This window comes from Streptomyces sp. HmicA12 (genome assembly GCF_000373565.1).
Classification (GTDB): Bacteria; Actinomycetota; Actinomycetes; order Streptomycetales; family Streptomycetaceae; genus Streptomyces.
Genome location: NZ_KB891800.1, coordinates 225,877 through 282,292, shown reverse-complemented (window position 1 = coordinate 282,292; position 56,416 = coordinate 225,877). Strand labels below are relative to the sequence as shown.

The window sequence follows — 56,416 nt, the reverse complement described above, 5'->3', positions numbered from 1 at the left end:
CTCTGGGGATCGACCACCACGCCGAAGTGCCGTCCATCTATGACGTGTTGGTGGAGAGCAAGCCGCTCTCCGACGTCGTCCAGCCCGTCGCGGATGTGGAAGGCCTCTTCTGCGCTCCGGCCACGATCGATCTCGCCGGTGCGGAGATCGAGCTGGTCTCTCTGGTGGCACGTGAGAGCCGGCTGCAGCGAGCCATCCAGGCGTACGAGCAGCCGCTGGACTACATCCTCATCGACTGCCCGCCGTCGCTCGGCCTGTTGACGGTCAACGCTCTGGTCGCGGGGGCGGAGGTGCTGATTCCGATCCAGTGCGAGTACTACGCGCTGGAGGGCCTCGGCCAGCTCCTGCGCAACGTGGATCTCGTACGGGGGCACCTCAACCCCACGCTGCACGTCTCGACGATCCTGCTCACGATGTACGACGGACGCACCCGGCTGGCTTCCCAGGTCGCCGATGAGGTCCGCAACCACTTCGGTGGCGAGGTTCTGCGGACGAGCATTCCTCGTTCGGTCCGTATCTCGGAGGCGCCGAGCTACGGACAGACCGTGCTGACTTACGATCCGGGATCGAGCGGTGCGCTCTCCTACCTCGAAGCGGCGCGGGAGATGGCACTGCGCGGCGTCGGTATCCACTACGACGCCCAGCATGCCCACACGGGCACTCAACTTGACCAGCAGAGCACGCCGGAGGGTATTCAGTGAGCGATCGACGGAGGGGACTGGGCCGTGGCCTCGGTGCACTGATCCCGGCTGCACCCACGCCTGAGCAGTCGGCGCCGGCCGCCCCGGCGCGAGGAGCTTCGGCTTCTCCGACCGCGGTTCCGGTACTGACGGCAGAGCGTGGAGTGGCCGCGGCGAAGGTGGCATCGCTGGCGCAGAGCGATGTTTCACGGGAAACCGAAGCGCCGAACAGCGGCACGGAGGAGTTCGACCGGCCCGCGGGCGCGCACTTCGCCGAGCTGCCGCTCGACGCGATCACGCCCAACCCGCGCCAGCCGCGTGATGTGTTCGACGAGGACGCCCTCGCCGAACTGGTCACGTCCATCAAGGAAGTCGGCCTGCTGCAGCCTGTCGTCGTACGACAGGTAGGACCCGCGCGCTACGAGCTCATCATGGGCGAGCGGCGCTGGAGGGCGACCCGTGAGGCGGGGCTCGAGCGGATCCCGGCCATCGTGCGCGCCACGGATGACGAGAAGCTCCTTCTCGACGCGCTCCTGGAGAACCTGCACCGGGCTCAGCTCAACCCGCTGGAAGAGGCTGCCGCCTACGACCAGTTGCTCAAGGACTTCAACTGCACGCACGACCAGCTGGCGGACCGCATCGGCCGTTCCCGCCCGCAGGTCTCCAACACGCTGCGTCTGCTGAAGCTCTCGCCTGCCGTGCAGCGCCGCGTCGCCGCGGGAGTGCTGTCCGCGGGTCACGCCCGTGCGCTGCTCTCCGTCGACGACTCGGAGGAGCAGGATCGTCTCGCTCACCGCATCGTCGCCGAGGGGCTCTCCGTGCGTGCGGTCGAGGAGATCGTGACCCTCATGGGCTCCCGGCCCACGAGCACGGCGCGGGCCAAGGGGCCGAGGGCCGGTGCGCGTGTCTCCCCGGCACTGAGCACCCTCGCGACGCGTCTCTCGGACCGCTTCGAGACGCGGGTGAAGGTCGACCTGGGACAGAAGAAGGGCAAGATCGTCGTCGAGTTCGCCTCGATGGACGATCTGGAGCGCATCCTCGGCACGCTCGCTCCGGGCGAAGGACCGGTTCTCCAGAACGGGCTCTCCGAGGAGACCGAGGAAGACGAGCAGGACTGACGGTCCTGCGGCAGTGAGAGCGGGCCGTGTCCGGTGTGTACCGGAACACGGCCCGCTCTTTGCTTTCTTACGGTATCGATGGAATCGCATCGTGGTTACGATGCGACCGGGAAGAGCGCATCCACCCGACAGCACCTCAAGGGGAGGCGGGGTCATGCGATCGGTGAGTCGCACCGGACTGATGACCGCAGGTCTCGGACTGGGCGCCGTCGGCGGATTCGTCGGCAGCCTGCTCAGGGAACGGAGCGCTCTGACAGCCGCCCGCGTCGCGGCGGGCGAAGGAAGCGAGGAACTGCCTTCATGGGGCGTCGGCTCGTACCGCTCACGCTGGACAACCTCCCGGACCTTCCCGAGCGGTGCCGGTCGTGTGTCTTCTGGGAACTGGATCCGGTCAGCGGCCAAGCCGCGCTGAAGGCGGGAACGCCGGAGCTGGAGAAGGAAGCGTGGATCTCGGCGGTCCTGCTGGAGTGGGGCTCCTGCGGTCGCGTCGTCTACGTCGACGACGTACCGGTCGGCTTCGTGCTCTACGCGCCGCCCGCTTATGTCCCGCGGTCCCTCTCGTTCCCGACGAGCCCGGTGTCTCCTGATGCCGTCCAGCTGATGACGGCCTGGATCATGCCGAGTCATCAAGGGCAGGGGCTGGGGAGAGTCATCGTCCAGACCGTCGCCAAGGACCTGCTGCGGCGAGGCTTCAAGGCGATCGAAGCGTTCGGCGACGCGCAGTGGAAGGAACCGTCCTGTCTGCTGCCCGCTGACCATCTGCTGGCCGTCGGATTCAAAACGGTCCGTCCCCATCCCTCGTACCCGCGGCTCCGGCTCGAACTGCGCACGACCCTGTCCTGGAAAGAGGACGTGGAGATGGCGCTGGACCGGCTCTTGGGGGCTGTGCAGAAGGAGCCTGCGCTCCGGCCGCTGTGAGGCGGCAGAACGCCGAACGGGCCAACCCGGTGGGTTGGCCCGTTCATGTTTCACGTGAAACAGCGTCTGCCGTCCGTGAAACGGCGTCGCAGGAGCATTACTCCGCGATGAAGTCCTCCAGGTCGCGAACGATCGCGGCCTTCGGCTTGGCACCGACGATGGTCTTGGCGACCTCGCCACCCTGGTAGACGTTCAGGGTCGGGATCGACATGACGCCGTACTTGGCGGCCGTGCCCGGGTTCTCGTCGATGTTGAGCTTGACGACCTCGATCTTGTCGCCGTACTCGGACGCGATCGCCTCGAGCGACGGGGCGATCTGGCGGCACGGACCGCACCAGGCGGCCCAGAAGTCCACCAGGACGGGCTTGTCGCTCTTGAGGACGTCCTCGTCGAAGGAGGCGTCCGTCACGTTCTTCAGGTTGCCGGCCACAGCGGGCTCCTCATTTCTTGGGTGGTGCGGTGGTGGGGAGTGCGGATCAGACGCTGGCGGTCTGGGTCTTCTCGGGCTCGGCGGCCTCACCGTCGGCGAGCGCGGCCAGGAAGCGCTCGGCGTCGAGAGCGGCGGAGCAGCCGGTGCCGGCCGCCGTGATCGCCTGGCGGTAGGTGTGGTCCACGACGTCGCCGGCGCCGAAGACACCGGTCAGGTTCGTCTGCGTCGACGGGGCCTGGACCTTCAGGTAGCCCTCGTCGTCCAGCTCCAGCTGGCCCTTGAAGAGCTCCGTGCGCGGGTCGTGGCCGATCGCGATGAACAGACCCGTCACCGGCAGCTCGGACGTCTCGCCCGTCTTCAGGTTGCGCAGCGTCAGACCGGCGAGCTTCGGGTCGCCCTTGATCTCGGCGACCTCGCTGTCCCAGACGAACTTGATCTTCGGGTCGGCGATGGCGCGATCCTGCATCGCCTTGGAGGCGCGCAGGGTGTCGCGGCGGTGGACGATCGTCACGGACTTGGCGAAGCGCGAGAGGAAGGTGGCCTCCTCCATCGCGGTGTCGCCGCCGCCGATCACGGCGATGTCCTGGTCCTTGAAGAAGAACCCGTCACAGGTCGCGCACCAGGAGACGCCACGGCCCGACAGCGCGTCCTCGTTCGGCAGGCCCAGCTTGCGGTGCTGCGAGCCGGTGGTCACGATGACGGCCTTCGCGCGGTGCACGGTGCCCGAGGTGTCCGTCACGGTCTTGATCTCACCGGACAGGTCGACGGCCACGACGTCGTCGGGGACGAGCTCGGCGCCGAAGCGCTCGGCCTGGCCCCGCATGTTGTCCATGAGCTCGGGGCCCATGATGCCGTCCTGGAAGCCGGGGAAGTTCTCCACCTCGGTGGTGTTCATCAGCGCGCCACCAGCGGTGACGGCGCCCTCGAACACCAGCGGCTTCAGCGACGCGCGCGCGGTGTAGAGCGCCGCCGTGTAGCCGGCGGGCCCGGAGCCGATGATGATCACGTTACGGACGTCGCTCACGGCTTGATTCCTCGTCTCTGCGGGACTGCTGCGTACTGCCGGGTGAGCCTCTTCTCAGGACTCTCACCCCACCCAACGGATCCTACGGGGCATGCATTCCCGACGTGTCCGGGCGCACGTCGGGAGTGCGTTCGGGCGCCCTTCAGGCGCGCTTGTAGGAGTGGGTGTACAGCAGCTTGCCCGTCGTGACGGAGGCCTGCGACGTGCAGGACGCATCGACGATGAATGCGGTGACCTGGTGATCAGGGTCGGTCTTGTGGGGCAGCACGACGAGATAGGCGTCCTTCCCCTCGTACGTGCCCTTCTTGAACCCGAGCGGGCTCTCACTGCGGTGCGTTCCCAGCTGGATGCAAGGGGGCGGTGTCTTGGCGCGTTTCGGCAGTGCCGGGACGGTCGGTGTCCTGGGGCCGGTGCCTTCCGTGCCGAGCGACGTGGTCTCGGTCCGGAGCAGCTCCGAGACCTTCGTCTCCAGCGTGCCCTTGGCGAAGCTCGAAGTGGTACCGCTGGCGCTCGCGGGCGTGTGGCCCGCAGTCGAGGTGCCGTCTCCGCTCTGCAGGAACAGGGTGCCCGCGCCGATCGCGGCGACCGTCAGGACGGCTCCGATGGCCGCACCTGCGCGCCGCCGTGCGGTGCGTGGCTTGCGGCCCGGGCCAGTGGCGGAGTGGGCACGCCCGGCAGGGCGGTCCGAGGGCCGTGGTGAGGGGGCGGAGGGCTCGGCCGATGTTTCACGTGAAACAGGCACCGTTTCACGCCCGCGGTCCTCGCGGTCCTCGTACGAAGCAGTGTCCAGGAGCGCTTCCGCCGCCAGTGACGCGTCGATACGCGCGGCGATGTCCTCGGGCATCCGAGGTACGTCCGGCAGCGTGCCGAGCATCCCGCGGATCTCCTCCAGCGAGGAGTAGACATCGGCGCAGAGGACACAGTCGTCGAGATGCCGGCGGATGTCGGACGTACGGGACGGCGGCAGCAGACCCTCGGCGAGATCGGAGATCTCGGTGACCTCCGGGTGTTCCGCCGTGTCGGTCGTGGAAGTCACGCTCGTCCACCTCCGCCCTTCACCGCAGCCGAATCATGTGGTCCTGCCTCGTCCCGAGGCCCCGCTGCGGGTGGGACGGATGTCCCCTGCGTCCGGTTCCTTCCGGGGGGCGGGTTCTCGCCACTGTCCTCGTCCGGGCTCTCCGTCCGCAGGTGCGTCAGGAGGGGAAGCAGCCGGGCTCTGCCGCGGGCACAGCGACTCTTGACGGTTCCTGTGGGGACATCGAGGATCCGGGCGGCCTCGGCCACCGGATAGCCCTGCATGTCGACGAGGACCAGGGCGGCCCGCTGATCGGCCGGAAGGGACTCCAGGGCACCCAGGAGCTCGCGGTGCAGATCGTTGCGCTCGGCGGGCGCGGCCGCGGACTCGTGCGGCTCCAGGAGCTGCTCGAGTCGTTCGGTGTCGTCCATGGGCGAGGTCTTGCGGGAGGCCGTCTTGCGGGCCCGGTCCAGGCACGCGTTGACCGTGATGCGGTGCAGCCAGGTCGTGACGGCGGACTGGCCGCGGAAGGTGTGCGCGGCGCGGTACGCCGAGACGAGCGCTTCCTGCACGGCGTCCGCGGCCTCTTCCCGGTCTCCCAGGGTCCGCAGGGCCACGGCCCACAGCCGGTCCCGGTGCCGCCGCACGATCTCGCCGAAGGCGTCCTTGTCCCCCGCGACATGGCGGGCGAGGAGGTCCTGGTCGCTCGCTCCGCCATAGGCGTCGTCCACTGCCGAACCCCCTCCCCCTGGTGAGCCCTGTCGCGTCAGCCGGTGAACTTCACGTTCGTGATGCCCTGCTTGTAGCCGGCGCCGCTGTACCCATCTTGGCCCGCCTTGGGCAGCGCGGTCAGCCATACGAGCACGTACCGCGTCTTGACCGGCTTGTCGGCCTTGATGCTCGCCGAGGTGTCGGTCGTGTCGGTCTTGGGCCCGATCCGCTTCAGACCGTTCACGGAGGACGGGCTGAGCGAGTCCGACGCGTACAGCGAGACCGTGGTGTGGTCGCCGCCGTAGCGGAACTTTATCGACGCGGCCGACACAGCCTTGGTGGCACCGAGGTCGTAGACGATGCCGACACCCGGCTTTATGACCATCTCGGGCCCGTCCCGGAAGGCGTACGTGCGCCAGTAGGAGTCGCTGTCGGCGTCGTACGTCTTGGCGACGTCCAGCGGCGCCTGGGCGTCGCCCGAGGCGACGTACTCCTTGGCGTTCTGAATGGTGAGCGGCTTGGTGAGCTTCTTGCCGTCCTTGTCGTTGCCGTCCGTGGTGTGGGTTTCCTCGGTCCCGCTCGTGTTCCCGCGGTCCATGAGGGCGTCCGCGAGCTGCCAGCTGCCGAGACCCAGAGCAGCGATCAGCAGCGCCGAGACGGCCCACTTGAGGACCGTGCCGGTGCGGCTCTGCAGCGGGGCCGGCGGAGTGGGCACGGGCTGGGTGACGCCGGGCGCGGCAGGACGGCCGTACGAGCCCTGCTGATAGGTGGTCCGCTGGTACTCCGGGGGCGCGGTGAACGCGGGCTCCGGCGGGCGGATCTTGGGCATCTCGCCGATGGCCTTCACCAGGTCCTCCGGCGTGGTGCACGGAGGTTCCTGGCGGGACGCGGTGGCCCCGTCGTTGGCGAGGGCGCGCATGGCGAGCTCGGCGAGGCCGCGGTGGACGCCGGCCCGCACCTGGTCGGGGGCGATGAGCCCGACGTCCTTGGGTAGCCCGGACAGGCCGTAGGCGTCGTTCTCGTACGGCCACCGCTGGGTCAGGGAGGCGTACAGGAGCGCGCCGATCGCCTCGGCGTCGCTGCGCTGCGGAGTGTCCGAGGTGATGCCGCGCAGCGCCGCGTTCACGGCGAGGCCGCGGATGCGCCACTGGCCGGTGGAGGTGCGCAGTACGGCGCTCGGTGTGAGCCGCAGGTGCGCGAGGCCCTCGCGGTGCGCGGCGGCCATGGCGTGCGAGACCTGCGTGACCATCTCGTACGCGTCGTGCGCGTCGAGGGTGCCCACGGCGAGCAGTGCGGTCAGCTCGGTGGCGTCGGGAAGCCATTCGTGGACGACGTAGACGAGGTCGTTCTCCTCGACCGCGTCCAGCACCTGCACGAAGCGGGGGTCGCCCAGCAGCGCCGACGAGCGGGCCGCGGCGAGCACCGAGCGGGCCCGCGGATGGTCGGCGGGCAGCAGGTGCACGCCGACGGCGCGGCGGAGTTTTTCGTCCACCGCGCGCCAGCTGCTGAAACCGTCCAGACGGGTGACGCATTCTTCGAGCCGGTAGCGCCTGGCGAGCTTGTGCCCGCTGTGCAGCTCGGGTGGTGCCTGCTTGCCGGGGCTCACGTGCGTGCCCGTCTCGGCGGTGTCCGCCGACGGCTCGGCCGCCACCGTGTCCCGCTCCCCGCTCTCGGCCACCCCGTCGGCCGTGGCCTGCTCCGCCTTGTCCGCTTTGGCGGTCAGCGGTTCGTCTCCGCTGTTGTCGGCCACGTCGACGGCAGCCGTGCTCCGTTCCGCCACCGTCGTTCCTGCCTCCCCATCCGTTGCACTCACTGCGACGCCAAAGCCAATTGTGCCCACAGTCCGGCGCTATGCACGACACGCGGTGGTCGCCGATGGTTGTGCGCGCTTCCGGTCGAGTCAGCGACCAAGACGTCCGCGGACCATTCCGACCATCGAATTCAGCTCCTCGATCCGCATCTTGCGGGCCGCCACGTAGAAGACGCCCAGCAGCACGGCACCACCGACGACCAGCGCCGCGATCGATCCGATCACGCCGTGGCCGAGCGCCTTCGTGATCGCATACCCGATTCCGCCGCCGATCACCGTCGCGGGGACGGAGGCGAGGCAGAGCCGGGCGTACGTACGCACGACGTTCGCGCCGTCCAGGTCGCCGCCGAGCCGCTTGCGCAGCCGTCGCCACGCGACACCGACGCCGATGGCGTACGCGAGTCCGTACGAGAAGGCCATGCCGACGACGGCCCAGCGGGCGGGCAGGATCATGTAGCACAGGGCCGAGGCGGCGGCGTTGACCGCGGCGACGATGACCGTGTTGTAGAAGGGCGTGCGGGTGTCCTCGTACGCGTAGAAGCCGCGCAGGACGACGTACTGGACGGAGAACGGGATCAGGCCGAGCCCGAACGCCATGAGGATGTAGCCCATGGACTGGGCGGCCTCGATGCCGCTGGAGCCGAAGAGCAGGGTGCACATCGGGACGCCGAGGGCCACGAACATGAAGGCCACCGGGACGATCGCGACCGCGGAGGTGCGCAGGCCCGAGGAGATGTCGTCGCGGACCGCGCCCGGGTCGCCGTCGTGAGCGGCGCGCGAGATGCGGGGCAGCATCGCGGCCATGACGGAGACGGTGATGATCGCCTGCGGCATGCCCCAGATGAGCTGGGCGTTGGAGTAGCCCATGATGCCGGTGCCGTTGACCGGCGACGCCTCACCGGCGGCGGTGGCGAGCTGCGTGACGACCAGGACGCCCGCCTGGTTGGCGAGCACGAACAGGACGGTCCACTTGGCGAGCTTCACGGCCTTGCCGAGGCCGTGGCCCTTCCAGTCGAACCGCAGCCGGAAGCGGAAGCCGGTCTCGCGCAGGTACGGGATCATCGCCAGCGACTGGACCGTGAGGCCGAGCAGGGTGCCGATGCCGAGCAGGCGGACGCCCTCCGGCGGGATCGTGGTGACGCCCATGTGGGACTCGGCGGCGGTCCCGTAGACCAGGATGAACAGGCCGAACGTGAAGATCATGACGATGTTGTTGAGGACCGGGGTCCACATCATCGCGCCGAACTTCCCGCGGGCGTTCAGGATCTGGCCCATGACCACGTGCACACCCATGAAGAAGATCGTGGGCAGGCAGTAGCGGGCGAAGGTCACGCCGACGTTGTCGGCGGCCGGATTGCTGGAGACCGTGTCCGACATCAGCTTGATCAGCAGGGGCGCCGCGAAGACGACGACCGCGACGATCACCGCGAGGGCCACCATGACGAGGGTGAGGAGGCGGTTGGCGAAGGCCTCGCCGCCGTCCTCGTCCTCCTTCATGGCGCGGACCAGCTGCGGCACGAACACCGAGTTCAGGCCGCCGCCGACGGTCAGGATGTAGATCATCGTCGGCAGCGTGTACGCGACGGTCCACGTGTCACCGAGGAGCCCGGCACCGAGCGCCGCGGTGATCACCATGGTGCGGACGAAACCGGTGAGGCGGGAGACGAGCGTGCCCGCCGCCATCACCGCGCTCGACTTCAGCAGACCTGAGGCGCGGCCGCCCTTCTTGGGGGCGGCAGGGGCGGGCGCGGTGGCCGGCGGCGGCACGGGAGGCGCGACCTGGCCGAGGACCTGGGTCTGGTCGTCGACCGGCTGCTGCCCGACGGGCGCGCGGCCCCCGCTGTAGCCCGGCTGCTGGTCACGGAAGAGGTGCGCGAAGGCGTCCGGCTCCTGGCGCTCGTCGCTCGCCTGCGTCACCAGGTCGTCGACGCCCACGAACTGCGTCGTCCGGGCGTCGTCGCCGTACGGCAGGTACTGGGTGGGGCCCTCCGGCTCCGGCGGCGGCGTCTGTGCCCACACGCGGGGATCCGGCTGGTACTGGTTCGCGGACGGCTGCGCGTACATCGGCTGCTGCGCCTGGTACGTGCCCGGAGGCGGTGGGGGATGCGCGGCGCGGTCGTAGAGCGCCTCGGTGACCGGGTCCTGCGCGCTCAGGTCCTGCGCGCGGTACGGATCCTGGTCGTAGGCGTCCTGGAGGTACGCGTCCTGCGGATACGCGTCGGGAGCCGGCTGGGGCGGCGGGACCTGCCCGCCGGCACCGTGGGAGCCGGCGTACGGGTGGCCGTCGCCCGAGGCAGAGCCGCCCGAGCCCTGGCCACGGTCACCGTCGTACGGCGCGTTCATGGTTACCCCACCTCATCGTCCCCGGCCCACCGGCCACGCCATCGCTCAACGGTCCACTCTCTCACCCGTGCTCGACGGGGCCGTGCTTTCGGAAGTGGTGTCAGCCGTCGGGTCACTCGGCTGCTGCGGCACATCCGCCCGGGTGGGGGCCGCCGGCTCGTCCTCGGGTTCGGCTTCGGCAGCCGCCTCGGAGTCGTCCTGCGGACCGTTCGCCACGGCCTTGGCGGCGACGGCGCGCTTGCGCTGGGTGTACATCCTGAACCCGGCCAGGACCAGCAGCAGGACGCCGCCGGCGATCACGAGCATCACCGTCGGGGTGACCTCGGTGACGTCCACCTGGAAGGCGATCTGCTTGCCGTAGGGCTGGTTGTCCTCGGTGAGGAGCTGGGCGTAGACCCAGACGGGACCGGTGGCCTTGGCCGTGGTGGTGAACTTCACCGACTGGCTGTGGCCACTGGCGATCGTCACCACCTGGTCCTGGGAGGCGCCGTCGCCGATCTTGAGGCGGGTGCCGTTGTCGGACGTGAGCCGCAGCTTGAGGTGGTCGACGTCCTGCCACAGGTTGTTCTGGACCGACACCGGGATGGTGGCGCTGCGTCCGGAGAGCTTCACCTGGGACTTCTCGATCAGCGACACCTGATCGGTGAGGCCCTTCAGATACTCCGAGACACCGGTGCGGAAGCCGTCCGACGCCGCGGTGCCGCCGCGCCAGGACGTGGACATCTCACGGTCCATGGCGCGGCCGAAGGGAGTGACCACACGCGACTCGTCGGTGAGGACGACCTTGAAGTTCTCGAGCTCGCGCTGGGTGGCCTGGATCTGCTCGTAGGCCGACTGCGGCAGCTCCTGCTTGCGCAGCTTCGACGGGTACGCGCGCGTGGACGGCACGCGGGTGGTCGCGCCCGGGTCGGGCTTCGCCGCTGCGGTGTCGGACAGGCTCTGGGACTGGGACCAGGTGGAGCCCTGCAGCACCGCCAGCGCCTTCGCCATCGTCTGGGCCTGGCTGGCGGTGGGCATGCGCTGCGGGGCGATGAGGACGCTGCGTTGCTGGTCCGTCTGGCGGTCGAGCATCAGGCTCTGGGCGAGGAACCTCTGCACGGCGAGCGTGGAGCTCTCGGCGCCCGTCATGTCGCCCTGGAAGGCGGTCGACAGGCGCGCGTCGGCGACCAGCGCGGTGGTGCCGCCACCGATGGGCCGCGCGGCGGACGGAGTGTACTGGAGCTTGTTGGTCTCCTGGAGGCTGTCGCTGCGCGCGATGATCTTGTCGGACCCCGCGGACGTGGCGACCTTGACGATGTCCGGGTCGACAGCGCCCTCGACGGGCCACGCGTAGGACGCGTCCGGAGTGACGTGGAGGATCGTGTCCACGGTCAGCACGGCGGCGTCGGTGGCGTCCTTGAGGTGGCTCAGGGACCCGGTGACCTTCGTGCCGCTGTGGGCGAGCGAGGCCAGGTCCGGGTCGGCGAACGGCAGCGTGACGACCTTCTGGCCCTGCACCGCGGCCTGCAGGTCGTTCAGCCATTCCTTGGCGCGCGCCTGGTCCTTGCCCGAGGTGAGCTTTCCGTTCGCTTCCTTGATCTTGTACGTCTCCGTCATCGCGTCGACCGAGGCCAGCAGGTCGGGGTCGATCACCCAGGTGACGTCCAACGTCCTGCCGAGCGACAGCATCTGCTGGAGCCGGCCACCGGGACCGATCTCCTTCGCGAGGTCGTCGTTGGTGAAGACAGGGGTCTGCTGTTCGTCCGTCCCCGTCTCGGCCGTGAGGCCGGTGTCGGAGATCAGCGGCCACAGGACCGTCGTCTTCGTCCTCGTGCCCGCGGCGTCGGGCTGCCAGGGCAGGAAGGTCCGCTGGATGCCGAGGGTCTGCGGATACGGAGCGGACGCTGTCTGCCCCTTGAGGGCGGCGCTGATCTGGTACACCCCGTCGGCGCCGAGGTGCAGCGCCTTGACGGGCACGGAGAGCGTGAAGTCCTGGGTGGCGCCGGGCTTCAGCGTGGCGACCTTCTCGGCGTACTTGCTCGCCACATCGGTGCCGTCCGGGTAGCCACCCGTGGAGTTCTTCGCGGCGTCGTCGACGGCCATGCGCCCGTTGTAGGACGTGCCGACCCGCAGGCCGATGTACGCGTCGGTGACGGCCTGCTTGCCGTTGTTGGTGACCTTGCCCGTGACCGTGAGGGTGTCGCCCTCGGTCGGTGCGCTGGGCGAGAGCTGGTTCACCGCCACGGCGACCGTGCTCGTTCCGGTCGCGTCGGCGGTGGCCGCGGCCGGAGCGGCGGCCTGGGCGGTGGTGGCGCCGGACAGCAGGGGCGCCGCGAGCAGGGGCGCCGCGGCGAGCGCGGCTCCCGTGCGCCGCAGCAGTCGGCGGGCAGGAGAGGGACTCATCCCTGGGAAGTCTGCCGCCTCGGCCACGCGCTCGTCCGTCCCTCGTCGTCGTCAGTGGTCGCAGATGTGTCCACGCATGGTAACGAGGAGCACTGTGCCTGAGTGCCTGGGTCCGCCCCACAAGATCGTGCAGCCAGGGTAGGGGGCCGCTCATCAGGTGGACGCCGTGGGCCCGGCAAACGGTTCGGCCCGGGCCGCCCGAGGCACGTACCCTGTCCTGTTGTGCCGAACGCCAATGAAGAAAACCCCAGTGCCCTGAGCCAGGTGCAGCGCCTCGCGGTCAGCGAATTGCTGCGGGTCTCACCTGTCGCAGACGACCTCGCCCGCCGATTCCAGGAGGCCGGGTTCTCGCTCGCCCTGGTCGGCGGATCGGTCCGGGACGCACTGCTCGGCCGGCTCGGCAACGATCTGGACTTCACCACCGACGCCCGCCCCGAGGACGTACTGAAGATCGTCCGGCCCTGGGCCGACGCGGTCTGGGAAGTCGGGATCGCGTTCGGCACCGTCGGCTGCCAGAAGCACGGTCGCGTCGAGGGCGTCGACCAGACCTTCGAGATCGAGGTCACGACGTACCGCTCCGAGGCGTACGACCGCACCTCCCGCAAGCCCGAGGTGTCGTACGGCGACTCGATCGAGGAGGACCTCGTCCGCCGCGACTTCACCGTGAACGCGATGGCCGTCGCGCTGCCGGAGAAGGACTTCATCGACCCGCACGGCGGCCTCGAGGACCTGGCCGCACGCGTCCTGCGCACCCCCGGCACCCCGGAGGACTCCTTCTCCGACGACCCGCTGCGGATGATGCGGGCCGCCCGGTTCGCCGCTCAGCTCGACTTCGAGGTGGCTCCCGACGTCGTCGCCGCGATGAAGGCGATGGCGGGTCGGATCGACATCGTCTCCGCGGAGCGCGTCCGGGACGAGCTCAACAAGCTGATCCTCTCCGCGCACCCGCGCAAGGGCCTCACCCTGCTCGTCGACACCGGCCTCGCCGACCGTGTACTGCCCGAGCTGCCCGCCCTGCGCCTGGAGCGCGACGAGCACCACCGGCACAAGGACGTCTACGACCACACGCTGATCGTCCTCGAGCAGGCGATGGCGCTGGAGACCGACGGCCCCGACCTGACGCTGCGCCTCGCGGCTCTGCTGCACGACATCGGCAAGCCCCGTACGCGCCGCTTCGAGAACGACGGCCGGGTCTCCTTCCACCACCACGAGGTGGTCGGCGCCAAGATGACGAAGAAGCGCATGACCGCGCTCAAGTACTCCAACGAACTGGTGAAGGACGTCTCGCGCCTCGTCGAGCTGCACCTGCGCTTCCACGGCTACGGCACCGGCGAGTGGACGGACTCCGCCGTACGTCGCTACGTACGGGACGCCGGTCCGCTCCTGGAGAGGCTGCACAAGCTGACCCGCTCCGACTGCACGACGCGCAACAAGCGCAAGGCGAACACCCTGTCCCGCGCCTACGACGGCCTTGAGGAGCGCATCGCGCGTCTTCAGGAGCAGGAGGAGCTGGACTCGATCCGGCCGGACCTGGACGGCAACCAGATCATGGAGATTCTGGACGTGGGCCCGGGGCCGGTGATCGGGCAGGCGTACAAGTTCCTGCTGGAGCTGCGCCTGGAGAACGGGCCGATGGAGTACGAAGCGGCCACCGCGGCGCTCAAGGAGTGGTGGGCCGGGCTCGCGCAGGACTGAGTGGTTCTCGGTGACCGGGGTTTTGTTTCACGTGAAACAGAGCCCCGGTTCGTTCGTGAAGGGGCGTTGTTTCACGTGAAACGACGACGCATCGTCAGCGCGACGACGGCATAGACGGCCGCGACCAGGATCACGAGCGGCACCGAGCGCCCGTCCGGCGGCAGCATCAGCGCGGCGACCGCGGCCGCACCGACGAACGAGGCGTTGAACAGGACGTCATAGACGGAGAAGACCCGGCCCCGGAAGCCGTCGTCGACGGACGATTGCACGACCGTATCGGTGGCGATCTTCGCGCCTTGTGTGGTGAGGCCCAGGACGAAGGCGGCCACCAGCGTCGGAGCCGGTTCGAAGGAGAGCCCCAGGGCGAGCTCCAGGACGGCGGCGATGCCGGCGCAGATCGCCATCCAGCCGTTCGCGCCGAAGCGCCCCACGGCCGCCGGAGTGATGACGGCGGCGACGAAGAACCCGGCCCCTGAGATCCCGACGGCGAGACCGAGCAGAGCCAGGCCGTCGGACTCCGTGGACGACCAGGCGTACCGGCACAGCATCAGCACCATGACGAGCAGGGCGCCGTAGCAGAACCGCATCGCTGTCATCGCGGCCAGAGCGCGCGCCGCGGGCCGCCGGGAAGCGAGGTGGCGTACTCCGGAGAGCAGATCCCGCGCCGTGCCGGACAGGGCCGCCTTGAGACGCGGCTGCACCAACTCCGGGTCGGGGCCGAGGAGCTGTACGTCCATGCGCAGCGAGGCGAGTGCCGCGCAGAGGTAGAGGAAGGCGCCGAGCAGGACCACCGCCGCGTCGGAGTCCGAGCCGACGAGGCGGACCACGAAGGCCAGGCCGCCGCCCAGGGTCGCGGCGAGTGTCCCCGCTGTCGGCGAGAGCGAGTTGGCCACGACGAGACGGTCGGCGTCGACGACACGAGGGAGCGCGGCCGAGAGTCCGGACAGGACGAAGCGGTTGACGGCGGTGACGCAGAGGGCGGAGGCGTAGAAAAGCCAGTCCGGCGCGTGGCTCAGCATGAGGCCGGCTGTCGCGGAGGCGAGCAGGACGCGCAGCAGGTTGCCGTAGAGGAAGACCTGACGGCGGCGCCAGCGGTCCAGCAGGACGCCCGCGAACGGGCCCACGAGTGAGTAGGGCAGCAGCAGGACGGCCATCGCCGAGGCGATCGCGGCAGGGGAGGTCTGCTTCTCCGGGGAGAAGACGACGTACGTGGCGAGCGCGACCTGGTACACGCCGTCCGCGCCCTGAGAGAGCAGCCGCAGGGTGAGCAGGCGCCGGAAGTCACGCAGGCGCAGCAGTGCGCGCAGGTCACGGACGACAGCCATGGGGCACAGCCTCACATACGAGAAAGGCCCCCGGGCACACGACGTGTGTGATCCGGGGGCCTCAAGAGCCTTCGGGCAGCGGGTGTTTCACGGTTTCACGTGAAACACCCGGACCGGCCGTCAGGGAAGGTCAGCGCTCAGCGCTCGACTTCACCCTTGATGAACTTCTCGACGTTCTCGTAGGCCTCGTCGTCGAAGTACTGAACCGGCGGGGACTTCATGAAGTACGAGGACGCGGAGAGGATCGGGCCGCCGATGCCGCGGTCCTTGGCGATCTTCGCGGCGCGCACGGCGTCGATGATGACACCCGCGGAGTTCGGGGAGTCCCAGACCTCGAGCTTGTACTCGAGGTTCAGCGGAACCTCACCGAAGGCGCGGCCCTCGAGGCGGACGTACGCCCACTTGCGGTCGTCGAGCCACGCGACGTAGTCGGACGGGCCGATGTGGACGTTCTTGTCGCCCAGCTCGCGGTCGCGGATCTGCGAGGTGACGGCCTGCGTCTTCGAGATCTTCTTCGACTCGAGGCGGTCGCGCTCGAGCATGTTCTTGAAGTCCATGTTGCCGCCGACGTTGAGCTGCATGGTGCGCTCAAGACGGACACCGCGGTCCTCGAACAGCTTCGCCATCACGCGGTGCGTGATGGTCGCGCCGACCTGCGACTTGATGTCGTCGCCGACGATCGGGACGCCGGCCTCGGTGAACTTGTCCGCCCACTCCTTGGTACCGGCGATGAAGACCGGGAGAGCGTTGACGAACGCGACCTTGGCGTCGATGGCGCACTGGGCGTAGAACTTCGCCGCGTCCTCGGAACCGACGGGCAGGTAGCAGACGAGAACGTCGACCTGCTTGTCCTTGAGGATCTGGACGACGTCGGCCGGGGCCTCGTCGGACTCCTCGATCGTCTCGCGGTAGTACTTGCCCAGACCGTCGAGCGTGTGGCCACGCTGGACCTGGACGCCCGTGTTCGGAACGTCGCAGATCTTGATGGTGTTGTTCTCCGAGGCGCCGATGGCGTCCGCGAGGTCGAGGCCGACCTTCTTCGCGTCGACGTCGAACGCGGCGACGAACTCGACGTCACCCACGTGGTAGTCGCCGAACTGGACGTGCATGAGGCCGGGGACCTTGGTCTCCGAGTCAGCGTCCTTGTAGAACTCGACGCCCTGCACCAGCGAGGCGGCGCAGTTGCCCACGCCGACGATGGCTACGCGAACCGAACCCATTCCGGTTGCTCCCTGTGTGTACTGGTGAAGTCCTGAGCGGACTTCACATGGCGGTGTCGTCGGACGGATCCGGCCGGGTGCTGTCCCGGTGCCGGGGCAGGCCGCCCGTCTCTCCAGATGTGTCCTGCTGAGCTGCGTCCCCCGGCCCTGACCTTCGCTGGTCACGGCCCGCGCGCTCGCTCTCGATCAGCTCGTTCAGCCAGCGCACTTCGCGCTCCACGGACTCCATGCCGTGGCGCTGCAGCTCGAGCGTGTAGTCGTCCAGGCGCTCCCGCGTGCGGGCGAAGGAGAGGCGCATCTTCTCGAGGCGCTCCTCCAGCCGACTGCGACGGCCCTCGAGGACACGCATCCGCACATCGCGCGACGTCTGCCCGAAGAAGGCGAATCGCGCGGCGAAGGTCTCGTCCTCGTACGCATCGGGGCCGGTCTGCGCGAGCAGGTCCTCGAAGTGCTCCTTACCTTCCGCCGTCAACCGATAGACGATCTTGGCGCGACGCCCTGCGAGTGGTGCTGCGGAGGCGTCGGTGGGACCGGTGCCCGGCTCCTCTATCAACCAGCCGCTCGCGACCAGCGTCTTGAGGCAGGGGTACAGCGTCCCGTAACTGAAGGCACGGAAGACCCCCAGCGACGTATTGAGTCGTTTGCGCAGCTCATAGCCGTGCATCGGGGACTCGCGGAGCAGTCCGAGTACGGCGAACTCGAGGATGCCGGAGCGTCGGCTCATCGTCGCCTCCTCACTGTCGCGGGCCCATGTATCGACTCTTTATGTCGTGCTGATGTATCGACTCGATACATCAGCACGATAGAACGAGCCTGCGACTGCGACAAGTGGGATCACGGTGAACGGCGTCACATCACCGATTCGCAGGAGGTAACTTGCCTGATTTGGGGTGAACTTCGGCCCTCGGTGGGTTTTGACGGTGCGTAGTCTGTCCGCCATGCAGACCACCGGGAACCGAGTGACGCCTGAGGACGTCGTCGTCCCTGGTGTAGTACGGGTGAGCGCCGGAAGGGGCGCATCCGTACTTCGGGGGGACCGGAAACCAGACGCCGTTTCCAGGCGCGCGATGCCGCGCCTGCCCGAGGAGTAGTCGTTCGATGAGCGAGCACCGTCGCAAACCGCCGCAGCCGCAGGGCGGCGGGCGCGCCGCGGCCCGTCGCGGAGCGTCCGGAGCACCGTCGGGCCGCCGCGCGGCACCGCGTGGCGCCACCGGGTCGCCGTCCGATTCCTACGACGCCCCGAGATCATCGGGTTCGTACGGGAACGAGGCCGAGGATCGCCCCTGGGGCGGCCGCGCCGAAGCACGCCGCGCTGCCCAGCGCAGCGGCGGAAGCAGGCGCAAGGCCCCCGAGGGCGGCGCAGGACGCGGCGGAGCCGGTGGCGGCGGCCGTCGCGGTGGCGGCGGACCCGGTGGCCCCGGTGGGCCGAACGGTCCCGGGCGCGGCAGGGGCCGCGGCGCGGGGCGTCCGCAGAAGAAGGGGTTCATCGACTACCCCCGTGCCAACAAGGACGGCTGGCAGCGCTGGATGCCGTCCTGGCGCCTGGTGACGGGCTTGTGCGTCGGGTTCCTGGGGAGCCTGATGGCGGCGGCGGGCATCGCGTACGCCTTGGTGGACACGCCGACCGTGGCCGACACGGCCAAGGCGCAGAACAACGTCTACTACTGGGCCGACGGGACCCAGATGGTCGCGACCGGTGGTGAGACCAACCGGCAGATCATCAACTACGAGGACATCCCGAAGTCCATGCGCTACGCCGTCATGTCGGCGGAGAACAAGACGTTCGAGACCGACAAGGGTGTCGACCCGATGGGTATCGCCCGCGCCGTGTTCAACATGGCCAAGGGCGGTGAGACCCAGGGCGGCTCGACGATCACCCAGCAGTACGTGAAGAACGCGATGCTGAACGACCAGTCGCAGACGGTGTCCCGGAAGCTCAAGGAACTGTTCGTCTCCATAAAGGTCGGCCGGACGGTCAACAAGGACACGATCATGGCCGGCTACCTCAACACCGCGTACTACGGTCGAGGTGCCTACGGGATCCAGGCAGCGGCGCGCACGTACTTCAACGAGAACGCGGCTGACCTGAACGCGAGCCAGACGGCGTTCCTCGCGTCCGTGCTCAAGGGCGCGACGTACTACGACCCCGCCGGTTCGCCCGAGATCGACCCGGTCAACGCCACCCGGCAGAAGAACACGAAGCGGGCCGAGGAGCGCTGGCGCTGGATCCTCGGTGAAGAGGTGAAGGACGGGCACCTGAGCGCCCAGAAGCGCTCCGAGTTCATCGACAAGGGCTTCCCCAAGCTGCAGGGCCCGCGATCCAACGCCCAGCTGGGCGGCCAGGTCGGCTATCTCGTCGACCTCGCCAAGGCGTACGTGATCAACAACAGCAACGGCAAGATCACCGCCAACGCTCTGCAGCAGGGCGGATACGAGATCCACACCACGTTCAAGAAGAACAAGGTGAAGCAGCTCGAGGATGCTGTGAAGAAGGTCCGCAAGGAGAGCATCAAGCCGGACCAGCGGGAAGAGGACAAGCACGTCCAGTTCGGCGGTGCTTCGGTGAACCCCAAGGACGGCGCGATCGAGGCCATCTACGGCGGTACCGACGCCACGAAGCACTACACCAACAACGCCGACGTGACGGGTGCCCAGGTCGGTTCGACCTTCAAGCCCTTCGTGCTGGCGGCCGCCTTCAAGTACGGCGTACTCGACCCCGACCAGGGGCAGGACCAGCCCGACAGCGCGCGCACCATCGTCTCCCCGAAGAGCCTCTACAGCGGCAAGAACAAGCTGAAGATCCAGAACTACGACGGCTCGGTCTGGAAGGACAAGGAGGGCAAGGAGTGGCTGCAGACCAACGACGGCGGTGCCTCCTACAACCGTCCGAGCTACCAGATCGACCTGCGTGAGGCGATGCGTGAGTCCGTGAACTCCGCCTACGTGCAGTTGGGCATGGACGTCGGCCTGGACAAGGTGAAGGAGTCCGCCTTGAGCGCGGGTCTCCTGGAGAACAGCTTCGCCAGCGCCAACTACCCGTCGTTCTCCCTCGGTACCTCCGACCCGAGCGCGATCCGCATGGCCGGCGCCTACGGCACGTTCGCCGCCAGTGGTCAGCAGAACGACCCGTACTCGGTGAAGTCCGTCGACCACGAGGGCGACACGATCTACCGGCACGCGGTCAAGCCCGAGCGCGCCTTCCAGCCGAATGTCGCGGACAACGTCACCGATGTCCTCAAGACCGTGGTCGACAAGGGCACGGGTACGGCGGCGCGGCTGCCGGGCCGCGACGTGGCCGGCAAGACCGGTACCACCGACGGCAACAAGTCCGCCTGGTTCGTGGGCTACACCAAGCAGCTGTCCACCGCGATCACGATGTACCGGATGGACGACAACGAGAACTCCAAGAACCGCAAGTTCCTGGAGATGTACGGAACGGGCGGTCAGAAGAAGATCCACGGTGCTTCGTTCCCGGCTCAGATCTGGCATGCCTACATGGCCAAGGCCATGGCGGGCGAACCCAACGAGTCCTTCCCAACCCCGGAGCCCATCGGCAAGATCGTCGGCGAGACCGCGAGCCCCACGCCGACTCCTTCGATCACGGCCCCGCCGTCCACGTCCGCCCCGGCCTCCCCGACTCCGAGCAAGTCGTCGGCCGACCCGTCGCCGTCGCCCAGCGAGACGTGCAGCGACTGGGACTGGGCCTGCAAGAACGAGGACGGCGGGACGACCGACGGCACTACGGACGGCGGGACCGACGGCGGAGTGACACCGTCGCCGTCGGCCACCGAGTCCGACGGCAACGGGACCAGAGGCAATGGCAACGGAGGCGGCCTCTTCGGAGGAACCGGCTAGCCTCCACGGCGCCGACGCAGCGTGTTTCACGTGAAACGCTGCGTGTTCCACGGCAGTCGAGGGCCGTCGCACCGACCGGGTGCGGCGGCCCTCGCCCCGTTCTCAGCCTCGTACGGCAGGATGTGCGGCATGCCCAGTGCAGAGACGACGCGCGTGAACCCTCAGCAGCCGGATCCGGTACGGCCGACCAGAGAGGACGAGGTCGCCGCGGCCGGCAGCGAGTTGATCGGCGGACCCATCGGTCGGCGCGCGCTGCTGGGCGGCTCCTGGTGGACGCCTGTGCGCGTCATCGTGCTCGTGATGCTCGGCATGTTCGCGCTCGGCATGGTGCAGAAGTTCCCCTGCTACGACGGCGCCTGGTTCTACGGCGCGAGCTCCCAGTACACGCACGCGTGCTACTCGGACATCCCGCACCTCTACCAGGGGCGCGGCTTCGCCGACGGCCTCGTGCCGTACTTCGACAAACTGCCCGGCGACATGGACTACCTCGAATACCCGGTCCTCACCGGTGTGTTCATGGAGGTCGCCGCGTGGCTGACACCGGGCGGCGGCTCCATCCAGCACCAGGAGCAGGTGTACTGGATGGTCAACGCCGGGATGCTGATGATCTGCGCCGCGGTCATCGCCGCCTGCGTCGCCCGCACTCACCGCAGGCGCCCCTGGGACGGCCTGCTGGTCGCGCTGGCACCCGCGTTCGCGCTGACCGCCACCATCAACTGGGATCTCTTCGCCGTGGCCCTCACAGCGGCCGCGATGCTGATGTGGTCGCGAGGCCGCGCCCTCGCCTTCGGCGTGCTGCTCGGGCTCGCGACCGCGGCCAAGCTCTATCCCTTCCTGCTGCTCGGCCCGCTGCTCGTGCTGTGCTGGCGGGCGGGCAAGTGGCGGGACTTCGGGGTCGCGACGCTGGGCGCGGTCGTCTCGTGGCTGGTCGTGAACCTGCCGGTGATGATCCTCGCGCCCGAGGGCTGGTCGAAGTTCTACACGTTCAGCCAGGAACGCGGCGTCGACTTCGGCTCGTTCTGGCTGATCATCTCCCAGCACATGGACACGCCGCTCGACACGGACGTGGTGAACACCCTGGCCACCGCGTTGATGGTGCTGTCCTGCCTCGGCGTCGCGGCTCTCGCACTGACCGCACCGCGCCGGCCGCGCTTCGCGCAGCTGGCGTTCCTGGTGGTCGCCGCCTTCATCCTCACCAACAAGGTCTACTCGCCGCAGTACGTGCTGTGGCTGATCCCGCTCGCCGCTCTGGCGCGGCCCAAGTGGCGGGACTTCCTGATCTGGCAGGCCTGCGAGGTCGCGTACTTCCTGGGAATCTGGCTGTACCTCGCGTACACGACCAGCGGCGACAAGCACCAGGGCCTGCCGACCGCCGGTTACCAACTGGCCATCGCCGTGCACCTGTTGGGCACGCTGTACCTGTGCGCCGTCATCGTGCGGGACATCTGGATGCCCGACCGGGACGTGGTGCGCCGCTCCGGGGACGACGATCCGTCGGGCGGTGTCCTGGACGGGGCGCAGGACGTCTTCGTCCTGGGGTACGCGGCCCATCCCCCGCGGCACGCCGGCCACGAGTGGGAGCAGCCGCCCGCGGTGAACTGGGGCAAGGACCCGAGCAGTTCACTCTGAGCGAACAGAGGCAGAGGGCAAGACGACGTAAGGCGGGCCGGGCACCCGAGTGGGTGCCCGGCCCGCCTTACGTACGGGGCGCGTGGAGCGCTGGTCAGCGGTCCACGAGTCGGTCGAACTGCGTGGTGGTGTGCCGCAGATGGGCCACCAGTTCCTCGCCGACCGTCGGCTCGGCGGCGTCCGAGGGCACGAACAGGATCGAGACCTGCATGTGCGGCGGCTCGGCGAACCAGCGCTGCTTGCCCGACCAGACGAACGGGGCCAGGTTCCGGTTCACCGTCGCGAGGCCTGCGCGGGCGACGCCCTTGGCGCGCGGCATGACGCCGTGCAGAGCCTTCGGGGCCTCCAGACCCACCCCGTGCGACGTTCCGCCCGCCACGACCACCAGCCAGCCGTCGGAAGCGGCCTTCTGCTGGCGGTAGCCGAACCGGTCGCCCTTGGCGACGCGCGTGACGTCCAGGACGGAGCCGCGGTACTCGGTGGCCTCGTGGTCGCCCAGCCACAGCCGCGTACCGATGCGGGCGCGGAAGCGGGTCTGCGGGAACTGCTGCTGCAGCCGCGCCAGTTCGTCGGCCTTGAGGTGGCTGACGAACATGGTGTGCAGGGGAAGACGGGCGGCGCGCAGCCGGTCCATCCAGCCGATGACCTCCTCGACGGCGTCCGAGCCGTCGGTGCGGTCCAGCGGCAGGTGGATCGCGAAGCCCTCCAGGCGCACGTCCTGGATGGCGTGGGCGAGCTGCGGCAGGTCCTGCTCGGTCACGCCGTGGCGCTTCATCGAGGACATGACCTCGACGACGACGCGGGCGCCGACGAGGCCGTGCACGCCGTCGACGGAGGAGACGGAGCGGATCACACGGTCGGGCAGCGGAACCGGTTCTTCGCCGCGCCGGAACGGGGTCAGGACCAGCAGATCACCGCTGAACCAGTCCTTGATCCGGGCGGCTTCGTAGGTCGTCCCGACGGCGAGGGTGTCGGAGCCGAGGCGGGTCGCCTCCTCGGCGAGCCGTTCGTGGCCGAAGCCGTAGCCGTTGCCCTTGCAGACGGGGACGAGCCCCGGAAACTGCTCGAGCACGTGCTTGTGGTGTGCCCGCCAGCGCGCGGTGTCGACGTAGAGCGTGAGCGCCATGGCCGGTCCCGGAACCTTTCTCGTGGCTGCGGTGTATCAGAGGTATGAAGAAACTTTGGAGCTACGTGAATTGTGCAGGGTCCGCCGGACAAGCGGAGCGCGCAGTGCCGGAACGGACCCGTCCGGGGCCCGTTTCCGGCCTCCGGTCAGCGCCGCGACATGTAGATGTCGAGCGCCTTGTGCAGCAGCTTGTTGAGCGGGAAGTCCCACTCGCCGAGGTACTCGGCGGCTTCTCCGCCTGTACCGACCTTGAACTGGATCAGGCCGAAGAGGTGGTCGGTCTCGTCGAGCGAGTCGGAGATGCCGCGCAGGTCATAGGCGGTGGCGCCGAGCGCGTACGCGTCGCGCAGCATCCGCCACTGCATCGCGTTCGAGGGCCGGACCTCGCGGCCGATGTTGTCGGAGGCGCCGTAGGAGTACCAGACGTGCCCGCCGACCACGAGCATCGTCGCGGCGGAGAGATTCACACCGTTGTGGCGGGCGAAGTACAGCCGCATCCGGTTGGGGTCCTCGGAGTTGAGGGCCGTCCACATGCGCTGGAAGTACGAGAGCGGGCGCGGCCGGAAATGGTCGCGCACGGCCGTGATCTCGTACAGGCGCTGCCACTCGGCGAGGTCCTGGTAACCGCCCTGGACGACCTCGACACCGGCCTTCTCGGCCTTCTTGATGTTGCGGCGCCACAGCTGGTTGAAGTTCTTGTGGACCTCTTCCAGGGAGCGGTTCGCGAGCGGCACCTGGAAGACGTAGCGCGGCTGTACGTCACCGAAGCCGGCGCCGCCGTCCTCGCCCTGCTGCCAGCCCATGCGGCGCAGCTTGTCGGCCACCTCGAAGGCGCGCGGCTCGATGAAGTCCGCCTCGATGTCGCGCAGGCGCTTCACATCGGGGTCCTGGATGCCCTTCTTGATGGAAGGAGCCTCCCAGCGGCGGATGATGACCGGCGGGCCCATCTTCACGGAGAAGGCGCCCTGCTGCTTGAGGTGCGCCAGCATCGGGCGCAGCCACTCTTCGAGGTTCGGGGCGTACCAGTTGATGACCGGGCCCTCGGGCAGGTACGCGAGATACCGCTTGATCTTGGGCAGTTGGCGGTACAGCACGAGGCCCGCGCCGACCATCTCGCCGGTGCGGTCGTCGAACCAGCCCATGTTCTCGGAGCGCCACTCCGCTTTGACATCTGCCCATGCGGGGACCTGCATGTGGCTCGCCGAGGGCAGGCTCTGGATGTATGCCAGATGCTGCTCTCGGCTGATGGTCCTCAGGGTCAGGCTCATTCGGGGCGCTCCTCGGGCTGGTGTGTCCCCATGGGTACAGGGGCTCCGGCTCTCGCGCCGAAGCCTACTGCGCCCCGTGAGCGCCCCGACTGGCCGTATGGGAGGTCGGCCTTCGCGGGTGGCCCGGAGTCAGCCGATGACCCCGCCGAACAAACCCCCGTGGGCCATGCCGATGAAGAAGCCGATGGCCGAGGCTCCCAGGCCCAGGATCAGGACGAATCGCTCCCGGGTCGTCTCGGAGACGTACTGGCCGTAGGCCCCCGTGAGGATCCCGGCGAGGCCGGTCCACGAGCTGAGCAGGTGAAGGCCGCTCCAGAGCGACGTGATGATCGCGATCGCTCCGAGCACCGCGGTCACCGCTACCAGCGTGTCGGGAAGCGGATGGGACTTGCCGTCGGTCGCGAAGAGAGAGCCGGCGCTCGTGCTGTTCGGTCGCATTGCTTGTGCCATGAGGGCACCTCCTGCGGAAGGCGGCGCATCGTAGCGCCGTACACACCCGATGTGTACAGACTGCGGTCGTCTGCTGTCGGATTTCAACCGGAAGCCGAGGTGCGGGTAGTCTGTACCGTCTGCATCGGTGTCTGCCCACATCCCGACGAGGGATGGATACCCACTGATCTGCACGGTTCTCCTCCGGAGGCCGGATTGTCAGTGGTGGCCGATACCGTTGCTCACGCATAACAACCCTCCTGCCACGGAACGACCGTGGCCGCTGAGTCCAAAGGAGGTGGGTTCCACATGCGTCACTACGAGGTGATGGTCATCCTCGACCCCGATCTGGAGGAGCGCGCTGTCGCCCCCCTGATCGAGAACTTCCTCTCCGTCGTCCGTGAGGGCAACGGAAAGGTCGAGAAGGTCGACACCTGGGGCCGTCGTCGTCTCTCGTACGAGATCAAGAAGAAGCCCGAGGGCATCTACTCGGTCATCGATCTGCAGGCTGAGCCCGCGATCGTCAAGGAGCTCGACCGCCAGATGAACCTGAACGAGTCGGTCCTCCGGACCAAGGTCCTCCGCCCCGAGACCCACTGAACCTCCCGGTTCAGCCACTCGGGACTCGAGTAGCAGCAAGCAGTCCGCAGCAAACCCGCCGAGAGGTACCCCATGGCAGGCGAGACCGTCATCACGGTCGTCGGCAATCTTGTCGACGACCCCGAGCTGCGCTTCACCCCTTCCGGTGCGGCGGTCGCGAAGTTCCGTGTCGCGTCCACTCCCCGCACCTTCGACCGGCAGACCAATGAGTGGAAGGACGGCGAGAGCCTGTTCCTGACCTGCTCGGTCTGGCGTCAGGCGGCGGAGAACGTCGCGGAGTCGCTCCAGCGAGGCATGCGCGTCATCGTGCAGGGCCGGCTGAAGCAGCGGTCCTACGAGGACCGTGAGGGCGTCAAGCGCACGGTCTACGAGCTGGACGTCGAGGAAGTCGGCGCCAGCCTCCGCAGTGCCACGGCCAAGGTCACCAAGACCAGTGGTGGTGGCCGTGGTGGCCAGGGCGGTTACGGCGGCGGCGGTGGCGGCCAGCAGGGCGGCGGCTGGAGCGGTGGCTCCGGTGGCGGTCAGCAGCAGGGTGGCGGCGGCGGTGCTCCCGCCGACGACCCCTGGGCGACCGGTGCGCCGGCCGGCGGCGGCCAGCAGCAGGGCGGCGGCGGTGGCGGCTGGGGCGGAAGCTCCGGCGGCTCCGGCGGCGGCTACTCGGACGAGCCCCCCTTCTAGGGAAGTGCCCCTCGGGGCCGGGCTCGCACCCACACTTCTTGATCACACAGGAGAAACACCATGGCGAAGCCGCCTGTGCGCAAGCCTAAGAAGAAGGTCTGCGCGTTCTGCAAGGACAAGGTCACGTACGTGGACTACAAGGACACGAACATGCTGCGGAAGTTCATTTCCGACCGCGGCAAGATCCGTGCCCGCCGCGTGACCGGCAACTGCACGCAGCACCAGCGTGACGTCGCCACGGCCGTCAAGAACAGCCGTGAGATGGCGCTGCTGCCCTACACGTCCACCGCGCGATAAGGGAAGGGTGACCGAAAAATGAAGATCATCCTGACCCACGAGGTCTCTGGCCTCGGCACCGCCGGTGACGTCGTCGACGTCAAGGACGGGTACGCCCGCAACTACCTGGTCCCGCGTGGTTTCGCGATCCGCTGGACCAAGGGTGGCGAGCAGGACGTGGCGCAGATCCGCCGCGCCCGCAAGATCCACGAGATCGCGACCATCGAGCAGGCCAACGAGATCAAGGCCAAGCTCGAGGGTACGAAGGTCCGTCTGGCCGTCCGCTCCGGCGACGCCGGTCGTCTCTTCGGTTCCGTCACCCAGGCTGACGTCGCTTCGGCGATCGAGACCGCCGGTGGCCCGAAGGTCGACAAGCGCCGCGTCGAGCTGGGCTCGCCGATCAAGACGCTGGGCGCCCACGAGGCGACCGTGCGTCTGCACCCCGAGGTTGCCGCCAAGGTCAACGTCGAGGTCGTCGCTGCCTGAGCACTGCCCTGAGCAGCGCTGAAGCGAATGTGGGGCCGCACCCTTCGGGGTGCGGCCCCACATGCTTGTGGTCATGCCCGAGGCTCAGCGCGGCCCTGTTTCACGTGAAACAGGGCGCTTCGGTCAGCGCGTGGCACCGGTGACGGCCCAACGGCCGGAGCGGTAGCGCACCCACAGCGTCACCATCCGCACCGCCATCATCAGCGTCATGGCTCCCCACAGTGCGGTGAGTCCGCCGCCGAGGGCCGGCACCAGCAGCGCCACCGGGGTGAAGACCACCAGGGTGATCAGCATGGCCCAGGCCAGGTACGGCCCGTCGCCGGCACCCATGAGGACGCCGTCGAGCACGAACACGATGCCGCAGATGGGCTGGGAGAGCGCCACGACGACGAGGGCGGGCAGGGCGGCGTCCTGCACGACCGGGTCGCTGGTGAACAACGGGACGAAGAGCGGACGTGCGGCGACGACCAGGACTCCCAGAACCACTCCGGCCGCGATGCCCCACTGCACCATGCGGCGGCAGACGTCACGGGCGCCTTCGGCGTCGTCGGCACCTAGATACCGGCCGATGATGGCCTGGCCGGCGATGGCGATGGCATCGAGGGCGAAGGCCAGCAGGCTCCACAGGGACAGGATGATCTGGTGCGCTGCCACGTCCGCGTCGCCCAGCCGGGCCGCGACCGCCGTGGCGATCATCAGGACCGCACGGAGTGCGAGCGTGCGGACGAGGAGTGGAGTGCCTGCCTGGGCGCTGGCGCGTATGCCTGCCAGGTCGGGGCGGAGTGAGGCGCCGTGGCGGCGGGCCCCGCGGACGACGACGACCAGGTAGATCGCTGCCATGCCGAGCTGGGCGATGACGGTGCCCCAGGCGGAGCCCGCGATACCGAGGTCGGCGCCGTAGACGAGGCCGAAATTGAGGGCGGCGTTGGCGATGAAACCGGCGACGGCCACGTACAGCGGGGTCTTGGTGTTCTGGAGTCCGCGCAGAACACCGGTGGCGGCCAGGACGACGAGCATCGCGGGGATGCCGAGTGCGGAGATGCGCAGGTACGTGGTCGCGTACGGGGCCGCGGTGTCCGAGGCGCCGAAGACCTCGACCAGGGCGGGGGCGGTGGGCAGTACGACGGCGATGACCGCGGCGCCGAGGAGCAGGGCGAGCCAGATGCCGTCCATGCCTTGCTGGATCGCGGCTCGTGGATCACCCGCGCCGACCCGGCGGGCGACGGCGGCGGTGGTGGCGTAGGCGAGGAAGACGAAGACGCTGACCGCGGTCGTGAGCAGGGCCGAGGCGACGGCGAGTCCGGCCAGTTGGGCGGTGCCGAGATGGCCGACGATGGCGCTGTCGGCCATGAGGAAGAGCGGCTCCGCGACGAGTGCGCCGAAGGCGGGAACGGCGAGGGCGACGATCTCGCGGTCGTGCCGACGTCTTGCGGCCTTGGGCGTCACGGGAGCCTGTGTCATGGGCACCAATCTAATCTTCCACAGGTAAGAGATGCAATTGCATAGTGACCCTTACTTCGAGTGGGTTCGCGAACGCCGTGGAACCGTGCCCCTGGAGATCTTGGGCCGACTGGGAAAGTTTTTCTTCTGCACAGCCGGTGGACGGGAAACATGCAGGTCAGAACCTGTGTGTGGGAATGCCTGAGGGCTTGTTCACAGGGCTGTCCACCGGGTCGTGCACAGGTTTTCCCCGGTTCTCCACAGCGAGAGGCTCGTCTTCCACAGCGCCTGTGGATAACCAGATTGGCTGACGGTGCCGACACGCCTAACGTGGTGCGGCGCCCACCGTGTCCACCGGCCTCGGAAACCTCACAAAACCGACGCGTCGGAACCGGAGTCGGGCCCCTTATTTGTCAGTGTCGTGCCGTAGGAATGAAGGGCACGGCGAGGTCCGCTCGGCGGACGGGAGGAGGTGGCCCGGTGAGTATCTCCGAGCCGTTGGACGACCCCTGGGCCGATGGCGGTCCCAGTGATCGTCTGCCCCCTTCCCGGCCGCGCCGGGGCGGTGGTCGCCAGGGTGACCAGCACGAGCGGGGCCGGGAGGACGGCGGCTGGGACGAGGGGCCCACCACGTTCGAGCGCGTACCGCCGCAGGATCTGGATGCCGAGCAGTCCGTGCTCGGTGGCATGCTCCTGTCGAAGGACGCGATCGCCGACGTCGTCGAGGTGCTCAAGGGCGCCGACTTCTACAAGCCGGCCCACGAGACGATCTTCCAGGCGATCCTCGACATCTACGCCAAGGGCGAGCCTGCCGACCCGATCACCATCGCCGCCGAGCTGACCAAGCGCGGAGAGATCAACAAGGTCGGCGGCGCATCGTATCTGCACACGCTCGTCCAGACGGTCCCGACCGCGGCGAACGCGGAGTACTACGCGGAGATCGTCCACGAGCGGGCCGTGCTGCGTCGTCTCGTCGAGGCGGGCACGCGGATCACGCAGATGGGATACGCGGCCGACGACGACGTCGACGAGATCGTCAACAGGGCGCAGGCCGAGATCTACGCCGTCACCGAGCAGCGCACCAGCGAGGACTACCTCCCGCTCGGCGACATCATGGAGGGCGCGCTCGACGAGATCGAGGCGATCGGCTCGCGCAGCGGCGAGATGACCGGTGTGCCGACCGGCTTCACCGACTTCGACTCGCTCACCAACGGTCTTCACCCGGGCCAGATGATCGTCATCGCCGCCCGCCCCGCCATGGGTAAGTCCACGCTGGCGCTGGACTTCGCGCGTGCGGCGTCCATCAAGAACAACCTGCCCAGCGTCATCTTCTCCCTCGAAATGGGGCGCAACGAGATCGCGATGCGTCTGCTGTCGGCCGAGGCACGCGTGGCGCTGCACCACATGCGCTCGGGCACGATGACGGACGAGGACTGGACGCGCCTCGCGCGCCGGATGCCCGAGGTCTCGGCCGCGCCGCTCTACATCGACGACTCCCCGAACCTGTCGATGATGGAGATCCGCGCGAAGTGCCGTCGGCTCAAGCAGCGCAACGACATCCGGCTCGTGATCATCGACTACCTGCAGCTGATGCAGGCCGGTGGCTCGAAGCGCTCCGAGAGCCGTCAGCAGGAGGTCTCGGACATGTCCCGAAACCTGAAGCTGCTGGCCAAGGAGCTCGAGGTCCCGGTGATCGCGCTCTCGCAGCTGAACCGTGGTCCCGAGCAGCGCACGGACAAGAAGCCGATGGTGTCCGACCTGCGTGAGTCCGGCTCCATCGAGCAGGACGCCGACATGGTCATCCTGCTGCACCGCGAGGACGCGTACGAGAAGGAGTCCCCGCGCGCGGGCGAGGCCGACATCATCGTCGGCAAGCACCGTAACGGCCCGACGGCCACGATCACGGTCGCCTTCCAGGGCCACTACTCCCGCTTCGTGGACATGGCGCAGACCTGATTCCGCGCCGTACGGCGTGCGTTGCGATGATGGCCGGGTGACGCACGACCCGGCCACGATGCAGCCCGTGATCCTCGGCACCGACGATCTGCGACCGCTTCCACGAGCCACGCGGATCGCGCGCAGCAGCCGCGAAGGCGTCGACCTCCTGGAAGAGCACCGCGACACGTTCATCGACGAACTCCGGCTCGATCACGATCTCGGCGGCGACGACAGCATCATGCCGGTGGTGACCCTCCTGGCGGAGGCCGCCTTCGAGGGCCGGCCGTTCCGCGTCGGGACGGTCTTCGTCCACAGTGCCCATCCCATCGGCGCCGAGACCGTCGTCCGGTCGCTCACGCGCTGGAGCTACCGGGTCCGTCGGACCACGGCCTGAAGGGGTCGGGCAGCAGCGAGATCCGCAGTTCCGCCAGGCGTTCCGGGTCCGCGATCACCTCGTACGCGGCCACGCGGCCGTCCGTGACCGTGACGGTCAGGGCGAGCAGCAGGCGGCCGCGCGGGGCCACGACGATGCCGGGGCGGCCGTCGATGAGGGCCGTCGCGGCGAAGTGGGCGTTGCGGCGCAGGAGGACCGTCTCGCGGGCCACCTCGTCGGCGCCCCGTACTCGGGCCGGTGCGCCGGGCGGCAGGGTGAGCGGGTCCGCGTGGCGGACGACGTCGGGGGCGAGGACCGCGAGGAGCGCGTTCAGATCGCCGTCGCGGGCGGCGGTGAGGAAGGCGTCGACGACGTGTCGTTGCCGGTCCAGTTCCGGGGCGGGGACCGTGGATGCGCCCTGGACCCGTTGGCGGGCGCGGCTCGCGAGCTTCTTCGTGGTGACGGGGGTGCGTTCCACGATGGGCGCGATCTCGGCGAAGGGGACCGCGAACAGATCGTGCAGCACGAAGGCGACGCGCTCCGCGGGGCTCAGCGCGTCCAGGACCACGAGCAGGGCGCGGCCCACCGCGTCGACCAGTACGGCCTCGCTCTCCGGGCCGGTGCCGTCGCCCTCGTCCCAGATCTCGTCGGGCAGGTTCCCGACGAACTCCTCACGGCGGGCGGAGCGTGAGCGCAGCAGGTCGAGGCAGATGCGGGAGACCACCGTGCGCAGCCAGGCGGCCAGGTTGTCGATGGCGGCGGCGTCGGTGCGGCTCAGCCGCAGCCAGGCCTCCTGCACCGCGTCGTCCGCGTCGTTGAGCGAGCCGAGCAGGCGGTACGCGACGCCGCGCAGCTGCCCGCGGTGCTCCTCGAAGCGCCGTGCCAACTCGTCCTGCGGCAGCCGCCCCTCGTGTCTCGTCGTCGCCATGGGTCCACGCTACGGGGGGCAGCGATCGGCCCCTGGCGAAAACGGTTCGACGCGGGCCGGCACCCGAGATGGACTGGGCGTATGACGACACCCTCAGAAGAGTTGTTGCCCACCACGCGCCGCGCCCTCCTCCACCGCGTCGCCGTCGCGCAGAGCGAGGGGCGTGCTCCGTCCCTCGTCGCGGCGGTGGCCCGGGACGGGGAGCTGGTGTGGACGGGATCGCGCACCTCGGTGGACGGGCACGGCCCCGACGAGAACGTGCAGTACCGGATCGGCTCGATCACGAAGACGTTCACGGCCGTGCTGGTGCTGCGGCTGCGTGACGAAGGACTGCTCGACCTGGGTGACCCGCTGGAGAAGCACCTTCCCGGGACCGGTGCCGGGGATGTCACCGTCGCCGAACTCCTCGCCCACACCGGCGGGTTGGCGGCCGAGACGCCGGGCGAGTGGTGGGAGCGTTCGTCCGCCTCGCTCCGCCCGACCCTCGCCGATGTCCTCGGGGAGCAGCCGTTCCGGCATCCCGTCGGGCGCCGTCACCACTACTCGAATCCCGGTTACACGCTCCTGGGCGCGCTGGTCGAGAAGGTGCGTGGCGTCTCCTGGGAGGAGGCCCTGCGCGCCGAGATCCTCGAACCGCTCGGTCTGACGCGGACGAGCGCCGAGCCGCGGATGCCGCATGCCGGGGGCTGGGCCGTGCACCCCTACGCCGACGTGCTGCTGCCGGAGCCGAGCGAGGACCTCGGCCTGATGGCGCCCGCCGGCCAACTGTGGTCGACGGCGCGGGATCTGCTGACGTTCGCCTCGTTCCTGGCCATGGGCGACGACCGGGTGCTGAGCGCGGAGTCCGTACGGGAGATGCGCACTCCCGCCGCGCCGACCTTGCCCGGAGCCGGGGACTCCTCGTACGGGCTCGGCACGCAGGTGGTGCACGGGGGCGGGCTGACCCTCGTGGGCCACTCGGGGTCGTTGCCCGGGTTCGTGGCGGGGCTGTGGCTGAGCGAGGAGGAAGGGCTCGCGGCCGTCACGCTGGCCAACTGCACGTCCGGGGTGCCCGCGGCGACGGTGGCCGCCGAGCTCCTCGGTATCGTCGCCGAGGCCGAGCCGCGCATGCCCGAGCCGTGGCGCCCGCTGCCCGAAGTCGACTCCGCCGTAATGGAGTTGGCGGGGCCCTGGTACTGGGGCACGCAGGTCGTGGCGCTGCGGCTGTCGGCCGACGGCGGGGTCGACCTCGGGCCGGTGGCCGGCGGGGGACGGCGCTCCCGGTTCCGTGCGAACGAGGACGGCACCTGGACCGGGCTCGACGGCTACTACGCGGGGGAGGTGCTGAGGGCCGTCCGACGCCCCGACGGCTCGGTGAGCCACCTGGACCTCGGGTCCTTCGTCTTCACGCGGCAGCCGTACGACGAGAGCGCGCCGGTGCCCGGCGGGGTGGACCCGGAGGGCTGGCGGGGAATTCCGCGGTAGCCACCAGCGCGTAGTCGGCGTGTGGTCGGCGGAGAGTGCTGCGTGGGCGCTCGTTTCACGGCTTGTTTCACGTGAAACAAGCGCCCATCCGCATGCACGGGGCCGCTCAGAGCTGGAGCTTGAACCCCACATGGGAGGCCACGAAACCGAGCCGCTCGTAGAAGCGGTGCGCGTCGGTGCGGGTGACGTCCGAGGTCAGCTGGACCAACTGGCAGCCCTGGCGCCGGGATTCGTCGACGGCCCAGGTGATGAGCTGCGTGCCGAGCCCGCTGCCGCGCTCGTCGGAGTGGATGCGGACGCCCTCGATGATCGAGCGTGTGGAGCCCTTGCGGGAGAGCCCGGGAATGACGGTGAGCTGCAGGGTGCCGACGACCCGGCCGTCCCGGACGGCGACGACCAGGTGCTGGTTCGGGTCGGTGGCCAGGCGCGCGTGCGCGGCGAGGTACGGCGTGAGGTCGTCCGGCGACTCGCGCCGCGCGCCCAGCGGGTCGTCCGCCAGCATCGCCACGATCGCCGGAACGTCCTCGGCCGCGGCGGGCCTGATCTCAAGATCTCCCATGGCCGCAGCCTAGAGGGGCCTGCACACGCGTCCTACGCGGGTACGCGCAGCTCCTCGACGGCCCTGACCAGCGGGGCGAGTTCGGGGTTCTCGGCCGCGGTGTCGAGGGCCTCGCGCAGGGCGGCCTGGTTGGTCGGGCGGGCCTCTTCGAGGAGCTTCAGGCCGGACTCGGAGACGTTCGTGTAGATGCCGCGCCGGTCGGTGGGGCACAGGTAGCGCTGGAGCAGGCCGCGGTCCTCGAGGCGAGTGACCAGGCGGGTCGTCGCGCTCTGGCTGAGCACGACGGCGTCGGCGACCTGCTTCATCTGGAGATGGCCGCCCTCGCCGTCGTGCTGGCGGCTCAGCACGTCGAGCAGCGAGTACTCCCGCACGCTCAGGCCGTGCCCGGCCTGCAGTGCGCGCTCGATGCGGGCCTCGATCCTCCCGTGCAGCAGGGAGAGGGCGCACCAGCCCTGGGAGAGGGCGGTGAGTGCGGGGTCTGTGGCGGTCATGGCTCGAGGATCCTCCGTCCCGGAGTGGATGCGTACCAGGGTAGTCGATGTCGCGAAATTGCCCGCGCTTGCAATTAACCAGCGTCTGCAATTATTGTGAGGTCTCGTAAAGCGCACCCGCAACAATCTGGGAAGGTGAACCCCCATGCCTCTCGCGCTTCTGGCTCTCGCGATCGGGGCCTTCGGGATCGGAACCACGGAATTCGTGATCATGGGACTCCTCCCACAGGTCGCGGGTGACTTCGGCGTCTCCATCCCCACGGCCGGATTCCTGGTCACCGGCTATGCCGTCGGCGTCATGCTCGGCGCCCCGCTGATGACCGTTCTGGGCACCCGCATCCCGCGCAAGCGGATGCTGATGCTGCTGATGGGCTTCTTCATCGTCGGCAACCTGCTCTCCGCCGTCGCGCCCGTCTTCGCCGTCATGCTGATAGGCCGCGTGGTCGCCTCGCTCGCCCACGGCGCGTTCTTCGGCATCGGCTCGGTCGTCGCCGCCGAACTGGTCGCCCCGCAGAAGAAGGCCGGAGCGATCGCCATGATGTTCACGGGCCTGACCGTGGCCAACGTCGTCGGCGTTCCGCTCGGCACCCTCATCGGGCAGAACATCGGCTGGCGCGTGACCTTCGCGGTCGTCGCCGGGCTCGGGGTGATCGGCCTCGCCGGCATCGCCAAGCTCGTACCGGACATGCCCAAGCCCGAGGGCGTCCACCTGCGCCACGAGGTCGCCGCCTTCAAGAACGTGCAGGTCCTGCTCGCCATGGCGATGACCGTGCTCGGCTTCGGCGGCGTCTTCGCGGCCATCACCTACATCACGCCGATGATGACCCACGTCGCCGGATTCGCGGACGGTTCCGTCACCTGGCTGCTCGTCCTCTTCGGGCTCGGCATGGTCGGCGGCAACCTCATCGGCGGCAGGTTCGCCGACCGTGCCCTGATGCCGATGCTGTACGTCTCGCTCGGCGCCCTCGCCCTCGTGCTCGGCCTCTTCACGGTCACCGCGCACCACAAGTTCCTGGCCGCGATCACCATCGCCCTGATCGGCGCGCTCGGCTTCGCGACCGTGCCGCCGCTGCAGAAGCGGGTCCTCGACCAGGCGTCCGGCGCTCCGACGCTCGCCTCGGCCGTCAACATCGGCGCCTTCAACGCGGGCAACGCGCTCTCCGCCTGGCTCGGCGGCCTGGTGATCTCCGCGGGGCTCGGCTACACCGCCCCGAACTGGGTCGGTGCCGCTCTCGCCGCGAGCGCCCTCGTCCTCGCCGTCCTGTCGGCCTTCCTGGAGCGCCGTACGCCCGCCCCGAGCCGCGTTGTCGCGGCCGCCGAGCAGCCGCTCGTGGAACCGGTCCACCACTGACCCGAGCGCCGCCCCACGGCCGCCCTCTCGTCTCCCCTGAATTCGCGTCAACCAGCATCACCTCGCAAGGAGCACCACCTCATGAGCACCCCCACCGCCGTCGCCCCGCTGACCATCGAGGACGCCGAGACCCTCGTCTCCGCCGCCCGCCGTGCGGCCGAGGAGGCCGGAGTGGCCGTCAGCGTCACCGTCCTCGACGCGGGCGGTCACCTCCTCGCCTTCCGCCGTGACGACCGCGCCGTCCTCATCTCCGGGGAGACCAGCACCCGCAAGGCGTACACCGCGCTGCAGCTGAACGCCCCGACCGCCGACCTGGTCGACCTGGTCAAGCCGGACGGGCCCTTCCACACCCTGCCCACCGCCCTCGACCAGCCGCTGCTGTTCATCGCCGGCGGCCTGCCCGTCCACCGCGACGGCCGCCTCATCGGTGCCGTCGGCGTCGGTGGCGGTGCGCCCGAGCAGGACCACGGCTTCGCCACCGAGGCCGTCGACACGCTCGCCTGAGCCCCCATCAACAGCTCCGCCCCCAAGTCGCCGCACGACAGCGGCACTTGGGGGCGGAGCTGTTGATGGGGCGGTGTCAGCCCGCGGCGACCGTCAGCGGAGCGAAGCGGCGGGTCCAGTCGCCGGGCAGGTCCGGCGCACCGTAGTTCATCACCGCGTTGAAGCTGACGCCTTCCAGGCCGCGCTCCTTCACCCACGCGCGCAACTCTTCGTGGCGTACGTCGATGTCGGTGCGCAGCGGCCGGTCCGTGCCCTCCGCGAGGGAGGCGACCAGCGCCTTCGCCGTCTCGGTGTCACGGGCGATGAGGGGGCCGACGACGTGCGTGTCCATGTTGGGCCAGGCGGCCGCGTAGCCGATGAGCTCGCCGCCCTGCTCGGCCACGCGCAGCTGGTCCGCGAAGGCCGGCAGCCGCGCGATGATGTGAGTGCGGTCGGGGCCGAAGACCTCGGCGTCCAGTCGCAGGATCGCCGTGAGGTCCTCCGCGGTGGCCGGGCGGGTGGCGACCGTGGGCTCCGCACCGCCCGCGACGAACCGGCCGCGGACCATCTCGGCCCGGCCGGTGACCTTGAACCCCAGCTCTTCGTAGAGCGGCCGTCCGTACGGTGTCGCGTGCAGCGTCAGCGGGGTCGTGCCCGCCCGCTCGACGACGTACTGCATCAGGCGCCTGCCGACTCCCTGGCGCGCGTGACGTTCGGCGACCAGGACCATGCCGATCGCGCCGAGCTCGGGCCGCTCCCCGGGCCCGTACTCGGTCACCACGCAGGCACTGACGAGCCCGCCTTCGGGGTCGTCGATGCCGTAGCCCGTACCGGCGGTCAGCAGCAGGCCCCACTTGTGTTCTTCGCGGGGCCAGCCGCGGTCCTCCGAGAGGTCGGCGCAGGCCAGGACATCGCGCCGGGTGAGGCGGCGAATGGGCAGATCGGAGAGGGAAGGTGTCGACACGCAGGTCAGGCTGTCGGACTCAGGGCGGTGCCGTCCACCACTTTGCCTGCAGTGGCCCGGTGCTTTCGGCCACGTCGGGGCAGGCACGACGTCGGCCCGTCGGGTGCCGGGCGACGAAGTTTCACGTGAAACAAGGTGCCGATGCCGGTTTCACAGGAGTCCAGGGGTGGGGCGGTCCGGGGCACTAGCGTCGGCGTCCATGACGCGACCGAGACTGCACCTCTTCGACCTCGACGGAACGCTCCTGCACGGCACCTCGGCGCCCGTGCAGATATCGCGGCAACTCGGCCTGGAGGCCGAGACGCTCGCCCTGGACGTCGAGATCGGCGCGCAGCGCATCGGTCCGCCGGAGTACGCCCGCCGCATCCACGCCCTGTGGTCGCAGCTGACGGTCGACCATGTCGCGGCCGCGTTCGAGGGAGCGCCCTGGCTCCTGGGCATCCGGGAGACCTGGGCGGAGATCCGTGAGCGCGGGGACTACTGCGCGGTGGTCTCGCTCTCGCCGTCGTTCTTCGTGGAGCGACTTACGGCGTGGGGCGCGCACGCGGCCTGCGGATCGCGCTTCCCGGCCGTTCCGTTCACCGAGCCCGTCGACCCGGCGGGAGTCCTCAGCGCCGCGGCCAAGGTGAAGATCGCGAACCGCCTGTGTGAAGGGTTCGGGGTGGGGCAGGAGGATTGCATTGCGTACGGCGACTCCCTGTCGGACGTGGATCTCTTCGGCGCCGTGCCGGTATCGGTCGCGGTCAATGCGGATCAGTACGTTGTGGGACTCGCCACGCACTCCTATACGGGACGTGATCTGCGAGAGGCGTACGAATTGGTGCGGCGGGGCCGGTAATTGAGCGAATTGCAGAGAGCGCGAGACCGGTCAGAACGGCGGTTAAGACGGGAGGGGCTTGTGGCCCCGGCGGCTGCCGGTAGGGTCGACTCCGGTTCACGCCCGGACCGGAGAAGCCCAAGGGGGAGCGGGAGCCGCGGCACGCGCAGGCCCACGCAGCCTAACCGTACGAAGAGATCGAAGACCTGCACTTTCCGCTATGCGTTCGGTGCATTGACACCGCATGGCAAGCTGCGCTGAGAGGACTGCGGACAATGTCACACTCTTGCCTTACTTGTCCGTAGCGGGCCGGAATGCAGTGTTCAATGTGGGGCCGCATTGACTGTCGAACCACACGGGGGAAACCGCAGGGCTTCCGCTCGCCGAAGCGCGCAGAAGAGCGCCGCAGAGCGTGGAAGTACGTAGACCGACCGAAAGATGTTCGAGGCGAGGCACAGCATGGACGCTCCGACCACTACGTCGGCCGATTCCGGTTCGGACGGCGGGGGCGGCTGGTTCACGCCGCGCAAGACCCCGGATCCGGCGACCGGCGGACCCGGCCAGGAGGCCGCTGAGGCCCGCCGAGTCGCCCCGATACGCCCTGTGGGCCGCCCGGCACCGGCACAAGCACCGGCACCGGCCGGGCAGGACGCCGGCGAAGGCCGAATACCCGAGCCGCGTGACCCTCGCGAGCCGCGTGACCCTCGCGAGCCGCGTGACCGCCGCGAGCCGCCGTCCGCGCCCGTGCGGCCGAACCCTGCCGACGCACCGCCCGCCGCCCCCACCGGGCCCGTCGCCGAACCCCGCCCCCCGCGTTCGCTGGGCGACAACGGCTCCCCCGACGCGATCCTCGTCCGCCGCACGATGGAGGAGGTCGGCCCCGTCGCCGACCAGGTCACCTCGTACTTCTACGCGCTGCTCTTCGTGCGCCACCCGGAGCTGCGCCAGCTCTTCCCCGCCGCGATGGACACCCAGCGCGACCGGCTCCTCAGGGCGCTGCTGACCGCCGCCGAGCACGTCGACAACAAGCTCGTCCTGGTCCCGTACCTGAAGAACCTGGGCAGAGGCCACCGCAAGTACGGAACGCACGCCGAGCACTACCCGGCCGTCGGCGAATGCCTCATCGCGGCGCTGACCCGCTACGCGACGACTACGTGGAGCGCCGAGGCGGAGGCCGCCTGGGTCCGCACCTACACCACGATCTCCCAGGTCATGATCGACGCGGCGGCCGAGGACGAGATGAAGGCGCCCGCCTGGTGGCTCGCCGAGGTCGTCTCGCACGATCTGCGCACCCCTGACATCGCTGTCGTCACCGTGCGGCCCGATCAGCCGTACCCGTTCCTGGCCGGGCAGTACACGACCCTCGAGACGCCGTGGTGGCCGCGTATCTGGCGCCACTACTCGTTCGCGTCGGCGCCCCGCTCCGACGGACTGCTCTCGTTCCACGTGAAGGCGGTCCCGGCCGGCTGGGTCTCCAACGCCCTGGTGCACCGCGCCCGCCCCGGCGACGTGCTGCGCCTCGGCCCGCCCGCCGGTTCCATGACGGTCGACCACAACACCGACAGCGGTCTGCTCTGCCTGGGCGGCGGCACCGGCATCGCGCCCATCAAGGCACTGGTGGAGGACGTCGCCGAGCACGGCGAGCGGCGCCCGGTCGAGGTGTTCTACGGCGCCCGCACCGACCACGACCTGTACGACATCGACACGATGCTGCGTCTCCAGCAGAGCCACCCCTGGCTCGCGGTCCGCCCGATCGTCGACCAGCTGGCCCATCTCCAGCTCCCGGACGCGGTCCGCGAGTACGGCCCCTGGCACGAGTACGACGCCTATCTCTCCGGCCCGCCCGGCATGATCCGCAGCGGTGTCGACGCCCTGCGCTCCATCGGCATCCCCGGCGACCGGATCCGGCACGACTCGCTGGAGGACCTGGTCGCCGCCGGGAGCTGACCCCCGTACGCGTACGTGATCGACGTCCTCAGCCCAGATCGGGCGCGTGCATCGCCCGTACGCCCTCGATGTTGCCGTCCAGGTAGTGGCGCAGCGAGAGCGGCACCAGGTGGACCGAGGCGATGCCGACTCGGGTGAACGGCACCCGCACGATCTCGTACTCGCCGCACGGCTCGTCGATCTCGGGGCCGTGCCGCTGGTCGAGGTCCATGGACTCCAGGCGGCAGACGAAGAAGTGCTGGACCTTCACGCCGGTCGCGCCGCCGTCCTCGCCGATGTGCTCGACGGTGTCCACGAAGCAGGGCACCACATCGGTGATCTTGGCGCCGAGTTCCTCGTGCACCTCACGGTGCAGGGCGTCCACGACAGTCGTGTCCTCCGGCTCGACTCCGCCACCGGGGGTCAGCCAGTACGGATCGACGCCGGGCTTGGTCCGCTTGATCAGGATCAGGTCGTCGCCGTCGAGCAGAACGGCGCGTGCGGTGCGCTTGACCACGGGTCGGACGGTCATGGGAGAAATGTGGCCCGACTGGTTCCACGTGAAACATTCCGCACCGTCCGCGCCCCCGTTTCACGACCAGTCGACGGCAGCGCGCAACAGCCACTCGTGCGCCCGCGCGATGTGCGGCAGGGCGAGTGTGCCGGTGCGCACGACCAGGAAGTACGTGCGCAGCGGCGGCACCGGCGGATCGAGCAGGGCGACGATCTCGCCGCGGTCCAGGGCCGGATCGCACAGGTAGCGCGGCAGGACGGCGAGCCCCGCCCCCGCGATCACGCAGGCCAGGACCGCGCGCAGATCGGGCACGACGACCGTGCCGGACACCGCGGGTCGGGAGTCGAAGACCGCCGTCCAGTACCGCGTCATCAACGGGAGCGACTCGTGCACCTCGACCACCGGGAACTTCTCCAGCGAGGGCGCCGCGTCGCGATGCAGCCTGCCGGAGCCGATGCGGGCCGCCCAGCGCGGCGCCGCGACCAGGACATGCTCCTCGTCACAGAGCGGAGTCGCCGTGAGCAGCGGGCCCCGGGGACGGGCCGTCGTGATGGCCAGATCATGATGCCCGGCGGCGAGCCCCTCCAGGGTCTCCTCGGCGGTGCCGAAGGACGCCCGCAAGGCGACACTCTGGCCGTCGTCCCTGGTCAGCGCAGTCAGAGTGGGCAGGGCGCGCTCCGCGGTGAACTCCGGAGGTCCGGCGAGGTGCAGGGTGCGGAAGGCGGACTCCTCGTCGAGCCCGGCCTCCGTGATCTCCACGAGGGCGTCGAGATGCGGGGACGTCCGGTGCGCCAGCTCGTCACCGATCGTCGTGGGCGTCACGCCCCGCGCCTGTCGCAGGAACAACGGGCGCCCCAACTGCCGCTCCAGCGTGCGGATCTGGGACGTGACCGCCGGCTGCGAGAGGCCGAGCAGGGCCGCGGCCCGGGTGAAGGACCCGGCCCGATGGACCGTCACAAAGGTGCGCAGCAGCGCGATATCCATGGCGGCGCCCCTCCCTTCACTGGCCTCGAGTCCGCCAACTATAAATAAGTCGATAGGTCTCTGTCGCTACCGTGATTGGACACTGACACACAGTCAACTAGCCTTGTTTGCGCGGTTCTTCGCGCGCAGAACCGAGAACGGTCCGAGCCACGAGGGGGGAGGCTCGGACCGTTCGTTGTACGTAGACCGGTACTAGGTGGCCGGTGTGGCCCGCCCCTCCACCGCCTCGCGCACGGCGTCCAGCAGCCCGGCGCTCGCCGCCTCGACCATCTTCAGGCACTCCTCGAAGCCGTCCATGTCGCCGTAGTACGGGTCGGGGACGTCGAGGTCGCCGTCGGCCGCGGGATCGTACGAGCGCAGCAGCCGGACCTTCTCGGCGTCCTCCGGCGTCGCCGCCATCCGCCGCAGGGCGCGCAGATGGCCGGCGTCGAGCGCGATCACCAGGTCGAGCCGGGCGAACCGGTCGCGGTGGAACTGACGGGCCGTGTGACCGCTCGTGTAGCCGCCCTCCTCCAGCACGTGCACGGTGCGCGGGTCGGCGCCGTCTCCCTCGTGCCAGCCGTCCGTGCCCGCGCTGTCGACCTCGACGAGGCCGCCGAGCCCCGCCTCGTCGACGTACGAACGGAAGACGTGCTCGGCCATGGGCGAGCGGCAGATGTTGCCGGTGCAGACGAAACAGACACGGAACGGGGTGGTGGTCATCGCGGCGGCTCAGTCGTTGTCGGGCAGGAAGACGTTCAGCGCCCAGGAGACGACCGAGATGATCAGGCCGCCGAGGATCGCGGTCCAGAAGCCGTCCACGTGGAAGCTCAGGTCCAGCTTGTCGGCGAGCCACGAGGTGAGCAGCAGCATCAGGGCGTTCACGATCAGCGTGATCAGGCCCAGCGTGAGGATGAAGAGCGGGAAGGTCAGCACCTTCACGATCGGCTTCACGAGGAGGTTGACCAGACCGAAGATGAGCGCGACGACGATCAGCGTGCCGATCTTCTTGGGCGTGCTGTCCCCGGTCAGCGTGATCTTGTCGAGCACCGCCACCGCCACGGCCAGGGCGCCGGCATTGGCGATCGTCTTGACTACGAAATTCATCATGTGTCTGATCGTGGCAGACGAGGCCGGTGACATGGCCGGTGACGAGCGTGGACAGTGGGGACGACGAGGTCGATGAAGGCATTCCGGCTGGACGAACTGGAGGCGGAACGCGTCGCCAACGACGGCGCGTATCTGCAGTTCCTGCGCGAACGGAACATGTCGGTCGGGCTGTACGCGTTGAACGCGGGGGAGCACGACGCGCAGCAGCCGCACCAGCAGGACGAGGTCTACCTGGTGGTCAGCGGCCGCGCCTCGATCACCGTCGGCATGGAGACCACCCAGGTCGGACGAGGCAGCGTGGTGTACGTCCCGGCCGGGGTCGCCCACAAGTTCCACCACATCAGCGAGGATCTGCGGGTGCTCGTGGTGTTCTCTCCGCCGGAGAGCTGACCCCGGACCCCGGGGTTCCCTAGGGGGCGGGTCAGGGGAGGACAAGGGCTCGCGGAGCCCTGTTCGCGCCTTCGACGTGCCAGCATCGAAGGCAGGAAGTCAGAAGAGTCCCGACAAGGGGCGGCGGAGGAGTCCCGGTGCGGGACACGGAGAAGGAGCGATGACGGTGCGGGAGATATTCGAGGGCATGCCGTGGTGGGTGAAGTGGGTCGCGGTGCCGGTCATCGCCCTGGTCGTGTTCGGCGGGCTGATCGCCAGCATCGTCGGCTTCGTCGTCTACCTGCTCTTCAAGATCCTGGTGTTCGCCGCCCTGGTCGGCGGAGTCATCTACCTGGTACGGAAGTTCATGACGGGGTCCTCGTCCTCGCGTGGCGGCGATTGGTGAGACGCGGGGCACGAAATGCCGCGCGGGGTGCGGTGGTTGTGCCGTGAGACGGTTCGCACGACCGGGGGAAGTTTCCGTTCCGGGCCCGCGCCAAGCGGTGGCCAAGGGTTAAAGTCCAGAATCCGACGGCTTTGCCCCCGTGAGCCCCGGGTACGCGGGGGGACCCACGTGCACCGGGAGTGAACCTTGGCCACGGCTGACCCCGTATCCGCCTCTCCGCAGACGACGCTCATCGGCTCGGTCCAAAGAGCCATGCGTCTGCTCGAGGCGGTCGCCTCGCACGACGAAGGCGCTCCCGCCAAGCAACTCGCGCGGGAGGCCGGTGTCGCCCTGCCCACGGCCTACCACCTGCTGCGCACACTCACCCACGAGGGATACCTCCGCAAGGAGAAGGGCGTCTTCGTTTTCGGCGATGCCGCCGAGCGTCTGAGCAGCAGCGGAGCGCAGCAGAAACGTCGCAGCATGATCACCGAAGCGCTGGAGCACTGGCGCGACACGCTCGGTGTCCCCGTCTATTTCGCGGTCTACCGCGAGGGGGAGATCGAGGTCGTCGCCGTCGCCGACACCCCGGGGAATCCTGCCGTCGAGGAGTGGGCCGACTTCCGTGAGACCGGTCACGCCCACGCCATCGGCCAGTGCCTGCTCTCCCAGCTCGACGAGGAAGCGCGCCGGGACCACCTCGCCCGCTATCCCGCCCGGTCCATCACCCCGTACTCGGTGCGCGACGACCGGGCCCTGCTGCGCAAGCTGGGCACGCTCGGCCGCATGGAGCCCGTCATGGAGCGCCAGGAGTACGCGCTCGGCACGGCCTGCGCCGCGTTCCCGATCACCGTCGGCTCGGCCGCCGCAACTTTGGCCATTTCTCTCCCTTCCCGTCAGTCCGAGAAGCTGCTTCCCGCTGCCCGTCGGTTGCAGAGGGAGATCGGAAAGCTCGTAGGGACACTCGCCTTCTCTATCAGCATCTGAAAACTCACTCCTTGTGATCCCATGTGCACGTTGAGCAAGATGCGAGCAGTGTCAGGAAGGTCATTCCTGGCCAATCGACGGCAAGTTGACGGGGTAGGCGATGCGCGAGTCGGTACAAGCAGTTCAAGCAGAAATCATGATGAGCTTCCTCGTCTCCGAGGAGCTCTCGTTCCGCATTCCGGTGGAGCTCCGCTACGAGTCCACTGATCCGTACGCCGTGCGGCTTACCTTCCATCTCCCCGGAGACGCGCCTGTGACCTGGGCGTTCGGCCGGGAGCTACTCGTCGACGGGGTCAACGGCGCGGCGGGTGACGGCGATGTCCGGGTCTCCCCCGTGGAGCGGGCCGACGGCGGGGGCGCGGGCGAGATGCCCGGCGAGGTGCACATCAGGCTCCAGGTCGGCAGCGATCAGGCGCTGTTCCGGGCCGGGGTCGCCCCGCTCATCGCGTTCCTCGACCGTACGGACAAGCTCGTACCGCTCGGTCAGGAGCAGGCTCTCGCCGATTTCGAGGCCGATCTCGACGAGGCCCTGGACCGGATCCTCGCCGAGGAGCAGAGCGCGGGCTGAATTCCCACGGCCCTGTGCCGAGTCGGCCCCTGTCCTCGGCCCTCGGCCCGGGCGTCGATCCGCATCGGCCCGGCACGATCATGACGTAACGCTTCAGCAGTGCGGTGCACCCGAGCAGTTCCGCCCGGCTCGGCGCTTACGTCCTACGCTTTGCGCCGCCGGCCTCTGCCATTGCGTACCGGAGCGGCCTGTACGGGCCCGTGGGACCCCGGACGGTCGGCGGAGACCACCAGGGCGGCCAGCGCGGTCGTCACCGGCACAGAGGCCACCAGGCCGATCGAGCCGACCAGCGTGCGGACGATCTCCTCGGCCACCAGCTCACTGTTGGCCACGTCCATCACGCTGCTCTGCGCGATCGAGAAGAGCAGGAGCAGCGGCAGCGCCGCGCCCGCGTAGGCCAGGACCAGGGTGTTGACGACGGACGCGATGTGGTCGCGGCCGATCCGGATGCCCGCGCGGTACAGGCCGCGCCAGCCCATCGACGGATTGGCCTCGTGCAGTTCCCAGACCGCCGACGTCTGGGTGACCGTCACGTCGTCGAGCACACCGAGCGAGCCGATGATGACCCCCGCGAGCAGCAGGCCGCTCATGTCGATGTGCGGGTACAGGCCGTGGATCAGGCCGGTGTTGTCGTCCGTGTTGCCGGTCAGCGCGGCCCAGCCGATGAACAGCGAGCCCAGCAGGCCGATCAGCAGCAGCGATACGAGAGTGCCGAGCACGGCGACGGACGTGCGTGCCGACAGGCCGTGGCACATGTAGAGCGCGATCAGCATGATGGCGCTCGCTCCGACGACCGCCACCACCAGGGGATTCGAGCCCTGCAGGATCGCGGGCAGGATGAAGAAGGTCAGCACGAGGAAGCTGACCGCGAGCGCGACCAGCGCCATGACGCCGCGCAGTCGGCCCACCACGACCACGGCCAGGGCGAAGATTCCGGCGAGGAGCGCCATCGGGATCTTGCGGTTCACGTCGGAGACCGAGTACTGCAGATTCTCCGGGGCGTCGGGCGCGTAGGAGACGATCACCGTCTGGCCCTCGTGCAACTGCCGTGGCGAGTCCGGCTGGACGACCTCCGTGAACGTGCGGCCCTTGTCCCTGCCGCTGTCGACCCGGATCGTCGCGTTCTCGCAGGTACCGGTGGCCTGTTGCTGCGCGGAGGAGCCCTCGGCGGTGGAGGTGTCGCCGGTCGGGGTGTCTCCCGAGGCGTTCACGGACGAGCAGGCGACCTTCTCGACCTTGGTCACCGTGGCCTGCTGCGTCTGCCGGTCGAAGCCGACTCCGGTGCGCTCGTGCGGCGGGGCTCCGCCGGGCCACAGCACCGCGAGGCCGACCACCACCGCGACGGAGAACGGGATCAGCACCGCGGCGATGACCTTGCGCAGATGCTTCGAGACGGGCGCGGCAGGTCCATGGCTGTGGGAGTGGCCGTGCCCGGTCCCGGACGGGCCGTTGCCGTGGGGCGGTTGGGACGGCGGAGGCGGGGGCTGCTGGGTCGTGGTCACCGCCCGATCATCGCAAGAACGGCAGGGGCCCTCTGTTCAACGCGTCCGGGATGACGCTAGCGTGGAGGCACCTTTGCACACGCGGGAGCTCGGAGCACCGGGCTGAGAGGGCGCTGACCTTCGTCGCACGACCTGTTTCACGTGAAACAGGCAGGACGAAGACGGCTGCGTCGACCGCCGAACCTGTTACCGGGTAATGCCGGCGTAGGGAGTAGGTCTCATGACCACAACGGACGCACGCACGCCTGCCTCCGACCAGGGCGACAGCTCTGGAGAGGCCGGGAAGTCCATCGGCTGGCACAAGGGATACGTGACGGGCCCCGAGGGCTCGCGCCCCGACCTCAAGGTGCCGGTCCGTCAGGTGCATCTCACCAACGGGCAGTCGGTCACGCTGTACGACACCTCCGGCCCGTACACCGATCCGACCGTCGACACCGATGTCCGCAGGGGTCTCGCCCCGCTGCGGGAGAACTGGATCATCGCCCGCGGCGACACCGAGGAGTACGCGGGACGCCCCGTCCGCCCCGAGGACGACGGCATCAAGCACACCTCGCCACGCGGCGGACTGCGCAACCTCGACGCGGTCTTCCCGGGCCGCCCGCGCCAGCCGCGCCGCGGCCGCGACGGCCAGGCCGTGACCCAACTCGCGTACGCCAGGCGGGGCGAGATCACCCCGGAGATGGAGTACGTGGCCCTCCGGGAGAACGTCGCGCCCGAGGTCGTCCGCGAGGAGATCGCGGCCGGTCGCGCCGTGCTGCCCGCCAACGTGAACCACCCGGAGATCGAGCCGATGATCATCGGCAAGCGGTTCCTGGTGAAGGTCAACGCCAACATCGGCAATTCCGCGGTCACTTCGTCCATCGAGGAGGAGGTGGACAAGATGACGTGGGCGACCCGCTGGGGCGCCGACACCGTCATGGACCTCTCCACCGGCCGCAACATCCACACCACCCGCGAATGGGTGCTGCGCAACTCCCCCGTCCCGATCGGCACCGTGCCGCTCTACCAGGCCCTCGAAAAGGTCGACGGCAAGGCCGAGGAACTGACCTGGGAGATCTACAAGGACACGGTCGTCGAGCAGGCCGAGCAGGGCGTCGACTACATGACGGTCCACGCCGGGGTCCGCCTCCCGTACGTCCCGCTGACCGCCAACCGCAAGACCGGCATCGTCTCGCGCGGCGGTTCGATCATGGCCGCCTGGTGCCTCGCGCACCACAAGGAGAGCTTCCTCTACGAGCACTTCGAGGAGCTGTGCGAGATCCTCGCGGCGTACGACGTCACGTACTCGCTCGGCGACGGCCTGCGCCCCGGCTCCATCGCGGACGCCAACGACGAGGCCCAGTTCGCGGAGCTGCGCACGCTCGGCGAGCTCAACTCCATCGCCAAGCGGCACAACGTCCAGACGATGATCGAGGGCCCGGGCCATGTCCCGATGCACAAGATCAAGGAGAACATCGACCTCCAGCAGGAGATCTGCGAGGAGGCGCCGTTCTACACGCTCGGCCCGCTGACCACCGACGTCGCCCCGGCCTACGACCACATCACGTCCGGGATCGGCGCCGCGATGATCGCCTGGTGGGGCACGGCGATGCTCTGCTACGTCACACCCAAGGAGCACCTGGGCCTGCCGAACCGGGACGACGTGAAGACCGGCGTCATCACGTACAAGATCGCCGCGCACGCCGCGGACCTCGCCAAGGGGCACCCGGGCGCACAGGAGTGGGACGACGCGCTGTCCGACGCCCGCTTCGAGTTCCGCTGGGAGGACCAGTTCAACCTGGCCCTCGACCCGGACACGGCACGGGAGTTCCACGACGAGACGCTCCCGGCCGAGCCCGCGAAGACCGCGCACTTCTGCTCGATGTGCGGCCCGAAGTTCTGCTCGATGAAGATCTCGCAGGACATCCGGCGCGAGCACGGCACGGCCCTCGCGGAGAAGTCCGAGATCGAGGCGGGCATGGAGCAGAAGTCGAAGGAGTTCGCGGCGAGCGGGAACCGGGTCTATCTCCCCATGGCCGACTGACCCCGACGTACGGGCCGACTCCTCGGCCGGGCCCCGGGCGCCGCGTCCGGGGCCGCTTCGGGCCGGGGACGTCCCGCTCCGCGCCGTGACGGAAGATGTCCGGGCATGACCCAGGGCCCGGGGACGCGCACCCGCACCCCGAGCCGAGGTCATGGTCCCGTGTCCCGCCGGAGTGTCAGTCCGGCTGGTGCTCGGGGCCTCCGAAGTCCGGGCTGGTGAAGTCCGGACTGGAGTAGCCGGCGCGCTGCCCGGTGGCGGTCCCGCCGCCGTCCGGGCTGCTGAACCCCGGCTTGTTGTAGCCGAGTTGAGGCATACGGCCGACGGAGCCCGCCCGGCCGGTGCCGAGCGAGCCACCCGCGGACGGCTGTGCGAGCGCCTCCCGCAGGAACGGCAGGATGCCGCGCTCGAGCAGCGCCTTGGCCCAGATCTCCCTGGCCCGCGCCACCTCCTCGTTGGACTCGCCGTTCGCGCCGGCCTGCAGCGACGTGGCTCCGTTGCGCAGAGCCGTCAGGAGCAGGCACACCGCCGCGACGAGGATGCCCGCCGCGGTGAGTGCGCCGAAGACCCAGCCGGCGGCCAGCAGGGTGCCGGCGAAGTCCGGCGGTGGGTTGAGCATCTTCAGGATGTAGCCGACCAGCAGGAAGATCGCTGCGGCCGTCCCGGCGAGGACCGGGAAGAGAACGACGGCGACCGCGGCGATGCCGGGACCCGTCGTCTCCGCGACCTCGCTCACGGTGGCGGCGAAACCCAGCGGGTTGCCGCCGCTGCCGGATTCCGGGGCCGTGCTGGAGGAGCCTCCTTCGTGGAGTGGCCGGGGCCGCGGGGCGGTGCGCAGTTCCTCGCGGGCCGTGACGTAACTCTGGTACTCCGTGGCCGCCGCCGCGCTGATCAATGCGGCGGCGTTGAGCGCCATGGTGCGCAACTGTTCGGGGTTGAGCCGCTGGCCCACGGCGGCGAGATCAGGCCGATTGGGTGCGGTACGCAGCGCCTCATCGAGGATCCGCTCGAACTCGGGGCGGTCCTCGTTCAGCAAATGCGGAGCGCTGTTCATGTGCATCCCCCGATGCTCCGTAGGGCTTGGTGGCCCGCATGGGTACGAGCCGTCGGGCAGAAACGGAGGGGAGCCTGCTACGGATAAACCGATGGTAGAGCTGTCACGGCACGCGGTGACAGGGGGTTTCCGGAAATTGGCCCTGCGGCCAGCCGAATCCTCCGTTTACCGCGTCTGCCCGATCAACTCTCAGATATCCATGGGCAGTTGCTGGACCAGCAGCTTTCCGGCCATGGTCACGCCGCCGTCCATGGCGATGGCGAGTCCGCCCGCGTACACATGAGGTCCCTCGACGGGGGGCCTGCTGTCCTCGCCGTCGCTGTCCTCGCCGCCGACCTGGCCGAGGAGGTAGGGGATCGGGCTGTGGCCGTGGACGACACGCCTGCCGCCGAAGGCACCGAGCAGTTCGCCCACCGCACCCGGTCCCGACTCCTCGTCCCGGAACGCGAACCGCTTGGTGAACTTGCGGAACAGGTCCCAGCACTCGTCCGCGTCGTTGCGCGTGAGCGTCTCGCGGATGGTGTCGTTGACCGCCTCGAGGGAGTCGCCGTAGTCGAGGTAGGCGGTGGTGTCGGAGTGCATGAGCAGGTGCTCGTCCTCCAGCTCGATCGCGTCGAGCCGGGACATCCACTGCAGATGGACGTCCTGGAGGCGGTCCATGTCGGACTTCTGCCCGCCGTTCAGCAGCCAGGCCGCCTGGAAGGTGGCGGTGCCCGCCCCCGAGTTGACGGGGGTGTCGCCGAACCGCTTGGCGCCGAGCAGCAGCAGCTCGTGATTGCCCATGAGCGCCTTGCAGTAGCCGCCGGCCGCCGCGGCCTCGGCGGACAGCCGCATCACGAGGTCGATGACGCCGATCCCGTCGGGCCCGCGGTCGGTGAAGTCGCCGAGGAACCACAGGCGCGCGGTGCCCGCCGCCCAGTTGCCCTCGGCGTCGATCAGGCCCTTCTCCTGAAGGGCGGCGACCAGCTCGTCGAGGTAGCCGTGCACGTCGCCGACGACGAACAGCGGTCCCGGCCCCTCGGAGGTCTGCGGATCGGGCTGTGCGACCTCACCCTGCACCTGGACGGCGTCGCCCCGGCTGATGACGGGCAGGTCCCGCTCGGTCGGCGTGTAGCCGTCGGGGTACCCCTCGGGGCTCTCCGTACCGGGATCCTCCGCGCCGGGGGCTGGCTCGGTCGGCACCATGTTCGCCGGTACGTCATGGACGTACGCGGGAACGCGGAAATCGCGCAGCGTCTCCGTGCGCGCTGCGGGTCCCTGACCGGCCCCCTGAGTCATCGACCCCTCCACCATTGCGCCGCCTGTGCACCGGATCGGACTGCCTGGTCGCAGCGGCCCGCGGTGTCGTGCGCCCATCATAGGAATGCGGCTCGCGCTGTGTGATGCACCAGGGGTGGTGAATCGGTGACGGGGGGCTGTTCGCCACGGATTTCTCCCGAATTGGTGCGGACTTTTCCTCGTGGATTCCTGAGAATCCCTCGGCGTCCCTCGGCGTCCCGCGGGGTCGCGGGGCGCCGAGGGAGCGGCGAGGAGGGTCACCCCCGCTTCGGGGAGCGGGGCGGGCTGACGGTCGTGCGGGACGGGCGGCGCTGGGACGAGGTCCGCACGATGAGTTCCGTCGGTATCACCTGCTCGACCGGAAGGTCCGAATCGACCCCCTCGATGGCGTCGATGAGGAGCTGGACGACGGCCGTGCCGATGCGCCGCGGTTTGAGCGAGAGCGTCGTGATGGGCGGCTCGGTGTTCGCGTACACGTTCGACTCGCTGCAGCACACGAGCAGCAGGTCTTCCGGGACGCGGAGCCCGTAGCGGCGGGCCGCGGCGAGCAGATCCGTGCCGTTGGGATCGAAGAGGCCGTAGACCGCGTCGGGGCGGTCGGGCCGGGCGAGGAGGCGGTCGGCGGCGACGGCGCCCGCGCACGGGTCGTGCGCGGGGTAGGACTCGTAGACCGGTTCCTGCCCGATCCGCTCGCACCAGCGCAGATACGCGGAGGTGGAGAGATGGGTGTACGTGTCGGTGGTGGTGCCCGTGAGGAGGCCGATGCGGCGGGCGCCGGCCTCGGCGAGGTGGTCGAGGATGCCGAGCACGGCGGCCTCGTGGTCGTTGTCCACCCAGGCGGTCACGGGCAGGGTGCCCGCGGGACGTCCGTCCGAGACGACGGGCAGGCCCTGGCGGACCAGCTCGCTGACGACCGGGTCGTGGTCGGAGGGGTCGATGACGACGGTGCCGTCGAGGGCGACGTTCGACCACACGTCGTGGCGTGAGGTGGCGGGCAGGATGACAAGGGCGTAGCCGCGGGCGAGCGCGGCCGAGGTCGCGGCTCTCGCCATCTCCGCGAAGTACGCGAATTCGGTGAAGGTGAAAGGTTCATCCCCGTACGTCGTCACGGTCAGGCCGATCAGGCCCGACTTGCCGGTACGGAGGGTTCGGGCAGCCGCGGAAGGGCGATAGCCCAGCCGGTCGGCGACCTCGCGGACGTGGCGTCGGGTGGCGTCGGGGAGCCGGCCCTTGCCGTTGAGTGCGTCGGAGACAGTCGTGATCGAGACCCCGGCGGCGGCGGCAACGTCTCTGATGCCGGCCCGGCCCGGCCGGGTACCTCTGCGGGTCGTCTCTGCCCGGCTCACCTGGTGCTTCCCTGCTGCTGTCATGGCGAGCCGATAGTAGGGCTCATGCGGCTGCATTGCGGGGGCGCATATGCCGGGGTTGACAGGCACGTTTCTGCAAGGTGATGCAGCGTCAATGACCTTGGAATGTAGGAGAGTTGGAGGTCGGAACTCTGATACGTCACTTGTCGTCACGCATGAGCCTGCCAAGTCGACGATGTTGCGACTAGGTCTCAACTCACCTTCACGGGTGATGCGCGCCACGGCGTGAGCCACCGGCGCGCGCCAGGGCAAGGAGCGCCCCCCTTGCTTCGTACGCCTTCGTGAGGCCGATGAGTCCCCGCCCATTGGGGCGGGCGGCGAATCCTCTTAAGGTGAGCAGTATTGGAACGGTGGGTCACAAGGAGGACTGCGGTGAGCGAGACGAACCCCAAGCTGCGCGCCGAGCTGGAGGGGGTCCCCGCCTATGTGCCGGGCAAGCCGGCCGCCGCCGGAGGGCCGGTGGCGTACAAGCTGTCCTCCAACGAGAACCCGTATCCCCCGCTGCCCGGCGTCATGGAGCGGGCGATCGCCGCGGCCGGGACCTTCAACCGCTACCCGGACATGGCCTGCACCGGGCTGATGAACGAACTGGCCGACCGCTTCGACGTGCCGGTGACGCATCTGGCGACCGGCACCGGCTCGGTGGGCGTCGCCCAGCAGCTGCTCCAGGCGACCAGCGGCCCGGGTGACGAGGTCATCTACGCGTGGCGGTCCTTCGAGGCGTACCCGATCATCACGCAGATCAGCGGTGCGACGTCCGTGAAGGTGCCGCTCACGCCGGACGAGGACCACGACCTCGACGCCATGGCCGACGCGATCACCGAGCGCACGCGCCTCATCTTCGTCTGCAATCCCAACAACCCCACGGGCAACGCCATCCGCCGGGCCGAACTGGAACGGTTCCTCGACCGGGTGCCCTCCGACGTGCTGGTCGTGCTCGACGAGGCGTACCGGGAGTTCATCCGCGACGCCGAGGTGCCCGACGGTGTGGAGATCTACCGGGACCGGCCGAACGTGGCGGTGCTGCGGACCTTCTCGAAGGCCTACGGGCTCGCGGGGCTGCGGGTCGGCTTCGCCATCGCCCACGAGCCGGTCGCGGCCGCGCTGCGCAAGACGGCCGTGCCGTTCGGCGTGAGCCAGCTCGCGCAGGACGCGGCGGTCGCCTCGCTGCGGGCGGAGGACGAACTCCTCGGCCGCGTCGGTTCGTTGGTGTCCGAGCGGACCAGGGTCGTCGACGCGCTGCGGGCGCAGGGCTGGACCGTGCCCGAGACGCAGGCCAACTTCGTGTGGCTGCGCCTCGGGGAGAGGACCATGGAGTTCGCGGCGGCATGCGAGGCGGCCGGCGTCGTCGTGCGGCCGTTCGCCGGTGAGGGGATGCGGGCCACGATCGGCGAGACCGAGGCCAACGACATCTTCCTGCAGGCCGCGGAGGCGTTCCGCAAGGAGCTCTAGGCCCTCAGAAAGACCTCAGAAAGACCAGCTCTGTTCAAGGTCGAGTTCGACGCGGATCGGGTCGCCGCCCCGCACGGTGGCGAGCGCCCGCGGGTCCCCGTCGAGCCGGCCGAGCAGATTGCACGGGCTCGCGAGGCGGCACTCGTCGCCTCGCGAGATCGGCGTGGGGCCGTAGGGGAGGGCGAGGGCGTCGCCGTCCGTCCAGAAGGCCACCGTGCCCGGCTCCACGACCTGCCGGGCGTCGGCCTCGCGCGGGACGCTGACGCCCGTGTCGAAGTAGACCTCCTCGCCCCACGTGTTCGCCGTCGCGGTGAGCGGAAGCGCCGTGAGCAGGGCCTGCGTTGTCGGTGTGGCATCGACCGTCGCCGTGATGTGTCCGGCCGGCCAGGAGATGCGGATGCGGGTCCGAGGCTGTTCGGGCGTCGACTGCATGCGACGAATTCAACAATATGTTGAAGCTCTCCGGAACCCCCTGTCGCGGGGCCCCGGAAACCCTTCCCTCCGTGCCGCTGTGGCGTTCCTCGCAGTAAGGGGACCCCCCTTCGGATCCCGACAGTCAGTACGACATAATGCTTGTGAATGTGAACGCGTTCACAAGCGTGTCCCGGTTCCTCCCGGGATTTGTGGGATTAAAGGGGCAAACTGCCGCTGTGACCACAGCGATGTAAGGAGAGACGCAGTGGACCTGGCTCTGGCGCCGGAGACTCTGGCGCGATGGCAGTTCGGCATCACCACCGTCTACCACTTCCTGTTCGTTCCACTGACGATCTCTCTGGCCGCGCTCACGGCCGGCCTGGAGACGGCATGGGTGCGCACGGGCAAGGAGAAGTACTTCCACGCCACGAAGTTCTGGGGGAAGCTTTTCCTGATCAACATCGCGATCGGTGTGGCAACCGGTCTCGTGCAGGAGTTCCAGTTCGGCATGAACTGGTCGGACTACTCGAAGTTCGTCGGTGACGTCTTCGGCGCCCCGCTCGCGATGGAGGCGCTGATCGCCTTCTTCTTCGAGTCCACCTTCATCGGGCTGTGGATCTTCGGCTGGGACAAGCTGCCCAAGAAGATCCACTGCGCGTGCATGTGGATGGTGTCGATCGGCACGCTGGCCTCGGCCTACTTCATCCTGGCGGCCAACTCCTGGATGCAGCACCCGGTCGGCTACGAGATCGACAAGAAGACCGGGGTGGCCCACCTCAACGACATCTGGCACGTCCTCTTCCAGAACACCGCGGTCGTCCAGTTCGCGCACACCATCTCCTCGGCCTTCCTGACCGGCGGCGCATTCATGATCGGGATCGCCAGTTACCTCCTGTGGAAGATCAAGAAGCAGAAGGACGCCGGCGAGCACGTCGACCCGAAGCGCACCGTCACGCTGCGCAGTTCGCTGCGGCTCGGCCTGGTCACGGCGATGATCGCGGGCGTTCTGGTCGCCTTCTCCGGTGACGCGCTGGCCAAGGTGATGTTCAAGCAGCAGCCGATGAAGATGGCTTCGGCCGAGGCGCTGTGGGACACCGAATGTCCCGCACCGTTCTCCATCTTCGCCGTCGGCGACGTGAGCAAGGGCCACAACTCCGTCGAGATAGAGCTTCCGGGCCTGCTCTCCTTCCTGGCCGACGACAACTTCTCCAGCTGTGTCCCCGGCATCCACGAGACCGCCAAGGCCGAGGCCGAGAAGTACGGCGGCAAGGCCGAGGACTACGTCCCCAACATCTTCGTCACCTTCTGGGGCTTCCGCCTGATGATCGGCATCGGGCTCACCGCGGCCGTCGCCGCGGGCGCCGGATTCTGGCTGACACGCAAGAGGCGATGGCTGGCGCCGGAGCATCGCAGGGGTGAGGACGAGATCCCGAAGCTGATGCTCACCAAGAACAGGGCGCTGGGCCCGACCGTCACCAAGTGGGGCTGGCGGGTCGGCATGGCCTCGCTGATCTTCCCCTTCATCGCCAACTCCATCGGCTGGATCTTCACCGAGATGGGGCGTCAGCCCTGGGCCGTCTTCGGTCTGTTCAAGACCGCGGACTCGGTCTCCCCCGGTGTCAGCCAGACCGAGATGGCGCTCTCGCTCACCGCTCTGACCCTGCTCTACGGGGTGCTGTTCTGGATCAACATCCGGCTGATGAAGAAGTACGCCATCCAGGGCCCCGACACGGACGAGGAACCGCCCACCAAGGATCCGAAGCTGCGCGGGCCCTCCGGTGGCGGCTCAGACGGATCGAACGACTCCGACGACGACGCCGACAAGCCCCTGACCTTCGCGTACTGAGAGGAGAAGCACCATGGGCCTCAACGATTTCTGGTTCCTTCTGATCGCCGTTCTGTGGACCGGCTACTTCTTCCTCGAAGGGTTCGACTTCGGGGTCGGCATCCTGACGCGGACGCTGGCGCGCGACCGGACCGAGCGGCGCGTGCTGATCAACATCATCGGGCCGGTCTGGGACGGCAACGAGGTCTGGCTGCTCACCGCGGCCGGCGCCATGTTCGCCGCGTTCCCCGTCTGGTACGCGACGTTCTTCAGCGGCTTCTACATGCTGCTCGTGCTCGCGCTGCTGTTGCTGATCGTGCGCGTGCTGTCCTTCGAGTACCGGCACCAACGGCCGGAGGAGAACTGGCAGCGCAACTGGGAACTGGTGCTGTTCGTCAGCTCGCTGCTGCTGCCGTTCCTGTGGGGCGCGATGTTCGCCAACATGGTGAACGGGGTGCCCATCAACTCCCAGCAGGACTACGCCGGTTCGTTCGCCGACCTGCTGACCTGGCAGGCGCTCCTCGGCGGCCTCGCCTTCACCGCGATCTGCGCGCTGCACGGCGCGGTGTTCACGGCGCTGAAGACGGTCGGTGACATCCGGGCGCGGGCGCGTGCCTTCGCCACCAAGGCCGCCGTGGCCACCCTGTTGCTCGGCGGCGGGCTGCTGGTCTGGATCCAGGCCGAGCGCGGTACGGCGTGGACGGCCGTGGCACTGGTCGTCGCCGTCGTCGGACTGCTGGGGACCCTCGTGACGAACGCCAAGGCACGTGAGGGCTGGGCGTTCACCTGCACCGGAGTCGCGATCGCGGCCGTGGTGGCGGCGATCTTCCTGGCCCTGGCGCCGGACGTCATGCCC

The 56,416-nt window shown here is 69.1% G+C and carries 52 protein-coding genes and 1 riboswitch (2 of these 53 running past the window's edge); of the genes, 25 read left to right on the top strand and 27 right to left on the bottom strand.

The annotated features are described in order from the left end of the window. The 3 genes from B072_RS0109590 to B072_RS0109580 all read left to right on the top strand — a co-directional run. A protein-coding gene (locus tag B072_RS0109590) for a ParA family protein (RefSeq protein ID WP_078506362.1) crosses the window boundary here: on the top strand, positions 1-701 show its 3' portion. 376 nt of this gene lie to the left of the window's left edge; the window shows 701 of its 1,077 coding nt (coding positions 377-1,077); its start codon lies beyond the left edge, outside the window; the stop codon is at positions 699-701. Continuing rightward, positions 698-1,798, top strand: coding sequence for a ParB/RepB/Spo0J family partition protein (locus B072_RS0109585; protein ID WP_078506361.1), 1,101 nt, complete (start codon positions 698-700; stop codon positions 1,796-1,798). The genes B072_RS0109590 and B072_RS0109585 overlap by 4 nt, the downstream gene beginning before the upstream one ends. Positions 1,799-2,098: 300 nt before the next feature. Next, a complete protein-coding gene (locus B072_RS0109580; RefSeq protein ID WP_018529717.1) occupies positions 2,099-2,716 on the top strand; it encodes a GNAT family N-acetyltransferase in 618 nt (205 codons plus the stop codon). Positions 2,717-2,813: 97 nt separating this feature from the next. On the opposite strand, the gene trxA is transcribed toward B072_RS0109580, so the two are convergent. The 7 genes from trxA to B072_RS0109545 all read right to left on the bottom strand — a co-directional run bounded on the left by trxA (position 2,814) and on the right by B072_RS0109545 (position 12,431). Continuing rightward, complete coding sequence (trxA, locus tag B072_RS0109575; RefSeq protein ID WP_018529716.1) at positions 2,814-3,146, bottom strand: thioredoxin; 333 nt, start codon at positions 3,144-3,146, stop codon at positions 2,814-2,816. Positions 3,147-3,192: 46 nt separating this feature from the next. Beyond that, entirely contained in the window at positions 3,193-4,170 is a 978-nt protein-coding gene (trxB, locus tag B072_RS0109570) for a thioredoxin-disulfide reductase (protein WP_018529715.1), read from the bottom strand. Between the two features lie 142 nt (positions 4,171-4,312). Next, positions 4,313-5,206 carry an anti-sigma factor family protein gene (locus tag B072_RS0109565; RefSeq protein ID WP_018529714.1) on the bottom strand — a complete coding sequence of 298 codons (894 nt, stop codon included), beginning with the start codon at positions 5,204-5,206 and terminating at the stop codon, positions 4,313-4,315. Further along, complete coding sequence (gene sigM, locus B072_RS0109560) at positions 5,203-5,916, bottom strand: RNA polymerase sigma factor SigM (protein ID WP_018529713.1); 714 nt, start codon at positions 5,914-5,916, stop codon at positions 5,203-5,205. Before sigM ends, B072_RS0109565 begins: the two co-directional genes overlap by 4 nt. Positions 5,917-5,951: 35 nt before the next feature. Next, positions 5,952-7,676: a protein kinase family protein gene (locus B072_RS0109555; RefSeq protein ID WP_018529712.1), complete on the bottom strand. Its 1,725-nt coding sequence runs from the start codon at positions 7,674-7,676 to the stop codon at positions 5,952-5,954. Positions 7,677-7,796: 120 nt separating this feature from the next. Beyond that, entirely contained in the window at positions 7,797-10,049 is a 2,253-nt protein-coding gene (gene murJ / locus B072_RS0109550; RefSeq protein ID WP_018529711.1) for a murein biosynthesis integral membrane protein MurJ, read from the bottom strand. Positions 10,050-10,094: 45 nt separating this feature from the next. Beyond that, positions 10,095-12,431 carry a DUF6049 family protein gene (locus B072_RS0109545; RefSeq protein WP_018529710.1) on the bottom strand — a complete coding sequence of 779 codons (2,337 nt, stop codon included), beginning with the start codon at positions 12,429-12,431 and terminating at the stop codon, positions 10,095-10,097. Between the two features lie 222 nt (positions 12,432-12,653). Here B072_RS0109545 and B072_RS0109540 point away from each other — a divergent pair, with 222 nt between their 5' ends. Then, positions 12,654-14,126: a CCA tRNA nucleotidyltransferase gene (locus tag B072_RS0109540; protein ID WP_043243626.1), complete on the top strand. Its 1,473-nt coding sequence runs from the start codon at positions 12,654-12,656 to the stop codon at positions 14,124-14,126. A 71-nt stretch (positions 14,127-14,197) separates the two neighbouring features. Here the strand turns inward: B072_RS0109540 and B072_RS0109535 are convergent, their stop codons facing one another. From B072_RS0109535 to B072_RS0109525, 3 genes are all read right to left on the bottom strand, one after another. After that, entirely contained in the window at positions 14,198-15,451 is a 1,254-nt protein-coding gene (locus tag B072_RS0109535; protein ID WP_018529708.1) for an MFS transporter, read from the bottom strand. A gap of 137 nt (positions 15,452-15,588) precedes the next feature. Then, on the bottom strand, positions 15,589-16,671 hold the full coding sequence (locus B072_RS0109530) for an inositol-3-phosphate synthase (protein ID WP_018529707.1): 1,083 nt from the start codon (positions 16,669-16,671) through the stop codon (positions 15,589-15,591). A gap of 43 nt (positions 16,672-16,714) precedes the next feature. Then, positions 16,715-17,395: a PadR family transcriptional regulator gene (locus tag B072_RS0109525; protein WP_018529706.1), complete on the bottom strand. Its 681-nt coding sequence runs from the start codon at positions 17,393-17,395 to the stop codon at positions 16,715-16,717. 374 nt (positions 17,396-17,769) lie between these two features. Here B072_RS0109525 and B072_RS0109520 point away from each other — a divergent pair, with 374 nt between their 5' ends. Then, complete coding sequence (locus B072_RS0109520; RefSeq protein ID WP_078506359.1) at positions 17,770-20,526, top strand: transglycosylase domain-containing protein; 2,757 nt, start codon at positions 17,770-17,772, stop codon at positions 20,524-20,526. A 129-nt stretch (positions 20,527-20,655) separates the two neighbouring features. Then, positions 20,656-22,155 (top strand): glycosyltransferase family 87 protein, encoded by a 1,500-nt coding sequence (locus tag B072_RS0109515; protein WP_043243625.1) that lies wholly within the window; start codon positions 20,656-20,658, stop codon positions 22,153-22,155. A 94-nt stretch (positions 22,156-22,249) separates the two neighbouring features. Here the strand turns inward: B072_RS0109515 and B072_RS0109510 are convergent, their stop codons facing one another. The 3 genes from B072_RS0109510 to B072_RS0109500 all read right to left on the bottom strand — a co-directional run bounded on the left by B072_RS0109510 (position 22,250) and on the right by B072_RS0109500 (position 24,999). Further along, complete coding sequence (locus B072_RS0109510; protein ID WP_018529703.1) at positions 22,250-23,281, bottom strand: alanine racemase; 1,032 nt, start codon at positions 23,279-23,281, stop codon at positions 22,250-22,252. Positions 23,282-23,427: 146 nt separating this feature from the next. Beyond that, a complete protein-coding gene (gene femX / locus B072_RS0109505) occupies positions 23,428-24,549 on the bottom strand; it encodes a peptidoglycan bridge formation glycyltransferase FemX (RefSeq protein WP_018529702.1) in 1,122 nt (373 codons plus the stop codon). A 129-nt stretch (positions 24,550-24,678) separates the two neighbouring features. After that, a complete protein-coding gene (locus B072_RS0109500) occupies positions 24,679-24,999 on the bottom strand; it encodes a hypothetical protein (protein ID WP_026245629.1) in 321 nt (106 codons plus the stop codon). Positions 25,000-25,287: 288 nt separating this feature from the next. Here B072_RS0109500 and rpsF point away from each other — a divergent pair, with 288 nt between their 5' ends. The 4 genes from rpsF to rplI all read left to right on the top strand — a co-directional run bounded on the left by rpsF (position 25,288) and on the right by rplI (position 27,018). Next, entirely contained in the window at positions 25,288-25,578 is a 291-nt protein-coding gene (gene rpsF, locus B072_RS0109495) for a 30S ribosomal protein S6 (RefSeq protein ID WP_010353482.1), read from the top strand. A 72-nt stretch (positions 25,579-25,650) separates the two neighbouring features. Then, a complete protein-coding gene (locus B072_RS0109490) occupies positions 25,651-26,256 on the top strand; it encodes a single-stranded DNA-binding protein (RefSeq protein ID WP_018529700.1) in 606 nt (201 codons plus the stop codon). Between the two features lie 60 nt (positions 26,257-26,316). Next, a complete protein-coding gene (rpsR, locus tag B072_RS0109485; protein WP_003949403.1) occupies positions 26,317-26,553 on the top strand; it encodes a 30S ribosomal protein S18 in 237 nt (78 codons plus the stop codon). A gap of 18 nt (positions 26,554-26,571) precedes the next feature. Then, positions 26,572-27,018 (top strand): 50S ribosomal protein L9, encoded by a 447-nt coding sequence (rplI, locus tag B072_RS0109480; RefSeq protein ID WP_018529699.1) that lies wholly within the window; start codon positions 26,572-26,574, stop codon positions 27,016-27,018. Positions 27,019-27,141: 123 nt separating this feature from the next. Here rplI and B072_RS0109475 read toward each other — a convergent pair whose 3' ends face one another. Then, positions 27,142-28,488, bottom strand: a complete 1,347-nt coding sequence (locus tag B072_RS0109475) for an MATE family efflux transporter (protein ID WP_026245628.1) — start codon at positions 28,486-28,488, stop codon at positions 27,142-27,144. Between the two features lie 450 nt (positions 28,489-28,938). On the opposite strand from B072_RS0109475, the gene dnaB reads away from it, so the two are divergent. Both dnaB and B072_RS0109465 read left to right on the top strand, forming a co-directional pair. Beyond that, complete coding sequence (gene dnaB, locus B072_RS0109470) at positions 28,939-30,414, top strand: replicative DNA helicase (RefSeq protein WP_018529697.1); 1,476 nt, start codon at positions 28,939-28,941, stop codon at positions 30,412-30,414. A gap of 37 nt (positions 30,415-30,451) precedes the next feature. Further along, positions 30,452-30,790: a cyclic-phosphate processing receiver domain-containing protein gene (locus tag B072_RS0109465; protein WP_018529696.1), complete on the top strand. Its 339-nt coding sequence runs from the start codon at positions 30,452-30,454 to the stop codon at positions 30,788-30,790. Here the strand turns inward: B072_RS0109465 and B072_RS0109460 are convergent. Continuing rightward, the gene (locus B072_RS0109460) at positions 30,750-31,697 is read right to left on the bottom strand and encodes a sigma-70 family RNA polymerase sigma factor (RefSeq protein ID WP_018529695.1); all 948 of its coding nucleotides are present in this window, start codon (positions 31,695-31,697) and stop codon (positions 30,750-30,752) included. The genes B072_RS0109465 and B072_RS0109460 overlap by 41 nt on opposite strands. A gap of 81 nt (positions 31,698-31,778) precedes the next feature. Here B072_RS0109460 and B072_RS0109455 point away from each other — a divergent pair, with 81 nt between their 5' ends. Continuing rightward, complete coding sequence (locus B072_RS0109455) at positions 31,779-33,161, top strand: serine hydrolase domain-containing protein (protein ID WP_026245626.1); 1,383 nt, start codon at positions 31,779-31,781, stop codon at positions 33,159-33,161. A 106-nt stretch (positions 33,162-33,267) separates the two neighbouring features. Here the strand turns inward: B072_RS0109455 and B072_RS0109450 are convergent, their stop codons facing one another. Both B072_RS0109450 and B072_RS0109445 read right to left on the bottom strand, forming a co-directional pair. After that, positions 33,268-33,720 (bottom strand): GNAT family N-acetyltransferase, encoded by a 453-nt coding sequence (locus B072_RS0109450; RefSeq protein WP_018529693.1) that lies wholly within the window; start codon positions 33,718-33,720, stop codon positions 33,268-33,270. 32 nt (positions 33,721-33,752) lie between these two features. Continuing rightward, positions 33,753-34,211, bottom strand: a complete 459-nt coding sequence (locus tag B072_RS0109445) for a MarR family winged helix-turn-helix transcriptional regulator (protein WP_018529692.1) — start codon at positions 34,209-34,211, stop codon at positions 33,753-33,755. Positions 34,212-34,356: 145 nt separating this feature from the next. On the opposite strand from B072_RS0109445, the gene B072_RS0109440 reads away from it, so the two are divergent. Next, on the top strand, positions 34,357-35,562 hold the full coding sequence (locus B072_RS0109440) for an MFS transporter (protein ID WP_018529691.1): 1,206 nt from the start codon (positions 34,357-34,359) through the stop codon (positions 35,560-35,562). Positions 35,563-35,643: 81 nt separating this feature from the next. Beyond that, positions 35,644-36,066 (top strand): GlcG/HbpS family heme-binding protein, encoded by a 423-nt coding sequence (locus B072_RS0109435; protein ID WP_018529690.1) that lies wholly within the window; start codon positions 35,644-35,646, stop codon positions 36,064-36,066. Between the two features lie 76 nt (positions 36,067-36,142). On the opposite strand, the gene B072_RS0109430 is transcribed toward B072_RS0109435, so the two are convergent. Then, positions 36,143-37,009, bottom strand: coding sequence for a GNAT family N-acetyltransferase (locus tag B072_RS0109430; RefSeq protein WP_018529689.1), 867 nt, complete (start codon positions 37,007-37,009; stop codon positions 36,143-36,145). Between the two features lie 199 nt (positions 37,010-37,208). On the opposite strand from B072_RS0109430, the gene B072_RS0109425 reads away from it, so the two are divergent. Further along, on the top strand, positions 37,209-37,847 hold the full coding sequence (locus tag B072_RS0109425; protein ID WP_018529688.1) for an HAD family hydrolase: 639 nt from the start codon (positions 37,209-37,211) through the stop codon (positions 37,845-37,847). 417 nt (positions 37,848-38,264) lie between these two features. After that, positions 38,265-39,773, top strand: a complete 1,509-nt coding sequence (locus B072_RS0109420; protein WP_078506358.1) for a globin domain-containing protein — start codon at positions 38,265-38,267, stop codon at positions 39,771-39,773. 28 nt (positions 39,774-39,801) lie between these two features. On the opposite strand, the gene B072_RS0109415 is transcribed toward B072_RS0109420, so the two are convergent. From B072_RS0109415 to B072_RS0109400, 4 genes are all read right to left on the bottom strand, one after another. After that, on the bottom strand, positions 39,802-40,284 hold the full coding sequence (locus B072_RS0109415; RefSeq protein WP_018529686.1) for an NUDIX domain-containing protein: 483 nt from the start codon (positions 40,282-40,284) through the stop codon (positions 39,802-39,804). 60 nt (positions 40,285-40,344) lie between these two features. Next, a complete protein-coding gene (locus tag B072_RS0109410; protein WP_018529685.1) occupies positions 40,345-41,250 on the bottom strand; it encodes a LysR family transcriptional regulator in 906 nt (301 codons plus the stop codon). A 192-nt stretch (positions 41,251-41,442) separates the two neighbouring features. Continuing rightward, positions 41,443-41,952 (bottom strand): low molecular weight protein-tyrosine-phosphatase, encoded by a 510-nt coding sequence (locus tag B072_RS0109405; protein ID WP_018529684.1) that lies wholly within the window; start codon positions 41,950-41,952, stop codon positions 41,443-41,445. 9 nt (positions 41,953-41,961) lie between these two features. Then, the gene (locus B072_RS0109400; protein ID WP_018529683.1) at positions 41,962-42,339 is read right to left on the bottom strand and encodes a phage holin family protein; all 378 of its coding nucleotides are present in this window, start codon (positions 42,337-42,339) and stop codon (positions 41,962-41,964) included. Between the two features lie 72 nt (positions 42,340-42,411). On the opposite strand from B072_RS0109400, the gene B072_RS0109395 reads away from it, so the two are divergent. The 4 genes from B072_RS0109395 to B072_RS0109380 all read left to right on the top strand — a co-directional run bounded on the left by B072_RS0109395 (position 42,412) and on the right by B072_RS0109380 (position 44,648). Further along, on the top strand, positions 42,412-42,729 hold the full coding sequence (locus B072_RS0109395; protein ID WP_018529682.1) for a cupin domain-containing protein: 318 nt from the start codon (positions 42,412-42,414) through the stop codon (positions 42,727-42,729). A 166-nt stretch (positions 42,730-42,895) separates the two neighbouring features. Beyond that, the gene (locus tag B072_RS0109390; RefSeq protein WP_026245624.1) at positions 42,896-43,114 is read left to right on the top strand and encodes a DUF5326 family protein; all 219 of its coding nucleotides are present in this window, start codon (positions 42,896-42,898) and stop codon (positions 43,112-43,114) included. Between the two features lie 231 nt (positions 43,115-43,345). Continuing rightward, on the top strand, positions 43,346-44,080 hold the full coding sequence (locus B072_RS0109385) for an IclR family transcriptional regulator (protein WP_324603822.1): 735 nt from the start codon (positions 43,346-43,348) through the stop codon (positions 44,078-44,080). Between the two features lie 100 nt (positions 44,081-44,180). Continuing rightward, the gene (locus tag B072_RS0109380) at positions 44,181-44,648 is read left to right on the top strand and encodes an SsgA family sporulation/cell division regulator (RefSeq protein ID WP_026245623.1); all 468 of its coding nucleotides are present in this window, start codon (positions 44,181-44,183) and stop codon (positions 44,646-44,648) included. A gap of 143 nt (positions 44,649-44,791) precedes the next feature. Here B072_RS0109380 and B072_RS0109375 read toward each other — a convergent pair whose 3' ends face one another. Further along, the gene (locus B072_RS0109375; RefSeq protein WP_018529678.1) at positions 44,792-46,150 is read right to left on the bottom strand and encodes a YibE/F family protein; all 1,359 of its coding nucleotides are present in this window, start codon (positions 46,148-46,150) and stop codon (positions 44,792-44,794) included. Between the two features lie 71 nt (positions 46,151-46,221). Further along, a riboswitch (TPP riboswitch) is annotated at positions 46,222-46,378 on the top strand. Here B072_RS0109375 and thiC point away from each other — a divergent pair. After that, positions 46,371-48,173, top strand: a complete 1,803-nt coding sequence (gene thiC / locus B072_RS0109370; RefSeq protein WP_018529677.1) for a phosphomethylpyrimidine synthase ThiC — start codon at positions 46,371-46,373, stop codon at positions 48,171-48,173. It overlaps the preceding riboswitch by 8 nt. Before the next feature lie 175 nt (positions 48,174-48,348). On the opposite strand, the gene B072_RS0109365 is transcribed toward thiC, so the two are convergent. The 3 genes from B072_RS0109365 to B072_RS0109355 all read right to left on the bottom strand — a co-directional run bounded on the left by B072_RS0109365 (position 48,349) and on the right by B072_RS0109355 (position 51,872). Beyond that, positions 48,349-49,230 (bottom strand): hypothetical protein, encoded by an 882-nt coding sequence (locus tag B072_RS0109365; protein ID WP_018529676.1) that lies wholly within the window; start codon positions 49,228-49,230, stop codon positions 48,349-48,351. Between the two features lie 183 nt (positions 49,231-49,413). Continuing rightward, entirely contained in the window at positions 49,414-50,502 is a 1,089-nt protein-coding gene (locus B072_RS0109360) for a metallophosphoesterase (RefSeq protein WP_026245622.1), read from the bottom strand. Between the two features lie 257 nt (positions 50,503-50,759). Further along, entirely contained in the window at positions 50,760-51,872 is a 1,113-nt protein-coding gene (locus B072_RS0109355; RefSeq protein WP_026245621.1) for a LacI family DNA-binding transcriptional regulator, read from the bottom strand. 369 nt (positions 51,873-52,241) lie between these two features. Between B072_RS0109355 and hisC the strand changes: the two genes are divergently transcribed. Beyond that, a complete protein-coding gene (hisC, locus tag B072_RS0109350; RefSeq protein ID WP_018529673.1) occupies positions 52,242-53,321 on the top strand; it encodes a histidinol-phosphate transaminase in 1,080 nt (359 codons plus the stop codon). Positions 53,322-53,336: 15 nt separating this feature from the next. On the opposite strand, the gene B072_RS0109345 is transcribed toward hisC, so the two are convergent. Beyond that, positions 53,337-53,753, bottom strand: a complete 417-nt coding sequence (locus tag B072_RS0109345) for a cyclophilin-like fold protein (RefSeq protein ID WP_018529672.1) — start codon at positions 53,751-53,753, stop codon at positions 53,337-53,339. A gap of 247 nt (positions 53,754-54,000) precedes the next feature. Between B072_RS0109345 and B072_RS0109340 the strand changes: the two genes are divergently transcribed. Together B072_RS0109340 and cydB are read left to right on the top strand one after the other, a co-directional pair. Continuing rightward, on the top strand, positions 54,001-55,581 hold the full coding sequence (locus tag B072_RS0109340) for a cytochrome ubiquinol oxidase subunit I (protein WP_018529671.1): 1,581 nt from the start codon (positions 54,001-54,003) through the stop codon (positions 55,579-55,581). 13 nt (positions 55,582-55,594) lie between these two features. Then, positions 55,595-56,416, top strand: partial view of a cytochrome d ubiquinol oxidase subunit II gene (cydB, locus tag B072_RS0109335; RefSeq protein WP_018529670.1) — the 5' portion only. It continues 183 nt past the right edge of the window; only the first 822 of its 1,005 coding nucleotides appear in the window; its start codon is at positions 55,595-55,597; its stop codon lies off the right edge, out of view.

What these genes read in the sequence shown, in the direction of transcription:
- B072_RS0109580 (WP_018529717.1), top strand. Translation starts at nt 2,099, where the DNA reads ATGGGGCGTCGGCTCGTACCGCTCACGCTGGACAACCTCCCGGACCTT.
- murJ (WP_018529711.1), bottom strand. Translation starts at nt 10,049, where the DNA reads ATGAACGCGCCGTACGACGGTGACCGTGGCCAGGGCTCGGGCGGCTCT.
- B072_RS0109545 (WP_018529710.1), bottom strand. Translation starts at nt 12,431, where the DNA reads ATGAGTCCCTCTCCTGCCCGCCGACTGCTGCGGCGCACGGGAGCCGCG.
- B072_RS0109535 (WP_018529708.1), bottom strand. Translation starts at nt 15,451, where the DNA reads ATGGCTGTCGTCCGTGACCTGCGCGCACTGCTGCGCCTGCGTGACTTC.
- B072_RS0109530 (WP_018529707.1), bottom strand. Translation starts at nt 16,671, where the DNA reads ATGGGTTCGGTTCGCGTAGCCATCGTCGGCGTGGGCAACTGCGCCGCC.
- B072_RS0109525 (WP_018529706.1), bottom strand. Translation starts at nt 17,395, where the DNA reads ATGAGCCGACGCTCCGGCATCCTCGAGTTCGCCGTACTCGGACTGCTC.
- B072_RS0109520 (WP_078506359.1), top strand. Translation starts at nt 17,770, where the DNA reads ATGAGCGAGCACCGTCGCAAACCGCCGCAGCCGCAGGGCGGCGGGCGC.
- B072_RS0109515 (WP_043243625.1), top strand. Translation starts at nt 20,656, where the DNA reads ATGCCCAGTGCAGAGACGACGCGCGTGAACCCTCAGCAGCCGGATCCG.
- B072_RS0109510 (WP_018529703.1), bottom strand. Translation starts at nt 23,281, where the DNA reads ATGGCGCTCACGCTCTACGTCGACACCGCGCGCTGGCGGGCACACCAC.
- femX (WP_018529702.1), bottom strand. Translation starts at nt 24,549, where the DNA reads ATGAGCCTGACCCTGAGGACCATCAGCCGAGAGCAGCATCTGGCATAC.
- B072_RS0109500 (WP_026245629.1), bottom strand. Translation starts at nt 24,999, where the DNA reads ATGGCACAAGCAATGCGACCGAACAGCACGAGCGCCGGCTCTCTCTTC.
- rpsF (WP_010353482.1), top strand. Translation starts at nt 25,288, where the DNA reads ATGCGTCACTACGAGGTGATGGTCATCCTCGACCCCGATCTGGAGGAG.
- B072_RS0109490 (WP_018529700.1), top strand. Translation starts at nt 25,651, where the DNA reads ATGGCAGGCGAGACCGTCATCACGGTCGTCGGCAATCTTGTCGACGAC.
- rpsR (WP_003949403.1), top strand. Translation starts at nt 26,317, where the DNA reads ATGGCGAAGCCGCCTGTGCGCAAGCCTAAGAAGAAGGTCTGCGCGTTC.
- rplI (WP_018529699.1), top strand. Translation starts at nt 26,572, where the DNA reads ATGAAGATCATCCTGACCCACGAGGTCTCTGGCCTCGGCACCGCCGGT.
- B072_RS0109460 (WP_018529695.1), bottom strand. Translation starts at nt 31,697, where the DNA reads ATGGCGACGACGAGACACGAGGGGCGGCTGCCGCAGGACGAGTTGGCA.
- B072_RS0109455 (WP_026245626.1), top strand. Translation starts at nt 31,779, where the DNA reads ATGACGACACCCTCAGAAGAGTTGTTGCCCACCACGCGCCGCGCCCTC.
- B072_RS0109450 (WP_018529693.1), bottom strand. Translation starts at nt 33,720, where the DNA reads ATGGGAGATCTTGAGATCAGGCCCGCCGCGGCCGAGGACGTTCCGGCG.
- B072_RS0109445 (WP_018529692.1), bottom strand. Translation starts at nt 34,211, where the DNA reads ATGACCGCCACAGACCCCGCACTCACCGCCCTCTCCCAGGGCTGGTGC.
- B072_RS0109440 (WP_018529691.1), top strand. Translation starts at nt 34,357, where the DNA reads ATGCCTCTCGCGCTTCTGGCTCTCGCGATCGGGGCCTTCGGGATCGGA.
- B072_RS0109435 (WP_018529690.1), top strand. Translation starts at nt 35,644, where the DNA reads ATGAGCACCCCCACCGCCGTCGCCCCGCTGACCATCGAGGACGCCGAG.
- B072_RS0109425 (WP_018529688.1), top strand. Translation starts at nt 37,209, where the DNA reads ATGACGCGACCGAGACTGCACCTCTTCGACCTCGACGGAACGCTCCTG.
- B072_RS0109420 (WP_078506358.1), top strand. Translation starts at nt 38,265, where the DNA reads ATGTTCGAGGCGAGGCACAGCATGGACGCTCCGACCACTACGTCGGCC.
- B072_RS0109415 (WP_018529686.1), bottom strand. Translation starts at nt 40,284, where the DNA reads ATGACCGTCCGACCCGTGGTCAAGCGCACCGCACGCGCCGTTCTGCTC.
- B072_RS0109410 (WP_018529685.1), bottom strand. Translation starts at nt 41,250, where the DNA reads ATGGATATCGCGCTGCTGCGCACCTTTGTGACGGTCCATCGGGCCGGG.
- B072_RS0109405 (WP_018529684.1), bottom strand. Translation starts at nt 41,952, where the DNA reads ATGACCACCACCCCGTTCCGTGTCTGTTTCGTCTGCACCGGCAACATC.
- B072_RS0109400 (WP_018529683.1), bottom strand. Translation starts at nt 42,339, where the DNA reads ATGATGAATTTCGTAGTCAAGACGATCGCCAATGCCGGCGCCCTGGCC.
- B072_RS0109395 (WP_018529682.1), top strand. Translation starts at nt 42,412, where the DNA reads ATGAAGGCATTCCGGCTGGACGAACTGGAGGCGGAACGCGTCGCCAAC.
- B072_RS0109380 (WP_026245623.1), top strand. Translation starts at nt 44,181, where the DNA reads ATGCGCGAGTCGGTACAAGCAGTTCAAGCAGAAATCATGATGAGCTTC.
- thiC (WP_018529677.1), top strand. Translation starts at nt 46,371, where the DNA reads ATGACCACAACGGACGCACGCACGCCTGCCTCCGACCAGGGCGACAGC.
- B072_RS0109365 (WP_018529676.1), bottom strand. Translation starts at nt 49,230, where the DNA reads ATGCACATGAACAGCGCTCCGCATTTGCTGAACGAGGACCGCCCCGAG.
- B072_RS0109360 (WP_026245622.1), bottom strand. Translation starts at nt 50,502, where the DNA reads ATGACTCAGGGGGCCGGTCAGGGACCCGCAGCGCGCACGGAGACGCTG.
- B072_RS0109355 (WP_026245621.1), bottom strand. Translation starts at nt 51,872, where the DNA reads ATGACAGCAGCAGGGAAGCACCAGGTGAGCCGGGCAGAGACGACCCGC.
- B072_RS0109345 (WP_018529672.1), bottom strand. Translation starts at nt 53,753, where the DNA reads ATGCAGTCGACGCCCGAACAGCCTCGGACCCGCATCCGCATCTCCTGG.